Consider the following 57671-nt stretch of genomic DNA (forward strand, 5'->3'; position numbering starts at 1 on the left):
CACCACCAGGAACGGCTCTTATACCGAATCCCCGGAATACAACGGATTGAGCCACCTGTACGAGCACATGTTCTTTAAAGCCAATAAAGACTACCCCAGCCAGGAACAATATATGGCAAGGGTACGCGAGCTGGGTATCTCCTTCAACGGCACCACTTCCGACGAACGGGTAAACTATTTTTTCACCCTGCCCAAAACGAATCTCGACGCCGGCCTGTCCTTTATGAACTCGGCCATCCGTTACCCCTTGTTCCTGGCTGAAGAAATAAAGAAGGAAAACGTAGTGGTAGACGGTGAGTTCCAGCGCAACGAATCCAATCCTTTCTTCCCATTGATCGATGCCATGGCCCATTCGCTGTGGGGCGACCTCTATAGCCGTAAGAACACCATTGGCGATCATGCGATCATTAATTCGGCCACACCCGAAAAAATGAAAACGATCAAAGACAAGTATTACTGGCCCAACAATTCTATGTTGATCGTATCCGGCGATGTACAGCAGGAGGAAGTTATTGCCAAGGCAAAGGCTACCTTTTCCGATTGGAAGGCCTCGGGCTTTGATCCCTTCGAACGCTGGCCTATACCGGAATTCAAGCCGCTCGCCAAAAAAGACTATTTCATTACCGAATCGCCTATAGCGCCGGTTCCGATGATGATCTTCTCCTGGCACGGTCCCGATACCCGCACCGCCCGTTACGATACCCATGTAGCCGACGTTTTTTCCTATGTCCTGTCGCAAAATGCTTCTCAGTTCCAAAAGTCGCTGATCGATAATGGCCTGGCACTACAGGCCAATGTAGGCTACTCTACCCTCAAATATACCGGCCCTATTACCGTACAGGTAGTCCCTACGCCGGGGAAAGAAGCCGAATGCCTCGCCGAGGTGAAAAAGCAGATCGGCCTCTGGGATACCGACGGCTATATCACCGACGAGCAGCTGGAAACGGCCAAACGCAAACTGGAGATATCCACGCTGCAGGAACGGGATATCACCACCAACCTGTCGCATACCATTGCTTATTGGTGGTGCAGCGCCGACCTGGACTATATGTACAATTATGTGCCCACCCTCAAGAAGGTATCGAAAGACGATATTAAGGCCTATGTGCGCAAGTACATTAAAGACAAGAACTACAGCGCCGGCCTGCTGATCAATCCCAAAGACAAGGACCGGATACAGCCTGCTGGCTTCTGGAAATCTTAATCCTTTCAAAACAAAAAAATTTTAGCATGAAACGCAAAATAGGCATCGCGCTCATAGGTCTTACCTGCCTGGGCTATACAGGAAGGGCGCAAACCACCGAATTCGATATCAACGGACTTAAAGTAATCTTCAGGCACGCCGATAAATATACGGTGAGCGCCACCATGTTCTACAAAGGCGGCACAGCCAACTATACAGCCGACCAGCAGGGCATCGAAAGCCTCGCGCTTACAGCAGCCACATCCTGCGGTACCAAAGAAATGAACAAGGATGCTTTCCGCGACCTGGCCGATAAATATAATATAGAAGTGGGCGGCACTACCGGCTACGACTATGGCAGCATTAGCCTGTCCTGCGCCAAGCCTTATTTCAAGGAAGGCTGGCGCTTGTTCAGCCAGGCTATAATAAGCCCTGTGTTCGAGGAAAAAGAGCTTGCCATTACCCGCCAGCAGCTGATCTCCGGTATCCGGCAGGAAGAAGGCGATCCTGATACAAAAGTGGGCCATATGGCCAATGAAAATGTGTTTGCCGGCACCCGTTATGCCTACCGGCCCGCCGGTACTGCCGAAAGCCTGGCGGGACTTAACAAGGAAGCCGTTAGCAAATACTATTACAATACCTTACTCAACAAGAACCGCATGTTTCTGGTGATCGTAGGCGACTTAGACCCCAACACGCTGAAGCAGCAGTTGACGAACACCTTTAGCCAGCTGCCGGCTACGCCTGTACAACTACCGGCGCCAGAGGCCACCGTACTCAAAGGCAATAATCTCAAGGTGGAAAACCGCCCCCTGGCTACCAATTATATCATTGGCATATTGGGCGCTCCGCCCGCCAGCGATATTAAAGCTACCTATGCCAATGACCTGGCCTACCAGATACTGGCCGAAAAGCTTTTCGAAGAGATCAGGACCAAGCGGAACCTCTCCTATGCGCCAAGTGCCGCTGCCCGTAGCCGCTTTAAACCTTCGTCGATTGTCTATGTTACGACCACAAAACCACGCGAAGCCGTAGAGGTTATGGTGAATGAGGTGAACAAGCTACGGAACAACGGTTTTAATGAAGTTGACCTGCGCGATGCCAAAGCAGGATTTACCACGGAGTATTATATGGGCAACCAATCAACGGCAGCCATTGCAGCCATGGTGGGCGATGCGGAAATGAAAGGCAACTGGAAGAACGCAGAGACTATGCTGACCGATCTTGATGCCATACCGCTGGAAACCGTGCAGCGGGTATTCAACAGATACGCTACCGGTATACGCTGGAATTACCTGGGCGACGAAAAGCTGGCCGACAAGGAAATGTTCGACAAGGCAGTATCTGTCCCCTTACAAGCCAATCCCAATAGGCCGCAACCTGCACCAAAAATGGAGGTCTATAAGCTTGAAAAACAGTAACCCTCAAAATCGAAAGAACAATAAGAAAGGCGGCCGATGGCCGCCTTTCTTATTGCAGGAATATATAGTCAATTTTTTCCGGAGGTAAGACGCTATTGTCCTTCTTCCATATTCTGCTTGATACGGATATCGACATTGTCGCCTTCCTGTATCTTATTGGGCTCGTTGAATTCGTTGAAGGCTTCAGGCTGCTGGAGGTAGATCACCGCAGTAGTGGTATCGCTGATGGTACCGTCGAATACAGCGGAATACGTGAGATTGGAGCCACTCAGGATGGCTACAGCTTCGGGATAGGTCATGCCGTTCAGATCGGGAACATTGATCTGCTTGTTCCCAAGCCCGTCGCCGATCACCAGCGATATTTTACTTCCCTGCGGGATCTGTGTGCCCGGTGCGATCTCCTTACCGTTCAGCAGCTGGCTCAACACCGCGCCCTGGGCCATATCGGGTTTCATAATCGTGTCGCCCAGCAGCAGCTTATTGCTTTTCAGCAGCATTTCGGCGCTGCGATACGACATATTGACCAGATTGGGCATCGCAGTATTGCGCGGATTGACCCGGTTTATGATGAGAAAGATCGTTCGCCCTTGCTTCACGGTTGTGCCGCCCTCGGGTTGCTGTTCCAGCACGACCAAAGGCTTTTGATCGGGACTATAAGTGGAATCAAGATCTACCTCAAAACCGGCTGCTTCCAACGCTTTCAGCGCTTCATCACGATTCTTGCCTTTGAGCACGGGCACTGTCAACTCCTTTCCGTGCCCTGTAATCCATCCCAGCGAGGCAAAAAAGAGCCAGTAGATACCGATACAGATCAGCACAATGATAACAAGGGTTCCTACAAGGCTTTTATGAAACGGTTTCGACATGTTCGGTACTTATAATTTTCTCCGGCATACAGCCGGCATAGGGCGTTATCGTGTAAGCATCGTGAGGCTAGCCGGTGGCCCTCAGGCCAGCACCTCCTGCAGCAGGTTGCCGTAAAAGGTCATCAGGTTCAACCCTGCGGCCCGTACCTGCTGCGGTACGATGCTGTTCTCACTTTGTCCGGGCATTGTGTTGACCTCCAGGAAAAACAGATCGTTGGTTTTCTTGTGCAGGATAAAATCCATACGCACAATGCCTTTACAATTCAGGTGCTGGTAAATGCCTTCGGCCTTCCGGTTCAACTGCATCAGCACATCATGATCGATCACTGCCGGCGTGATCTCGTTGGTAACACCCGGCGTATATTTGGCTTCGTAATCAAAGAAATCATTTTTGCTGACGATCTCCGTGGGCGGCAAGGTATGGATCTTTCCTTTCAAGGCATACACGCCTATGGTCAGCTCACGGCCTTCGATAAACTCTTCGATCAGTACCTGGTTGTCTTCGGCAAAGGCTTTATCGATGGCCCCCATCAACTGTCCCGGGCTGACCACCTTGCTTACGCCCAGGCTGGACCCGCTCTCGTTGGGTTTCACAAATACCGGAAGCTTCAGACTTTCCATAATGGCACCCAGGGAGTAAGGCTGACTCTTGTACAGCACTACCGAATTGGCAATATGAACGATATGGTAATCCTTAAGCACTTTGTTGCAGAAGCTTTTGTTGAAGGTAAGCGCCGACACGATAGCATTGCAGGTCGTATAGGGCAGTCCGATCATGTCGAAATAGCCCTGGAGGCGGCCATCTTCTCCCGGTGAGCCATGTACCGCAATAAAGGCGGCATCAAAAGTCACCTTTCCTTCATCCAGCAATAGCGAAAAATCGTTCTTATCTACAACGATCTTGCCGCCGGTGGCCATTTCGTAGTACCATTCATTTCGATCGATAATGATCTTGTAAACTTCAAATTGTTCCGGATCCAGGTTTTGCTCTATCGTTTTTGCGGTGCCCAGGGAAATAACATATTCTCCGGAATAGCCGCCGGCAACGAGCGCAATTTTTTTCTTCATAATGAATGTAGTACAACTAAAAGAGTGCCAAAGGTAAATAATGCGTCAGGGATTATGAATTCCTTTTTACCGCAGGCATAAAAATTAACAAAAATGGCCTCTCACACCTCTGAGGGGCATAAATTGCCCCCTCAAGGGTAAAGAAAAGCCGGCTTTCGCTTAAGGCGTGGCCGGCTTTCCTTACGGAACTAATTTTACGATAAGTGATATTACCAGTCGAGGGTTTCGTTTTCTTTTTTCTTCTTCTCCTTCAGAATGCGTGCGCTGACCACGATACCGGCCTCGTATAACAATACCAGGGGAATCGCTACAAGGAAGATGCTGAACCAATCGGGAGGCGTGATCACGGCGGCCAGCACCATGATGACCACGATGGCGATACGGCGTTGGTCCCGCATGATCTTGGGCGTAAGGATGCCTATCCGGGAGAGGAAATAGACAATGATCGGCAGTTCAAATACAATACCCAGACCTAGGATGAGATCACTCATGGTATCGTAATAGTTGTCGATCGTGATAATATTCTCAAATTGCGGGCTCAGCTGGTAGCCGGCAAAAAAGTTGATGGTAAAGGGGGCGATAAGGAAATAAGCAAAGGCGACACCCAGAAAAAATAAAGTGGAGGACCAAAAAACGATACCCCGCGCATACTTAAGCTCTGATGCCTTCAGGGCTGGTTTTACAAATTTCCAGAATTCCCAGAAGACGTACGGGAAAGCCACAATAAAGCCCAGCATGAAGGAAATCGAAAAGCTCATCATAAACTGGCCCGACAGCTGGTTGTTCTGAAACCTCAGCTTGACATCAGAAAGACACAATGCATCGACATGGATCGCTTTTCCCAGGTCGCAAAGGAGCCTGTAGGAAATAAAATTGCTGCTGGTAGGGCCCATGATGATGTGCTCAAAGATCCATTCCACATTAAAGAAAACGACAACGGCGCCAATAATGATGGCCACCAGCGATCGTACCAGATGCCAGCGCAGCGCTTCAATGTGGTCGGTAAAACCCATCTCTCCTGTGGGGTTGCCACCGTTTCGCTTGGCGAGGAATTTATTGAGAATACTCAAAGGAATATGCCGTTTAACAATTGGAATAAAAGCCGGTTATGGCTCAGGCGCCCTGGATCTTCTCTACACGGCGTTCATGCCGTCCGCCTTCGAAGGGTGTCGCTAGGAAAAGCTCAGTCATTTTCTGTGCTACAGCATATTCCACGAAGCGTTCCGGCATACAGAGCACGTTGGCATTGTTGTGCTGGCGTGCCAGCATGGCCAGCTCTTCGTTCCAGCAAAGCGCCGCCCTGATGCCCTGGTGCTTGTTGGCGGTCATACATACCCCATTGCCGCTGCCACAGATAAGGATACCAGCCGCTGCCCTGCCCTCCTCCACCATAAGCGCCACCGGGTGCGCATAATCGGGATAGTCGGTGGAATCGGTAGAATAAGTGCCTTTATCTTCAACAGTCCAGCCGAGGCCGGTAAGCCAGGCTTTCAGCTGCTCTTTGTATTGAAACCCGGCATGGTCGCTGCCGATAGCCAGGGGAAGAGAAGTGTCAAATGTTGTTTGCATAGGGGCGCAAAGTTAAGTCAATAGGTCTATTGGTTGGTAAGTTATTGGTTAAAGCTACCGGTAAAATAATCACTCTTTGAAATCAACCGAATTTAAAAAACGCTTGCAAATCTCGTTCTGAGACCGGTTATTGTAATATACGGACAGAATACACATTTTGGTTTTGACCGGAATAAATATAGCGCTTAGCGAAATATCAAAATCATAAAATTTTATCTCGAATTCCAGAACTTCTCTATTTTTCAGAAGCCGTTTTTTGACGGGCTGAATGGTATAACGATCAGTTTCCGGGCTAGGGATAAAGGTATTTTGCTCCGATGTGTTTGAAAACAATTTTGTGTAGCTGGATTTATCTTTGAGTAAGTTGTTTACCATTTGGTCCACCTCTTCCTGCTTCTCTTTTTCAATTACGATAAGTGAATAGAATTCAATGTCACCCTTTTCTTTCCAGGGAAACATTGTCCAGTAACAGGAATAGGAATCAGAGGCTGCCGAATCAAAAATATGACCTGGAAAATCGAACGTAATAGGGATTTGCGGTAAATCTATTTTTCTCCAGCTATATTTATTTCTGGAAAAATGATACTTGACAATTTCCCCGTTTTTATAGTAAACAGAGTAGATATATTTTCCGTCAATGTCATTATAATATTTCCACTTACCATCCTCTTTTCCATCTTTTAACTGGCCCTTATAATCAATAACGCCATTTTCAAACCACTCAGTCGTTTTACCGATCTGTATATCGTTTTTCCAATTATTCTCTTTTCTCTTTTTCCCGCTCTCATAATAAGCATAAGAAACGCCTTCCTTTTTCCCATCCTTGGTCGTACCCTTAAGCTTTACTTGTCCATCAGGGTAATAAAATACAACATTTTCGATTTGAGGCGTTTGCTGTCCTTGGGACTGCAGCGTCATCATCATCAGCAGCCAAACGGACATACAGGCTTTCATTTTGACTGGTTTTAAGGAATGATAGAATGTCATTGTTGGCTTATCTGGTCTTTACGATCTCATAAAAATATTGCTCCAGCGATGCGGCCACTACGTCCCAATCAAACTGGCGCCGGATTACTTCACGGCCGGCTTCGCCCACCTCGCGGCGGTGTTCCGGCGACTGCAATAAGGCGATGCATGCTGCGGCAAATGCCTCCGTATCGGTGGCCAGCACCACACCCTCGCCCGAAGCGATGTTCAGACCGCTGAAACCGATATTGCGGCTCACCACAGGCACGCCCATTGCCATGGCTTCCAATACTTTGTTCTGGGTGCCGGCGCCAAAGCGCAGCGGTGCGACCACAATAGCCGCCCGGGCATAACAGGCTGCGAGGTCCTGCACAAATCCGGTTACGGTTACATCGTCCGAGGCCAGCGCCAACACTTTTTTTACCGGTCGCTGACCGGCGATCATAAACCTGATACCGGGTACCCGGGCTTTGATCAGTGGGAAGATCTCCTGCACAAAGTAAACAACCGCATCCACATTGGGCGCATAATCCATATTACCGGTAAACAGGATGGTTTTGTCGGGACCGTAGTCGTGCCCGCCGGCAGAGAAAGTGCCCAGATCGACCCCATTGGGCAGCAGCCGTATATTGTCTATACCCTGATCGTCCCGGAGGTAGCGAAGATCCTCGCCAGAGCATACCAGCGAGAGCTCATAGGCCTTCAGCACCTGTTCATAGGCCGATACCCTGCGCTGCTCTATCCGGTTAAATACTTTCAGCAACCCTTTTGCGCTGTCGATGCGCCGTTTCCAGTAAAGGGAATAGGCATCGGGCAGATCGAGGATGCGCGGTATGTCTTTATAGTCTGCCCAGTATTGCGCCATGCGCAGATGCTGTACATGCACGGCATCGTAGTGGTGCCGTTGCCGGAGCTCCGCTATTTTCGCTGTCATTGCCGGCGAATGGAAGTAACGCACCTGGAATGGTTCCTGCCGGAAAAAGGCAAGTAGGCTGTTGGCATAAGACTGGAAGCGGCTAAGAGGAACCAGGTGGATCTCCGTGAAGATCTGCTGCAATTCCGGCAGGTATTGCAAGTCCTTTTCATCCTGCAGAAAGGTGACCAGGTGTAGCTCATGCCTTGCCGCCAGCCTTTTGGCCAGGTGGTAGATCTTCAGCTTATCGCCCCGGTAAGGCGGGTATGGAAATCGATTGGCAGTAAACAGCAATTTCATGTTCGAACAGCAAATATCCTTTCTTTTTGCGAAAGGGAAAGTAAGGCTTTAAATGACTGTTATTAATCATTGCTTAAGAACCTTGCTGACTACATTTGTTCCATCCTAAACTGCATCCCATGAAACCACCTACCCTCCTGGGGCTCATCGACAGACGCATCCTGGTCAATTTCACAGTCGATCCTGGTATCGTAGCCGGGATGTTGCCTGGTCCTTTCCGGCCCAAAACATATAAAAACAAAGCCATCATCGGCATATGCCTCATACGGCTTAAGCATATCCGCCCCAAAGGATTTCCGGCTTTTACAGGTATTGCTTCCGAAAACGGGGCACATCGCATTGCTGTAGAATGGGATGAAGGTAATGTGGTCAGGGAAGGCGTATATATACCCCGCCGGGATACGGCTTCGCGGCTTAATGCCTGGCTGGGCGGGCGCCTGTTCCCCGGCAGGCATCATCTGGCGCAATTCAGGGTTGAAGAGGGCGGAGACCGTTACCAGGTAGCCTTTACCAGCGCCGACGGCGCCCACATGGCTATCGACGCACAGGAAACGACAAGCTTGTCCCCCTCCTCTGTTTTTGAAACACTGCCTTGCTGCTCTTCTTTTTTCGAACAAGGCGCCTGTGGCTACTCTCCCAATGGCACAACATTTGAGGGGATGAAGCTGACGATCCCTGCCTGGCAGGTACGGCCGCTTAGGGTCAGCTCGGTGTACGTAAGCCTGTTCGAGGATGAATCTCTTTTTCCAAAAGGTTCGGTCGTATTTGACAATGCACTGATCATGACCGGCATGGCATCCGAATGGCGCGCGCTCGAAGATAAATGAATTGTCTCCCGGTGAAGCAGCGTGAAAGATCACCTCATCAGTTGCAAATCAGGTTACGCCTTTCCCACTTAATGACTTCGATATCATCTTAAAAAGCGAGGCTGCTCCAAAGAACAGCCTCGCTTTTTAAGATGAGCACACACCCAACTACTATTTCCTGATCAACTTCAAGGTTTGTATTTGGTCAGGCGTGGCGATCCTGATCCAATAGGCGCCGCTGGCAAGGCCATCAAGCGCAATATCGGGCTTACTGGCTTTGAGATCGCCGGTTGCGGCCAGCTTGCCTTCCAGGGTATAAATGGAATAGCCTGCATCACCGGAAATCCCCGTTACACGTACTTTTTCTCCGGCAGGATTGGGATACAGCAGGAATGTATTGCCGGCACCGTTACGCTGTAACATGACGATCGTAGACAGGCTCGCGCTGCCATCGAGATCTACCATACTCAAGCGGTACAATACCCTGCCCTTAATGTTGCTGATATCGTCTTCCTGCTGGTAACGCGACGCCTCGCTTAGCTTCTGGCTGGCTACCTTGACAAAACCGGCGCCACCGGCGCTACGCTCCAGCTCGAAATGAGAAAACTTATCCGGGTTGCCGATCTCCCAGTGGAGCAGCGCCATATGTTCTCCGGCCAGCTTTCCGGTAAAGGAGATCAGCTTAATGGGGAAGGCACCCGCAGGTACTACCTGTATAGGCCCAAAGGCGTTATCGTCGCTGCTTTGGGCATTGCCGGCAATCAGCGGTTCCGGAAGCGCATTGCTCGTTTGTTGCAGCGGTACCGTACCGGCTACGGCACCCACGATATCGACCGTCATTGTAAAATGGGTTTGTGGCCCACCGAGTACCATAGCGGGGATACCTGCACCAGTAACATCCAGCTGCAAAAAGGTTCCTGTACCCGCAATGACGGTCCAGGTGGGCGTGAAAATAGCATCGCCCCCGTCGAAGTCAAGCGACGATTGGTTCACCGAAACATTTGGCGGGAAGGAGATATTAAAGCTTGCGCCACCCGCAGGTATGGGATCATCACCATCGTTGCCCACATCAAATGTGGTTGTTGTCGTCTGACCTACCTCGATCGGACTTTCAGCGGCTGTAATGCCATGTACCTGTGGATTGGCAAGCGGGTTTGGACCTTGTCCCACCGCAACCAGTGCGCCTGCTATTGCGGCAATAGTGAGTAACGTTTTTTTCATTTTTTTTATTTGTGAAACAAAACTAAAAAATTATGCTTATTAAATCATAAAAAATGATCTAAATTTTCAATTTATGTATGTTTTGTGCTTTATAACTGCGAAAAAGCAAATTGAAATACATATTAAATGAGCAAAAATCAATTAGCGGTAATGATCCGGCTATAGAAATTGTTAGCCGGTACAGAGTCGTAAGTACGGTTGGGATCGGCATAGATCTTGACCGTGATATTGCCTTGCGAACCGGTGAGCACTGTAGTTCGCGTTAACTTGAAGCTTATGGCCGTCTGTCCGCCGGCAGTAACAGCAAAGCTATTCGCCGATTGCAGGTTAATGCTTGTTGTCGAAACGGGAAAAGCATTCCACTGGCTGTTGCTCACGGTATATTGTCCGCCTGCCAGAAGCGCTACCTGCGTCGTACTGCCGGTGAAGCTGATCGAATAGCCCGATGGCACTACGATATTGATCCCAATAGGGCTTGCAGTGGCTACCTGCCGCAGCTCCGTCAACCGTACAATGAAATCCCTGGTGGCGCCTGCGCCTAACTGGTTTATCGGTAATATAACAACCGGGGTAAGATCGGGAGTAGCGCGAAAATCGATAAACGCAATGGCGGGCGCGCTGCTTAAGCCGGCGGCATCGGTTACGCTGTATACAACCGGCGTGGGATCGCCCGTAAAGCCACTTTGTGGTGTAAAGGTAAGTGCCCCTGTGCTGCTGTTCAACGACCAGATACCCTGACCCGGCACCGCGAAGCCCGTTATATCGCCCTGCGGATCGGTAGCAATACTGGTAGCATTGCCTGGCGCCACGAGGCTGATGCTATCGGGAGATAAGGTTCCGCCGTCGGGATCGGTATCATTGGCCAGCAAATTGGCAATAGTAGCCGCCATACCCTCTGTTTGATTGACGATCGTATCACTTACAGCTACCGGCGGCTGGTTGATCCCGAAGTTAATGCCTGCCACTGCAGTGCTGCCCACGGTTATCGGGCTACGGCCATCGGCAGGCGTAGTATTATCGGTTGCGCTTACATTTTGATAGCCTCCTGGTGGCGTCACACCGATGATGTAATTGCCCGGCACCTGGTTGGGGAAACTATAATTCCCATTAGCATCGGTAGCCGTTGTCGCCAGTACGGTAGTGCCGTCGATAGCAAACAGAGAGACGGTAACACCTGAGACGGGGGGGCCGTCAGGGCCTCCGGTCATACCATTATTGTCGTTATAAACCGTTCCGCCAACCGTTACCGGCGAATTGAAGTCGATAGTGATCGTCGCGGTATTGCTTACCGCCCCCGCTGCATCTTTTACTTTGTACCTGATGGGTGTGGGATCGCCTGTAAAGCCGGCTTGCGGGGTAAAGGTGACCGCACCGGTGCTACTGTTCAGCGACCAGGTGCCTTCGCCGGGCACCGTAAAGCCCGTCACATCGCCCTGGCCATCGGTGGTGACGCCGGTAGCGCCTGCCGGTGCGACAAAGCTGATATTGCCTGGTGATAATGGGCCTTCGAGATCTGTATCATTGATCAGCAGGTTAGCAATTGTAGCCGGGCTTCCCGGAACCTGGCCTGTCAGCATATCATTTACGGCAACGGGAACACTATTTATCGGCTCCAGCTTAAAGCCGTCCCAGCTGATATAGCCGGCAATGGTGCTTGTGTTCAATGCGCTTATATAAACCGGTCGCATATTGAATGTCGCGGTAGTAGCAGTCGCGGTCAGTACCTGGTCTACCGTTTGCCAGGTCCAGAACGGTGCGCCGCTATTGGTCGGATTTGCATAGCCTGTCATACCGGTTACGACGGCATTTGGACGGGCGTTTGCGTTGTAGTGGTCACTTCCTTGCCGCACACAAGGCGTCCGGGCCCAGTAATAGCGAAAGCGATATTGTTTGCCCACGATAAGCCCGCTTATGGTTTGTTGAAAACCTTCGTTAATTCCCCCGTCTTCGCAAACGGTGCTTTCAAAAGTGCCGCCGTCGGGAGAAGCAGTTGGAGAGACCGTTGCTGAACTCGTCCAGGGATAAACACCACCGGCATTGGGAATATGCGCGTCGGATGCGGCATTGTTGATATCCGGGGTGGAGGAATTGATCGACCAGCTGGTAGGCACCCGGCTAGTGCCTACAGGCCCGTTCATGCTGCCGTTTACAAAAAGATTTTGCCCAAAGGCATCAGATCCTTGGAAGATCAGCAGGCCTAATGCAAATCCTATAGACCGTACAATTTTCCATTTGATAAAAATGAACATATTATTTGCTTTTATTTATTTTAAAAATTCTGCCATCGCAATAATTCGGTTGTTAATATGCCCCCGCCTTGCCTGTTGATGATTCCCGCTGGAATAACCCAAATATGCCTTTCAAAAATGCACCGGTCTACACCAGCCGCGGATTGAAAGGGATGATCTTCCTGTTTAAACCTACTTATTGTCTTACAAATCTTATTCCTCGTTTTAGTGGCCCATAGACATCCTCTATGAATGCACTACATAGCGTTTAAAGTAAACAGAAAACGGATAACAATTTGTTTCATATTTTAAAACAACAAAACTTAATCTACTAATAGACAGCAATAAATACATTTAACAACAGCATATAAAAACAAAAAAAGCGACCATTCCTTGACAGGAATGGCCGCTTTCAGGGAGAACGGAAGGGCTGCTTGTCAACCACCGTTCACACCGGTATTTATGAAGAGAAAACTTATTTCAGGATCTCGTGTCCCAACTTATCTCTCTTGGTTTTCAGGTAAAATTCATTGTAGGTATTGGGCACTATTTCTATGGGAACCGTCTCCACGATCTCGATACCGTAGCCCAGCAGCCCTGCCCGCTTACGGGGATTATTGCTCATCAGGCGCAGCTTGGTAATACCCAGGTGGCGCAATATCTGTGCGCCTACGCCATAGTCCCGTTCGTCCATTTTGAAACCCAGCGCCAGGTTGGCCTCCACGGTATCCTTACCTTCTTCCTGCAGCTTATAGGCTTTCAGCTTATTGAACAATCCTATGCCTCTGCCTTCCTGGTTCATGTACAGCACGCAGCCCTTGCCTTCGCGTTCTACCATCTCCATAGCAGCTTGCAGTTGCTCGCCACAATCGCAGCGCAGCGAATGCAGAATATCGCCCGTAAAGCACGAGCTATGCACACGGGTAAGCACAGGCTCGTCCTCGGCCCAGCTTCCTTTGATCAGCGCTAAATGCTGCTCGCCGGTATTTTTTTGGCGGAAGGCAACCAGCTCAAACAAGCCGTGTTTTGTAGGCATCTGCACCCGCACTTCTTCCTCGATAAGGCTTTCTTTTTCCAGCCGGTACGTAATTAGGTCCTTAATGGTGATGATCTTGAGATCAAACTGCTTAGCGATCTCGACCAGCTCTGGCAGCCGGGCCATGGTGCCGTCGTCGTTCATGATCTCAACCAGCACGCCGGCAGGTTCCATACCGGCCAGGCGAGCCAGGTCGACCGTGGCTTCCGTGTGACCGATGCGGCGCAGCACGCCACCGGGTTTGGCCCGCAGCGGAAAGATGTGCCCGGGGCGTCCCAGGTCCTCGGGCTGCGTATTGGGATCAATAAGCGCTTGTACGGTCTTGGCCCGATCGTGGGCCGAAATACCCGTGGTACAGCCCTGCCCTATCAGGTCGACCGAAACGGTAAAGGGGGTTTGGTGCAGCACTGTGTTGTTCTCCACCATTAAATTGAGGTTGAGCGCGGCAGCCCGTTCTTCGGTAATGGGCGCGCAAATAAGCCCGCGGCCGTGCTTCGACATGAAATTGATGATCTCGGGGGTCACATTCCGGGCCGCGGTAACAAAGTCACCCTCGTTTTCCCGGTCTTCATCGTCAACAACGATCACGAGCTTCCCTTTTCTGATGTCTTCTAATGCTTCTTCAATTGTGTTCAGCATGAAATAAATTAAGATTTAATGAAACTTAATCGTGGATTTCAAACTTCCATTTTCGATTTCAAATATAGAAAACGCAAAGTTACGGCAGTATTTGTCATTCCCCTAATCTCTATGGGGCCGTATTATCAGCGCATTGTCATAAGTAATGGGACAGGATGAGAAGCGGGAAAATCCAATAGCCACTCAGTGACTCAGCTCGATATTGAAGTAGACTTTTGCGAGGAGAATAAAACCGAACACGAGGATGCAGATCGCCGATATGCGGTTGAGATACATGATGCGGCGCAAGGTGAGCTGCCTGCGTATCTTATCGGCCAGAAATACTTTAATAATGTCGAATCCCAGCACGATAGCCAGACACACACCGAAGAAAACAGCCCTGGGCGCCAGGGTAGCGCCGGCTACCGAGATCGCCGCACCCACCCACAACAGGATAACAGCAGGATTGAGCGCGTTCATCAAAAAACCCGTACCCCATATTTTGAAATAAGCACTGGCGCTGATATCCAAGGCTTTACCCTGCTTGGGCCGCTTGGGTTTATACTTACGCAAAAGGCTGGCCAACCCCATAACAATGAAGAGACCGGAACCGATATAGCCTACCGTCCGCTGATGGTCTTCAAGGAACTGCAGCCAATTGGTGGCTATATTGGCCAGCACCACGTAAATGATATCACTCACAGACACGCCCAGGATGAAAGCAATACCAGCTTTGTAGCTATGGTGCATGCTGTAACGGATAACGGCGAAGAGTGTAGGCCCCACCGAGATGGCCATGAACAGCCCCAGCAATACTCCTTTTACGACAGCTTCTGAAAAATTCATGCTTGTGTCCCTGGCAAAACTGCCATTTTTATCGCTCCGGACTTTCGTCCTTATTTAGTTTTTCTTCCTGGTAAGCTGTTTCTTCGCACAAACAGAGACGCTTTCGAAACGCCTGGACCAGCAGGTATACGACCACCGAGTAAGCAAAGGGCGCCAACATATAGCGCTCATCATGCCAGGTCCTTCGTACAAAATCAAAGGCGTCTGCTCCCTGGTCAAACACAAGCCATGCCAATTGCAGTATAATAAATACAGGAAAACGCCAAAATCGTTGACCATCCCTCAAGAAGACAAACAATACCAGCGAGTATACCAGGCAGGCGGCCCAATGAGGTATTAATATCAGCGCATTCCAGCCGCTTAGAACCGGCACTGAACTATTGCGTTCACCACGTGCCACACCAATATTCCAGCAGACAAGGACACTAAATACCAGCAACCATACCAAAAATAGCTTGACCACATCCTTTTTACGGTACCTTATCTGCCGGGCCATCTTTAGAATTCGCTGGTAAAGTGGAATTCGATATCCGGGTTATTCTGCCGCTCGGTATTCAGGAACCATTCACTCTGCGCCAGGTATACCAGGTGTCCATCTTTATCTTCCATGATATTGGCCTGCTTGAAACGGACAAAATCTTCAACTTTCTTTTTCTCACCGGTGATCCAGCAGGCTTTATAAAAGGCCATCGGTACAAAATTGACGGAAGCCCCATATTCCTGCAACAAGCGGTACTGGATCACTTCAAACTGCAGGTCGCCTACGCAACCGATGATCTTGCGGTTGCCGCCATGCTGCGTGAAGAGCTGCGCCACACCTTCGTCGGTCAGCTGCCGTAAGCCTTTTTCCAGCTGCTTGGTCTTCATCGGATCTTTATTGATCACCTCTTTGAATATCTCGGGCGAGAAGCTGGGCATACCGGTGAAGTAAAATTGCTCACCTTCGGTCAATGTATCCCCGATCTTGAAATTGCCGGTATCGAACAGGCCAACCACATCGCCGGGATAAGCATCGTCGATCACCTCCTTCTGCCGGGCCATAAAGCTATACGGCGCGCTGAACCGCACATCTTTGTCCAGCCGCACATGGCGATAGTTCTTATTGCGCTCAAACTTGCCACTGCAGACCCTTAAAAAGGCAATACGGTCGCGATGCCTGGGATCGAGATTGGCATGTATTTTAAATATGAAACCGCTGAAACGATCCTCTGTAGGCGCTATCACCCCTTTATCCGTTTTACGGGGTTCGGGTGTGGGTGCGATGCGGATAAAGGTATCCAGCATTTCTTTCACGCCAAAATTATTTACCGCAGAACCGAAAAATACCGGGGCTACTTTCCCTTTCAGGTAATCGTCGGTCTCCAGCTCGCCGTAGACCCCTTCCAGCAGCTCCACATCTTCACGCAACTGGGTCGCATCCCGCACACCTACCTTCTCGTCCAGCAATTGATCTGAAAGATTGGCGATAGGCACGCTGTTCTCATCGGTTCCTTTCTGCCCCGGTGTGAACAGGTTCAGGCTCTTATCGTACAGGTTGTATACGCCCTTAAATTCCTTACCCATATTGATGGGCCAGGTGAGCGGATGAAGGGATATGTTCAGCTCTTTCTCGATCTCGTCCAGCAGGTCAAAAGGAAATTTGCCGTCGCGGTCCATTTTGTTGACAAATACGATTACGGGCGTATCGCGCATACGGCATACTTCCATCAATCGCCGTGTCTGCTCCTCTACACCGTTCACACTGTCGATTACCAGGATAACGCTGTCTACGGCCGTGAGGGTGCGGTAGGTGTCTTCGGCGAAGTCTTTGTGGCCCGGCGTATCCAGCAGGTTGATCAGCATGTCCCTGTATTCAAAGGTCATTACAGAAGTAGCTACAGAGATACCACGTTGACGCTCGATCTCCATAAAGTCGGAGGTAGCGCCTTTTTTGATCTTATTGCTTTTTACGGCGCCCGCCGTCTGGATAGCGCCGCCGAAAAGCAGGAATTTTTCCGTCAGCGTAGTTTTACCCGCATCGGGGTGGGATATGATAGCAAAGGTCTTGCGACGCTCGATTTCGTTAAGGTATTTCATCGTGTTTTTTCCAAACAGATTGACACCCTGCTTTGTGTGGCAAGGTCTCAAAAAGGTGGCAAAGGTCGGAATCTTTTTACATTTTTACGCTGCCGTCACATTAAATGGCCTTTCGGAACCTTCCGAAGCCCTGCTGCACTTGTGGAAAAGAATTGTGTTACCGGTTGAGCACCCACTCCGCTTCTTTCAGGAAATCTGCTATTGGCACGGTCTTTTTAAAGGTTTCCAGGGTAAGCTCCTGTTCCTTATTGTTGCCGGCCTTCCTGAATTTCAGTCGTACATCGGTGCCATTGTACAGTCCGTTGTAGGTTTTCCGCACAATGTTGAAGCCTGTAAAGTCGCCTCTGTTATAGTGCGCAGTAATGATCCCGAACCGGTATACAACGATCTGCCGCTTTGAAGGATCAAAGTAAATGCGCTTGCTGAAGGTGGCCAGCAGCAGCAGGAGCGGAAAAATGAGGATTATGGAAAACCGGTGTTCTGTATCGGAGGGCATGGCCTGGGTAAACACCCTGAACCAGAAATAAAGCAGCGCCAGCAGCAGGATAATGAGCCCGGGTAAGTATTGCCTGCGGCTGTGTCCCGGCCGTAGCCGGTAACCATCTTTAAACGCTTCAAACCACTGCAGCATCCCTGCGTCCTGCAGCGCATAGTCAACTGCTGGCGTAGCCGGCTGCGCCTTTAGCATGGCCCGGATAGCGGGTAGCAATTCCTCGTCAAACACCGTCTTTCCCTTGTCCTGGCCATTGAAGTAGGGGGAAATACGATAGCCTTTACCGTAACGGTCACGCTTGCTCTTGAGACGGTAATACAATCCGACCGAGGTCATGAGCACAATCTCCCCTGCCTCATCGAACCGCATCAGGCTACGGCCGCGGCCTAAAGTACGCTGGGATATCGTCTGGTTGATGAGGTCGAAGGTAATGGTCCTGCGGCTCAGCAGCAGGAGGGGAATGCAGGCCAGGAGCAGCGGCAGCATCAGGATTCCCGGAGCAAGGTTTTTATAAGTGATCTGGCTAAGATCGGCCCGGAAGGCGAACAAAATAATGACGAGGGGCATTAGCAGCAGCAGCAGTACCATAAGCACAATGCCTACGGGCATCAGGAAGGCCAGCGGCTTGATACTGATCTTGTCCGGCCCCGTCTTAAAATAAGCAGCCATCAGGAAACAGCTTTTTTAGCGTTCGCCTTTCGCTTGATCCAACCTATCACGAACATTATAATAAAGAACGGGATCAGGAGGAGAAATGGCTGGTCTGTCAGGCGCCCCAGGAGGCTTATACGCGCTACGTCCCAATCGTGGATGTCGCGATCCAGCAGCGTTTCGCCATGCGCCTTCAGCCCGAAAAGCGTGACCTCCCGCTTATCGCCCATGAAAAAACGGTCGATCGCTTTAAAGAAACCGCCCTTCCTCGCCTCAGCCAGCTGAGCCTTCATTACTTTGACGGTTATCGTGTCGCCTTCTTTCAGTTGCCCGGCAATAGCATCGCGGTCATCGCCTCCCTGCCAGGGCAGGCGCAGGTTGATGGGCTCCTGCCGTACTTTGATAAACAAATAAGAGGCCAGGACCCTGTCCTGTTTTTTTTGCTGCATTTGCCACAGCTCAGTGATCACGAATTGCTGCGTGGTAAAATCGGCTTCTGTGCGGGTGGCCTGCTCCTTGCCTATGTCATCGGCTCCCTTCATGATCCAGAAGCAGAGCAAGGTGCCGATCACGAAAAAGGCGATGATCCCGTAGATGATTTTCTTTGTCATAGTACCGGTTGCGCTTTTGATCCAAAAGTATCGGTTAGCGGCAGCCCGCGGCGGTCATTTATTTATTCGCTTCCTTTTTCTCCAAAATTGCCGGGATACAATTATTATTTATGGCTTTCGGTTTATTTAATACAGGAATTTTCTCATTAATATTTACTTTGCAACCATTTTCTAAAAATTTTTCTCCTGGATGGAACGTTTCACGGGATTGATCGGCATAGCGCTGATCCTCGGTATTGCTTTTTTGTGCTCCAACAATAAAAGGAGGATCAATGTGCGGTTGGTGGTCAGCGGCCTTCTTTTACAGGTGGTGATTGCCCTGCTGATACTGAAGATCCAGAAAGTACAGCAATTCTTTGGTTTGCTGGGCAGGGGCATGCAAAAGATCGAGGGCTTTGCCAAGGAAGGCGCCGCCTTTGTTTATGGCGGCATCGTTACCCAAACGGGCTCCCATGGCAATGTCCCCTACCGTACGGTGATCGAGGGCGACAACCCTTTTGTATTCGGCTTCAGCGTTACGGCAGCGATCATATTGGTTTGCGTGCTGGTCGCTATTTTTTATCATATCGGGCTCATGCAACGTATTGTTTCGGTGATTGCAAAAGGCATGAACTTTGTGATGCGGGTAAGCGGCGCCGAAGCCCTCAGCAACGTTGCCAGCGCCTTTGTAGGACAAGTGGAAGCCCAGGTGATGATACGCCCATACCTCAAAGGCATGACCAAGAGTGAGCTGCTGGCATCCATGAGCGGCAGCCTCGCCTGTATCGCCGGCGGCATCCTGATCGTATACGCCAATATGGGCGCCCAGGCAGGTTTCAACCTGGCGCCTAAGCTCATCATGGCCAGCCTGATGGCCGCTCCCGGCGCGCTGGTCATCTCCAAGATCGTTTTTCCCGAAACGGAGGTATCCCAGACCATGGGCAAAGTGAAGCTGGAGGTCAAAAGCGAGTACACCAACCTGATCGATGCCATTTCGCATGCTGCAGCCGACGGCTTTAAGATCGCCATGAACGTGATCGCCATGTTGATCGGCTTCATCGCGCTCATCGCGCTTATCGATTGGTCGCTGCTAAAAATAGGCCACCTCTTCAACCCCGGTCTGAACCTTTCCCTTAACTGGATCTTCGGGAAGTTGTTCTATCCCTTTGCCTGGTCGATGGGCATTCCCAGGGAAGACGTGAACAATGCGGCAACATTGCTGGGTCAGAAGCTGACGGTGAACGAATTCCTGGCTTTTAAGAGCCTGACTTCCAAAGAAGTACCTATTGTAACGGAAAAGGGCCTGCTTATCGTGACGACAGCGATATGCGGTTTCGCCAATTTTAGCAGCGTGGGTATGCAAATAGGCGGCATTGGCGCACTGGCGCCCGAGCGCAGGGAAGACCTGGCCAGGCTTGGCCTTAAAGCCTTGCTTTGCGGTACCCTGGCCTCTTACCTCAGTGCCAGCATTGCGGGTATCCTCATGTAAAACAAAAAACGCCTGCAGACCGTTATATAAAAAACAAATGCCGATGAAAAGATTGCTTTTCCTGCTGCTCCTTTCACCGGTCCTGCAAGTTTATAGCCAGCAGGCAACACGCCTCTTTTACTTTACACGCCCGACCGATTCTTTTACCCTTGTCGGCGTAAAAAACAGCCGTGGCAAGATCATTATCCCGGCCCGTTACCGCGATTTTCCCGATCATGATACACATCAACCCATCAAAGATTCAATCATCTTCATGGCCGATGGGCGCCGCAGCACCGACGAAACGCCTGCTGCCAGCTACGGCGATGCCTTCGACCGTGAAGGCAAGCTGCTGTATCATCCGATGGTTTTTGACAATGGCCCCGATTACTTTGAAGAAGGGCTGACCCGATGTGTGGAAAAAGATAAAGTGGGATTTGCCGACCGCCGCGGTCTGGTGGTCATCCAGCCACAGTGGGACTGGGCCAGTCCGTTTAGCTATGGCTATGCCTGGGCCTGCAGGGATTGCTATCTCGATCGCAGCCGGGATCCGGAGCATCCCGATATCCTGTTCCGGCCAGGCTCCCGCCGGATCGTGATCAACAAGGAAGGCAAAGAAGTGCAGCCCATGGAAGCGCCGGCCTCGCCGCTGGACCTGAAGACCGACGAGGGCTACCTGCCTTACCCTTTCCGTTATACCGTTGCCGAGCAACAGTTGGTAGATAGCTTTGACCGTACAGAGGTGCTGCACAAGCTGGCTTTTATGAATTACAGCCCCAGGGTGACCGGGAAGGAAGCAAGACTCCGCTTCGAGCTGATCGAAAAGCCGCCTGCAAACCCCGGCTATGTGGTGCAGGCCTATCGCTATAAGGACGGCGTATACCGCGCAGCAGACGACATGCAGTTCTTTGTCGACGCCAGAGGGGCCTGGTTCTATAATCCTTTTTTTGATGCGCCCCGGCCTTTCGGCCAATGGCTGCAGCAGGAGTTGAAAGCCTCCGACGACTATTTCAGGACCTACCCCGATGCGCCTAACCGCTTTGACACCCAACTGTTCAGGAAAACCCGTTAACGTTACCCTGTAGAGACGTTGCATGCAACGTCTCTACAGGGTAACCCATGCAACGTCTCTACAGGTAACCCATGCAATGTCTCTAAAGGGCACAACCGACATTTCCCGTGCCGGATAGCCAATTTATCTTAATTTTGCGCTCCCTTAAAGGGATATTAGCGTGTTTTTTCATGGGACAAAAGAAACTGATCCGCTTCGAAGCGATCAAAGGATTTGAGAATGTGCTGGAATACCCCAAAGAGATGAAGGGTAAATGGCATACTTTTTTTAAGAACGATCATCCGATCACGCTGGAACTGGCCTGCGGCAAAGGCGAATATTCGGTAGGCCTCGGCCGCCTGTATCCGGAAAGAAATTTTATCGGCATCGATCTGAAAGGCAACCGCATCTGGCGCGGCGCCAAAACAGCGTTGGAGGAAGGTCTGGGCAATGTGGCTTTTGTGCGTTCCCATATCGACAAGCTGACCGACTATTTTATGCCGGGCGAGGTTGCCGAGATCTGGATCACCTTTCCCGATCCGCAGCTGCGTGGTTCACGCATGAAGAAAAGACTGACTTTCCCCCGTTTCCTGCGGCTATACCAGCAGGTACTGCAGCCCGGCGGTCCTATCAACCTTAAGACCGATAGCCCCGACCTGTACCAATTTACCAAAACAGTGATCGGGCTGTACGACCTGGAGATGTTGGCCGACGACGACAATATTTATGCCAATGGCGAAGTGAGCCCCGAGTTGGCTATCAAAACACATTACGAAGGCCTGGATATCGCCGGCAGCAACCGCGTGCATTATCTCCGGTTCCGGATAACGGGTGACCTTCCTCTTGAAACAGACCAGGAGCTGAAAGAAATGTTCCGGATGCAGGAAGATGAAGCCGATGATGATGAAACGGGGGATTAAATATCCCTATTCCGGAAAAATGAATAAAACCTGCACAACACTATGCAGGTTTTTTTGTTGCTTTTTACGACTTGAATCACTCGTAAAAAAAGTCCCGGATCTATGTTAATTTAGGGTAAAGAAACCGGCTGAAACCATTGATCATTAAGGTCTATACCCCTATGCGGGGTATTTTGCCGCTTCACCTTTTCTTAACTCAAAAATACTTTACATTTGCTTTTGACGTTAAACTAACAATCAATTATTTAATACAGATATGCTGCGATTCATGCGAAACAAGATCCTGATACCTGCCCTTATCGTGACTGCCCTGGCTGTGTTCTTTTCGTTCCGGTACCTTGGCGGTGATGGCGGCGGCACCAGCAACGATACAGAGCATAAGACGATCCTGAATACGGTAATGATGGTGCTATCGCAAGGACACTATGCACCCAGGCCCATCGACGATGCTTTTTCCCAATCGGTATACGACAAAACATTGGAAAGCCTGGATTATGAAAAGCGTTTTTTCCTGCAATCCGACGTAGACAACCTGGGCACGTACCGCAATAAGATTGACGACGAGATCAAGGATAATTCACTGGAATTCTTTGACAAGATCAACAACCTTTTCCTGCAAAGAGTAACTGTAGCTGAGGGCTATTATAAAGCGATCCTGAGCAAGCCCTTTACCTTCAGCAGCAACGAGGAGATAGAGCTGGACGGTAAAAAAATGGGCTTCGCCAAAAACGAAGAAGACCTGAAAGGCCGCTGGGAAAAGTATCTCAAGTACAGGGTACTGGCCAAATATATCGACCTCAAAAATGCAGAAGACAAAAAAGCAAAGGATTCGGCACGGTACAAAGTGCGTGACTTTGCTTCAATGGAAAAGGAAGCCCGCGAAACAATCGGAAAAGTACAGGATCGCTTTTTCAAGAGGCTGAAGAAGATGAACGATAATGATCGCTTCGCCATATTCATGAACAGTATTACCGGTTCGGAAGATCCGCATACAGACTTCCTGCCTCCTGAAGATAAAAAGCGCTTTGATGAAATGATGTCGGGCAGCTTTATCGGCATTGGCGCTTCCCTGCAACAACAGGAGGATGGTAAAATCAAAGTGGCATCCATCATTACCGGCAGTCCGGCCTGGAAACAGGGACATCTGAAATCTGAAGATGTGATCGAAAAAGTAGCGCAGGGCGAGCAAACACCGGTAGATGTGGAAGGTATGGAAACCGACGAAGTAGTAAAGCTTATCCGTGGTCCCAAGGATACCGAAGTACGACTGAGCGTAAAGCATAACGATGGCACCAAAGAAGTGGTTCCTATTATAAGGGGCACCGTTGATTACGAAGATGCCTTTGCCAAATCGGCTGTTATCGAGAACCAGGGCAAGAAGATCGGCTATATCTATCTTCCCGAATTCTACGCTGATTTCAGCGGCAATGGCAGTGGCCACTACAGCGGTAAGGATGTTGCTGCAGAAGTAACCAAGCTGAAGGCAGAAAACGTGGACGGTATTGTGCTCGATCTCCGCAACAATGGCGGCGGTTCGCTTACCGATGTAGTTGACATGGCAGGTATCTTTGTGGGTAAAGGCCCTGTGGTACAGGTACGCGCCAGCGGCAATCAAAGCGTAACCCTGAAAAGCCAGAATCCCACACCGTTGTACACCGGCCCGCTGGCCATTATGGTGAACAACGGCAGCGCATCTGCTTCCGAGATCATGGCTGCTGCTATGCAGGATTATGGCAGGGCTGTGGTGATCGGTACCAATACTTTTGGCAAAGGCACCGTGCAAAAATTGGTGGCGCTGGATCAGTTTGTGAACTCTTCGATGAGGGACCAGATCATTTCCGCTTTCAACCGTGCCAAAGGCGGCGATGCGACCTACGACGGCATCGGTTCATTGAAACTGACCATCCAGAAATTTTATCGTGTCAATGGCGGTTCCACTCAATTGAAGGGTGTTACGCCCGATATCATTTTGCCCGATGCTTACGAGCAGCTGGACAATATAGGCGAGCGTAGGGATAAAGCAGCGCTGCCCTGGGATAAGATCAATCCTTCCAATTATAAGATATGGGACTACCCGCCGGCGCTGGCAGGCCTGCGCGCCAACAGCAAGAAGAGGGTAGAAGGTAATGAGACCTTCAAGATCATCAAGCAAACGGGCGATCGCCTGAAACAGCAACAGGACAACAATATCATGCCACTGAACGAGACCAAGTTCATTGCCCGGCAAAAAGAAGCGGAAGCATTGAGCAAAAAGCTGGAAGAGCTGGATAAGATCGCCAGCCCCATCACGGTGCAAAACCTGAAAGCAGATATGGGCCGCATCAATATCGACTCCAGCTCCCGCACCAAGAACAACGAATGGTTAAAAGCGCTGAAAAAAGACGTTTATATCGCCGAGACGACCAATGTGCTTAACGACTGGATCACCAGCACCGCCAAAGTAGTGAAGCTGAGCCCGGCGCATGCCGACTAGTAAGTAAAAAATTAAAAGTGAAAAGTAAAAAATAGAAAGTATAAAGGACTGCCCTATGGTGGTCCTTTTTTGTTGCTGCGATAGGAGCCACGTATCTGGCTTCTCTTTCTTTTGTATCATTGCACATGATTTTCCGGCTATCCGATGAAGACCTCTGGTTTCCCGATCCCGCCCTGGCCGAAGAGGACGGGTTGCTGGCGGTTGGCGGTGACCTGAGCGGGGCACGCCTGCGACTGGCCTATGCGCAGGGTATATTTCCCTGGTTCAGCAAAGGTGATCCGGTATTGTGGTACGCTCCTCACGAACGCTGTGTGCTGTTTCCCGGTAGTATCCATATGAGTAAGAGCATGCAGCAGGTATTGCGGCAAGGTCGCTTCCATATTACCCGGGATACTGCTTTCGGGCAGGTTATCCGCAGTTGTGCGACGATACTACGCAAGGGTCTGGAGGGCACCTGGATCACCGGGGCCATGCAACAGGCTTACCTCAACCTTCACCTTGAAGGTATAGCGCACAGCGTGGAAGTATGGAACGGCCCGGAGCTCGTGGGTGGGCTGTATGGTGTTGCCGTAAATAAGGTCTTTTGTGGGGAAAGCATGTTCAGCAGGACCAGCAACGCCTCTAAGGCAGCATTGATATGGCTTTGTCGCCATGGCGGGTATCAATTAATCGACTGCCAGCTGCCCAATCCCCATCTTATGAGCCTGGGTGCAGAGATGATCCCGCGGGAAAAATATTTATCGATATTGCAGGGCTGACAGAACAAAAGAAGATAAATCGTGTTTTGTTACCTTTTGGAACGGAAGCTACCGGAAAGCGTTCATTGGGCCGGGATTAAAAATAAAATAGCCAATCGCTCACTTTCCAGATTTCGCATACTATATTTGAACCGCCGAAAATAAATAATATTTGCCCCCTTATAGTCATCATACCGAAGCAGAGTTGGTCGCATTGCTGAAGAGCAAAGACCAGCAAGCGTTTAGTTATCTTTACGATAACTATGGCGCAGCGTTGTATGGTGTGGCCATGAAAATGCTGAACAAGGAAGAGGCAGCGAAGGATTTGCTCCAGGAGGTCTTCATCAAAATATGGCGTAATATTGCCAGCTACGATCCCTCACGCGGAAGGCTCTACACCTGGATGCTGAATATTGCGCGCAACGCCGCCATCGATGTGCTGCGTTCGTCCGGATTTAATCAGGACAAAAAAATCTCTGGGATTGAACAAAACGTATATAACGATAATAGTGCTCTGTCCACTTCGCAGAAGACAGATCACGTTGGCTTGAAACAGATCGTGGAAGGACTAAAAGAGGAATATAGGCTGATCATTGATCTGGCGTACTTTAAAGGATTCACCCAGGAAGAAATCGCCAGGGAGCTGAATATACCTGTGGGTACGGTAAAAACCAGGTCAAGAAATGCCCTGTTACAGCTAAAAAGTATAATGAAATAAGCGTGGATATCCAGCAATACATATCATCCGGGGTCATTGAGGCATATGTGCTAGGCATTGCCGCTGACGAAGATGTGCGGGAACTGGAACAGCTTTCCCATCAATATCCCGAGATCGCTGCCGCCGTCGAAGAGTACCGGCGGTCGCTGGAGGCTTATGCCGATGCCCTGGCTATAACGCCGCCGGCAGGACTGAAGGACCAGATATGGTCGGCCATCCAAGCCGATGAGCAGCAGTTGCCTGTGGTACATCCGTCGCAGGAGCACACCGGCAGCACCTTTGATTTTGCTACCAATGAAGGCAAAGGAGGCCGCAGGGTACGCTTGTACCGTTCGCTGGCAGCAGCTGTAGCGTTGCTCCTGGGCAGCATCACACTCAATATTGTGCTGTGGAACCAGTCGCAGCAGACCGGCAAAAAAATGTCGGAGATGAAGCAGGAACAGCAAAGAATGCTGGCCGACAACCAGGATTTCCGCAGCAGGCTGGAACAATCGGCCCACCAGCTGGATCTCTTGCTGGATCCTTTCGTAAAATCCATTGTATTGGCCGGTGTGGGTGCTCATACCAATAATAATGCTATGTTGCTTTGGGACGGCCGCAGCAAGGATGTCTACCTCTCGCTTAAAAATATGCCGCTACCCCCCGCGGGCAAGCAATACCAGCTTTGGGCCATTGTCAATGGTAAACCGGTAAGCGCCGGTGTTTATACAATGGATGGCAAGCAAGCTATGCAGAAAATGAAAACGATACCCCAGGCAGAGATGTTTGCGATCACACTGGAGCAGGAGGGTGGCAGCGAAACACCCACACTCGACGAAATGTATGTAGCCGGCAAAGTACAGGGATAACCGATCGCCGGCATCTGAACCTGAGCGCTGTTCCTTACCGGAACGGCGCTTTCTTTTTGCATATGCCTCTTTAGGAAAACATTTAAAAAACCGCCCGGTACCTGCTATCGTATATGCTGACAAACAGCTTTGAAAAAACATTTATGAAAACAACAGCAGTAAAACAGCTCGCCATCGCAGCTATGGCCTTGCTCACCCTCGGTATCCAGCCTGCCTTTGCGCAAAAAGAAAAGACGGTAACCGTCGGCGGCGCACCCATGTATCCTTCAAAGAACATTGTGGAGAATGCGGTAAATTCAAAAGATCACACCACGCTTGTGGCTGCGGTAAAGGCAGCCGGACTGGTAGAAACCTTATCGGGAACAGGTCCGTTTACGGTATTTGCGCCCACCAATGAAGCATTCGATAAACTACCGCCAGGCACTGTAGCCGACCTGGTGAAGCCTGAAAACAAGGAAAAGCTTACCACCATACTCACCTACCATGTAGTACCCGGAAAAATGGATGCAAAGGAGCTTATGATGAAGATCAAAGCGGGAAAAGGTAAAGCTATGCTTACAACAGTACAAGGTGGTACACTCACGCTGATGCAGCAGGGAAAGGACCTGTGGGTTATGGATGCGCAAGGGAATAAAGCGAAAGTAACGATCAAAGACGTGTATCAGAGCAACGGCGTGATCCATGTGATCAATGCTGTACTGATGCCTTAAGGAACGGACGAATGTGTGTGTGTGCGATTGCTTGGTCTAACGGGAGCCGGTTGGTTCCCGTTCTTTGTTTCAACAAAAAAGCTACACCAAACAGCGTAGCTTTTTTATTGAAATAAGTATAGTAGGGCCTTACTGATTCAGGATATCTCTTGAGATTACCAGTTTCTGGATCTCGGAAGTGCCTTCGCCGATGGTGCACAGCTTGGAATCACGGTAGTATTTTTCCACAGGGAAATCTTTGGTATAGCCGTAGCCGCCGAAGATTTGCACCGCATCGGTAGATATCTCTACGGATATTTCCGAAGCGTAATATTTGGCCATCGCCGACTCCTTGGTCATTTTCACACCACGGTTCTTCATATCGGCAGCCTGGTAGATCAGCAATTCGGCGCCTTCGATCTTGGTGGCCATATCGGCAAGCTTGAAGGCGATTGCCTGGAAGCTGGCAATAGGCTGATCAAACTGATGACGCTCTTTAGCATACTTTAGGGAAGCCTCATAGGCGCCTTTAGCGATACCCAGGGACAACGCGGCAATAGAGATACGGCCGCCGTCCAGCACTTTCATGGCTTGCTTAAAGCCATCGCCTATTTTGCCCATGCGCTGCGCGTCGGAGATACGGCAATTGTCGAATACCAGCTCTGTGGTTTCTGAGGCACGCATACCCAGCTTATTTTCTTTTTTACCCGCACTGAAGCCGGGTGTACCCCGCTCAACGATAAAGGCGGTCACATTGTTCTTGGTTCGCGGCTCGCCGGTACGGGCCAGTACCACGGCTACATTACCGGTCTTACCATGTGTGATCCAGTTCTTGGTACCATTCAATATCCAATCGTCGCCATCGCGGATAGCGGTGCAACGCATATTGCCGGCATCGCTGCCGGTATTGGCTTCGGTAAGGCCCCAGGCGCCAATCCATTCACCACTGGCCAGCTTCGGAAGGTATTTTTTCTTTTGCTCCTCGTTGCCGAAATATAAGATGTGACCGGTGCAGAGAGAGTTGTGCGCCGCTACAGATAGCCCGATAGAGCCGCATACCTTGGCGATTTCGCTTACCACAGTGACATATTCAAAATAGCTTAGCCCCGAACCGCCGTATTCGGCAGGCACCAGCACGCCCATCAGGCCCAGCTCGCCCATTTTATGAAACAGCTCCACGGGGAAGGTTTGGCTTTCATCCCACTCCATCATGCTCGGGCGGATATGTTTATTGGCAAAATCACGGATCATCTCCGTAATCTGCATCTGGGTCTCTGTGAGATTAAAATCCATAGTAGTCGTTATTAAATATTTACTGTATCAGCGGACCGCCAAATAAGGCGCAATTTTACGATATTTTTCTTCATTTATCAAGGGAACCTGCCGCAATTGTTCGATTTCGGCAAAGCTCCCGAGATCGCTACGCAGCTTTATGATACCCGAGGCCAGCTTTTTCCCTATATAAGGATGGCGGGCCAGCTCTTCCTCAGTAGCCAGGTTAACGTTGATCTTTTTCACCAGGCCGGGATCAACAGTCAGCTGATCCTTAAGTTGCTGGTAAGTGCTGTCGGGAAATCCATATACTTCCTTTAGCTGCACTACCTGGATAAAACCGCCCAGGGACTCCCTGAAACTTAGTATCCGCCGGGAATATCCCGGTCCTATACCGCGCAATGCGATCAGGGCTCCGGCATCTGCCGTATTCAGCTCCAGTGGCCCGGAAGGGACCTCAGCGGGTTCCGTCTTCCACTCCGGACGATCCTGTACGCCACCGGCAACTTCACGCTCTCCCGCGATACGTACGTAGGGAGCTATCCGTTCATAATCTTCCGGCCGCAAGGTGTACAGCTTCTGCAGGTCGTCCTTCTTCCGGAAACGACCGCCTTTGCTGCGGTATTTGATCAGCGTACGCGCCGTGCGTAACGGCAGTCCCAAGCCTGTGAGCACCTCTTCACTTGCCGTATTGGGGTCAAAGAACTGCATGTTGACGCTCCGCTGCCCATCATCTGTGTCATCGTACCGGGTATAAGATCCAGTTGGCTTGTCCGCCCTTTGCTCCTCAATGATATGTTCCTTACGGAACTGCGTCCAGGCCTGCTGCAGCGCTTTTTCCCGGGCATCCTGTCGTGGTGGCTGCAGTGCCGGTAGCAAGCGCCACACCAGGGTCGCCGCCAGCAATAAGCCTAATAAGATCAATGCGCCCGCCCTCGAACGGCGGGATAACCGGAAATCGTTTGTTGTTTGCGCCATAGGAATAAAATTTCCGGCGCAATCTTAGTGGTGTTGGCACTCAAATATACATATTAAATGCACCTTGAAATCTTTTTTTGTATAAAAAGAAGAGCCGCCCCGGCAAAATACGGGGCAGCTCTTCGGCAAAGGCAATCAAGATGGTTACTACCGGACAACGCTAAGCTTAGCACGCTGCAGCACCTGTACTGCATCACGCAATATCACCTGGTACAAGCCGGGCGCATAGTGTTCCAGCCCCAGTTGCCAGCTACCCTGCCGTTTCAGCAAAAGCTTGCTGTCTACGCTGCGTCCTGCCGCATCGTAGATCTCCAGGTAATGCGGCTTCCCATTATCCTCAAAGCGATAATCGATATGGGCATTATCCCTGGCAGGGTTAGGCGCCAGCGTTAGCATAGCGGCATCCTGCGCGTGGAGCTCGTTAAGACTCGTAGGGCGGCCATCGCAGCCAATGAGGCTCAGATCCATATCATCGCTCATTGCCGAGCAATAGCCATTATTCAACTCAAGGTTGTAGGTTCCTGCCGACGTAAAGGTGACTGCGGTGGGCACCACACCAGGACCCGTCATATAAATGCCCGGGAAGTTCTTGTAATAGGTCCAGCGGGAGAAACGGACAATAGGGCCGGTCACCGAATAGGTACCTGTATTGCACAGGTTATAACAGCCCGAGGGAAATATCCACAGGTATACGTGCGGATCTTTGGGCGTTGCGATCGCGGTGCGGCTCTGGCAGCCGAAGGGATCGGTATAGGTTACCTGGAAAGGCCCGCCTGTCGGTACGATCACAGGATTGCCGCTGGCCCCATTGCTCCAGTTATAAGCACCCGGCAGGGATGGACTGGCCGTAAGCCGCACCTCGTAAGGATTGCAGCCTACTACGTTGAATGACAGACCGGGATTGGCAGGATTACCATGAACCGTTACGGTAAAGGGCGCACTGGTCTTCACACAAGCGCCACCACCCGGCTTGGGTATCGTCACTTCCACAGTATAGGTATACGAGCCCGGGCTGGCCTGGTTGCGGGTAAGCGAAGCCGCAGTACCTACCGTAGTAGCGCCTTCAAACCAGCGGTAGGTTGCCTGCGCACCGGCATAGCCGCTCAGCGTATAATCCGTATTGATACAGGCATCTTTGTCGCCGAAGATGTCTACCGGCGGCATCTGGATAATGTTCACCGTATCGGCCTTGGCATTATCGGTACAGCCATATTGATCGCTTACATACACCCAGTAATAGCCCGAATTGAATACTGTGGTCGGGCTGCTGGTCGTAACGGCGATCGTATCTTTTTGTTTCAGCCAGTTGTAGCGGTTGCCCTGGAATTTACCGGCATTAGGCGTATAGCTGAGCGTAACCGGTGTGCCTTCGCAGGGATTTTTAGGATTGGACACAGTAGCGCCTTCCAGGCGGTCGGCGATCACCTGAACACTTTTCGTTATGGAGGAAGAGCAGCCTGCGGCATCCTGTACGGTAAGCATAACCGGGTAGGTACTGCCCGATACCGGCATGGTATCGTAAACCCGTACGGCGTTATAGCCGGCAAGATCGGCATTGTCGCCGAAATTCCAGAAGCCGCTTGTCGCAACCGCATTGGTGCTGGTATTGGTAAATACCACCGCAGCATCACGGATACAGGTAATGGGTCTTGCAAAGGTGAAATTGGCTACAGGCAGCGCCGGGACTGTTATCGTATTGGTGATGGTGCAGCTATCGGTGCTGCGAACCACCCTTATGCCCATGGTATAGCTACCCGGGGCGAGACTCATGGTATAGCTGCCACTGGCGGAAAGGCTGCTCCAATGGTCGCCGGGAAGATTGGGATCGTAATAACGAAGGCCCAGCAATGCCGCACCGGTGCTGGTCCCTGTCCACGACACCGTGGTACCCCGTTTACCACCGGTAAGCGTACAATTAAAGGATACACTGAAGCTGGGGTCACAGATCGAAGAGCCCCCGCCCGAGGGTGGCGGTATAAATTGGCAGCTATCGGCCACTTGCACAGTATCGCTCTTTGCCTTGCAGCCATTAGCGGCCACCGCTTCAATAAAATAGAATCCCTCACTGGCTGGGTTAAGGATGCGGCTCGTCGCCATCGGCGCTGCTGAAGGAAGCACCGGGTTAGTTGAACCGCCGGCTGTATAATAATAGAGATCGTAAGTGGTAGCCGGCGGATTGCCCCAGGCGCTGCCCGTATTGGTTAGCATCAGGGTATCCTTTGTTTGTCCCGGCGCCAGGCAGGACAAGTTATCTGACAAGTCGATGATCGGCGCGCTCTTCACCCAGACTTGCTTCTTTGCTGAAAATCCGTCGGGACAGCCGGATGGATTGGGCACAAAAATCGCAACCTCCATCGCTTTGTCCGGCCCACGGAAGGGCTTGAAGATGTGATTGACAGAAGTGGCGCTCGTCGTTGTGGGGAAAGGATCGTCGGAAAAGCTATAGACGATGGTTCCGGCAGGAGCACCGGTCACATTTACCGTTACCGGCTGGTTGACACATTGCGTATCGGGCAGCACGGTTAAAACAGGTGTGGTAGGAAAGGCCGGTGAAACCTGCACATTAAGCGTGTCGATATAGAAGATGAAGCATTTCCTGATCTTACAGATCACCTTTGCTGCACCGTTGGTATCGTTCCACTGGATCGTAGCATTGGGTGTATTTTGCCCGCCGCTCACGCTGCCTTTTACAGCGGGATATACACTCCACTCATAGCTTTCTGCACCAGGATAGCTATTGTTATAGGCCATGGACTGGTTGCGGCAGGGAGTAGTGTTTCCCGTAATCACAGGATTGACCACCGGCGGATACACCGTCTTCGTGCTCACATTGGAGCGACAATAGGGAAATTCCTTCATCTCCCGGTAGACCATTATGGTGAAAGGACCCGAGGAAGCAGGATTAAGCGTAACATAGCTTTTATCACCGGCAGCACTGTTCACCGTACCGGTATTGGTACCGCTCATGCTCCAGGCAAACAGCGTGCCGTATAGGGCATTGCCTGCGGCATACTCTACGGGAACGCCCTTACAAATGGTATCGGGGCCGGTGATCTGGTTCACGTTGGGCGGTGGGGGAAAAGCCCTGATGAATAAGGGATCGGGCGGGCAGAAACCGGTTCCTGCAGCGTTGAGCACGTAGATGCCAGGCGTTGTAAAGCTGCGCACAATACTGTTGCCTGTACCGGTGCCTACTGTAGCACCGTTGAGCGTCAGGGTCCAGGTGCCGCTGTGACCATTAGCCAGAGTATAAGTGTAATTGGTATTGAGACATATTTTGTCCTGGCCGTTGATCTTTTCCTGCGGCTGTATATTGATCACCAGCGAAGCAGTGCCCAGGCAGTTGAGCAGTGTATTCTGGTAATTGCAACGCAACGTTACCGTACCCGCAGTACCATTCGTCTTCAGGATGATCTCGTTGGGCTGATCACTGGGAACAAGCGTCCCCAGGCCACTTGGTGTCATACTCCAGTTGAAACGGGTAGAAGGCCATTGCGGCAGGCGGTAAAGGTATTCTCCGTTAGGGCATATTGTCACTTCGCCTTCGATTGTGCCCGTGCTCATAATAATGGGTACCTTTACTACCGTCGTATTAGGACACATGCCGGCACAGGAAGGTGTGTATTTCAGGTAGCCGAACCCTGAAGGGGAACCGCTCCACTTTACCGAAGTCGTTCCGGGAGCCGGGCTTATAAGCGAGCCGTTGGATACCGACCAGGAAGAGGCGCTGCAAGGCGTGTTCACGCTATAGTTGCTGATCGCACCCTGGCATACCACACCGGGGCAGGTAATGACCGCGCCGGCCTTAGGCTGTACCTGGACCCGCATGGTATAGCTGGTGCTGCAGCCGCAGGCATTGGTCACGGTAAGGGTTACGGTATAGCTCCCGGTTCGGAACAAATGGGTAACGGGCATGGTAAGGCTACCCTGCGCATTGCTGTACTGGCCATCACCGAAGTCCCAGCGCCAGGCTACAATAGGTGAAGACGAAGGGCTAAAAGATTTATCCAGAAAGATCACCTCGGCGCTGTCGCAGACAACAAGGCTGGTCCTGGTGGTATCGGGCAAGGCAACGAAGCGTGCCTTAGGACTTTCAATAATTTCAATACACATAGTACGGCTGCCTTTGCAACCGCTGGTGGTGGTCTCCGTTACGGTAATACTACCCTGCCCTGGTCCGTTCCAATGGATGGTAACAGGATTGGCATTGGCAGACCCAACAATAGAACCGCCATTGACGCTCCAGCTATAAGTACTGCCGGTATTGCCGGTAGCCCTGTAGACCACATTGTTGTCGGAACAGGCCTTAACACATCCGGAGTCTTCAAAAGGCGGCATCGGCTGCTGCTCATTAGGCGGCACCAGTGATTGGCAGGCGACCCGGAAATCGGTGGTGATCAGGGGCTGAGGTAAAGGCAATATGGTAACGTTAAGCGTACCCCTTTGCAAGGTATCGCCATTACTGTTCACGCCATAGACCAGTACCTGCCCGGAGCCGTCAAGCCCCCAGAGGAAAGTAGCATTGCCGGCTGTTGCCGATACCAGGCTGCCATTGGTATTGCCGCTGCGCCAGATATAGATAAAACCAGGGGCCGGCGCAATGGTATAGATCTGCGAAATGCCTTTACATACGGTCGCCGGGCCGGTAATAGGGATGGTCGTTTGCCCGCGGGCAATACTGCCTGTCACCAGCAGAAACAGCAGACAACAGAAACGTTGTAGAAAATTGAGGTGCATAAGCGAATGGTTTTTAAAATAAAACAGTAAGAAAAGCGAAGTGCTGTCCTAAAGTAATATGCCGACCAGAAGAAGGCAAGGACAAATGAGTAAGTGTTGGCGACTTTGCAGTAAGTGTAGGAAAAGGAAAACAGAGCGCTAAAGAACAGCCTGGCTAATACGCAAGTATCGCGGTGGCTTAAAAATGGGGAAGGGTACGGGCCATAAGCAAAGGGCAGGCCCAGACTAACCAATACGGATTCAATTGGTGTATTGGGATCAAAAGGTTGCAGGCTCGCAGTAACAGGCGAGGCTTTGGGAAGCCTTCCATTGTCCAATTAACACACTCGCCGATATTCAACTGAAGCCCTTTGGAAGCTTACAGATCTACTCATAAGGAAGACACTGTCACATAAAGCAAAACGTCTTCCATACACGCAAAGCGAATATGGAAGACGTTTTGTTCAATGTACAGAACAACTGAATGTCCTGTAGGTATATATCGTCTGACTATCTTAATGTTGCACGATCAGCTTTTTCGTAATCTTGCCCTGAGTAGCCGATACGTTGACCAGATATACGCCGCTGGCAAGATGTGCTGTACTAAAAGAAAGGATATGCACACCGGCGTTCCGTACAGCGTTGTCCAGCTCTGCGACTACCTGACCACTAATACTGGTAAGCGTTATGTGTACAGCGGTTTTTCCAGCCAGGGTGAGCTTCATATGAGCTTGTCCGGAAGCAGGGTTGGGGAACAGTTCCAGGTTGCCAAAGGCATCGGGCATTGTTATGGGCTTGAGGCCTGTAGGATCTACCGTCAGGAATTCCGCCATAATATGAGTCAGGTAAGTGTTATCCAGCTGGCCATGTCCGGCAATCTGACCGGCATATGTGCCTCCAGCGTTATCTTCCGCACCAACCCAAACATCCATGGGTGTATGGTTGCCCGGCGTACCGCCCGCTTTTGCACCATTGCCATTCGTAATCGGATTGGAAGCATAAGATACCACAATACGTCGACCAGCTGTATCCACGCGGGGCCATAATTCAGGACGTCCCTGAAAGGTGTAAGTAGTATAATTGGGGTACCATCCGTTCGGGCTGGTGGTACCGAAGTCGATATCTCCACGCTGTGTTCCTGCCGGATTAGCCACTGTTGTAGTGGTAGCGGCGCCACTTGAGGATGCACCGTTGCCGTTTTGACGTGGACCCATAGCATAAGTACGGATCATAGTGCCGTTATTCTGAGCATCATTCTGATCGTGTAATCCTACGATAGCCGTACCGCCACATTCATGATCGGAGCTGGAGAAAATAAGGGTTTTGGAGTTCGTTTCTCCCAGCAGCTTGCGGCCCTGTGCAACAGAGTAATCAAAAGCGAGCACTTCCTTGATCAGGTAATCGGAACCATAGATCGAGTCATGACGCGGTGTGGTGGGGGTTGCACCATAAATCACCTCGCCACCGCCTTTATAGGAGCGTTTGTCGGCATCAACCACATACAGGTTGTTGGGACTGCTGGGTACTACAGTAATACCGCCGCTATTGGCATGTTCCAGATGATCGATCCTTCCACCTTCAACCAGCAGGAAGAATCCTTTGCTGCCCCCTTTTGCTTTCAGTATTTTAATTGCCATTTCGGTCATTTCCGGCAATGATGGTTCCCAGGGAGCATCCATTTGACGATCTTGTTCGTAATTGACATGCGAAGCATTAAAGAGGCCGATTACTTTTTTATTGTTCGTGGGTGTGAATTGAGTTGTGTCGAGGTTCAGCAATGCATCCCGGCTGTTCACGTAAACATAGCCGCGTTGCTGCGCCAATGCGACCAGGTTTACACTGTCTGCCCTTTTACCAGTTTGTCTGACTACAATACCGGCAGCGTCCAGCACGGGATTACCGGCCGCATCCTTAATGGTATCATTGAAAGATTTAGGCAGAAAATGCCGGGCTCCACCACCCAGGATGACATCGATTTCCACACTATCTTTAGGTGCGGGCAGTTGCCAGTCGCGGGAAGGATTATAAGGCTTGATCAACGATGCAGGATCATTGAAGATCGCCTCGTATTGTGTCTGCGACGAAGAGATATACTGGGCAGCGATATAATCTTCCAAGTCACGGAACCAGATATGTGAGCCAAAAGTAGCAGGTGTAGCATGCGTCACACGGGTAGTGGTTACCAGGCCAACAGCATAACCTTGCTTTTTGGCCTTCTCCAGAATGCTTTCTACAGACTCTCCGGTACCAACATTAAAAGAAATAGCTTCATTGTCAAGCTTACCGGGCTTTCCACAAGCATAAGCCGAAGCGCCGGGGCCAGAGTCGGTAATCCAGGAGTTCAAACTATGGGTTGTGAGTGTTCCATTATACTGTAACTTGTCCAGAGCCAGGATGTGAAAATTGGCATCGTCTGTAAAACGTTTGCCTGGAGTGCCTTGTCCAAGCGACATACGTGCCGCGGTCTTTGCAGAAATACCGAACCCATCACCGATATACATGATCAGGTTGCGGGGCTGTTGATTTTGTGCCAGGGCCAGTGAGCTCAGGGCTGCCAGAGCTGTAGTGGATAAAAGTTTTTTCATTAGAGCGTATTTTTTTTGAATAAGTGCTGGCGTATGGCCGTTTTAAATGTCCCGCCTGAATGGCAGAAACCGTATCCAATGCCATACATTTGGAAGCCGGATAACGCCGGCAAAGGTCAAAGCGTGGCATTAACGCAGCATTACCGGTTTATTACGCTTGGGTTATGTGAGCGAAAGTGTTCCATTATCTTAAAATTAAATCTGCATCAAGAGTGAGCTTCTTGTATGGTTCATGCTCTTTTACTTCGTTTTTTTGCATCCCCGTTATCAGTGCCGCAATCTGGCTCGTTAACAATTTGGCTACAAAAAAATGACTGCAATGAAATTCATGATAACACTGCTCGTCTGCATTACCCTGCAGGCCTCTGCCCAGGCAGGCGAAAAAGTATTTCCCTTGTTGAAAGGTAAGCCGGTGAAGCTGTTATCGACGGATAATGAGGTTTTGTTCGTCCAGGAAAATAGTATATCTGTGCTGGAAGGGGCCACATTACATACGCTCATCAGCGATGCCGGCCCCATCAATGACGTAGTAGTAAAGGGCAATGAACTATGGATCGCCACACAGGAAGGATTAAAAGTAGTGGATAGAAATAGCCGGCAGATAAAACGAACCGAGTTTGCCCACAAGCGGATCAGTGCTCTGGATAAAGATGTATATGATCGCATCTGGGTGGCTACTGCCTTGGAGGGGGTGTACATGCAATCGGGCGATAGCTTCACGCTAAAACTGAATACGAATGGTGCCAACACTTTGATTTGTACTGGAGACAGTGCCATTTGGGTTGGCACCTCCGTAGGCCTATATCGCCTGGCAGCCGGAAATTTCGCAGTTACCCGGTATGCGGAAGAGGGCTACAGTGGCTATGAGCTGCCCGACAATATCGTAGAGCGGCTGTATCAAGATGAACAATCAAATATATGGGTGCTGATGCCCGAGAACATCTCCTTCAAAAGCAGCACGCATTACAATGGAGAGATCCCCTCCTATACCTATGTAGGAGACAAATACAATGACATCTATACTATTGTAGCGTTAGCACAGAGTTCATATTTTTTCGTAACGGGGAAAGGACTTTTTTTCCTGCCTTCCAATGCCCTCAAAGAAGACCACCATCAGGAGTCCCAGACGGAAGAAATACATAGTACGACAAGCACACAGGCTTATGCCTTAACAAGCGGGCAGTTATATACACCTGCAGCACTGAAGGACGAACCGGTATTATTTGCAGGTAAAGCAAACGAAAATATCTATTTCCTTACGGCCAAAGGAGGATGGAAGGTGCCGGAAAAAAAATTGCTGAAGGGCATACTAAAAAAATAGAGGGTGTCCGCGTAAAGATGACTGTGCCGGTCAGCATTGAAAAGGCGCTATCCTCTTAAGGCAGGCCTGTACTACAGAGCAGCTGAGTTGTAGCTACGATCAAGTCAGGGAGCAATAAGTAAATGCAGCCTTTGGTTCTGCAAGTGTGGGCGATACTGAGGCCTGCCCAGCACATGGAATAACCGGAAATAAGAATACAGAATCCGGTCTCAGCGAACTATTTGTTTTTGGGCGGCTTTGTCAATTGGCGGTACAACTGATAGAGGCTGACGAATAGCGCCACCACCGGCAGTATCACAAGGAAAGCCGGGGAACTGTGCAGCTTTTCATCGAGCTTCAAACCACCCCATACACCCAGCCCAAGCAGCACCATCATTTGCGTGCCAACGGCAGCATATTTCATCGCGTTGCCATATTTGTTCTCTTCGGGTGTCGTCTCTTTCATGTTGAAATAAATATAAGGCGATTATCCGTTCTTTCAAAATTTTCTACCTTTAGGGGCAAATATAAAACCATGTCCGTAATACGCCCCTTTAACATAAAGAACTGGATCGACGAACACCGCCATTTGCTGAAACCCCCTGTAGGCAACCAACAGGTCTACAAAGATGTTCAGGACTTCATCGTGATGGTAGTCGGCGGCCCCAATAGCCGTAAGGACTTCCACTATAATGAGACTGAAGAGCTCTTTTACCAACTGGAAGGCGACATCGTCGTACGCATTATTGAAGACGGTAAGATCGTGCCTGTCGAGATCAAGGCAGGCGATATGTTCCTGTTGCCGGCAAAAGTACCCCACTCTCCCCAGCGCGGTCCCAATACTGTAGGCCTGGTGATCGAGAAAGTACGCCCCGGCGATATGAAGGACTCTTTTGCCTGGTATTGTGAAAACTGCTCCAATAAGCTATACGAGGAATTCCTGCCGGTAAACGATATCGTGAACCAATTGCCGCCCGTAATGAATGCCTTTTATGCCGACCTGGATAAACGCACCTGTAAAAAATGCGGTACTGTTATGGAGCCACCCGTACCCGTGAAATAATATAAGCACACGACATAAAACAGCCCGCTCAACGGGCTGTTTTTTTGTAGAAGCTGATCTCAAGCAGCGTAATCAAAAAATAAAGCATGGCAAGGGAAATGGCAGAGCACCGCAGCATGACCATTGCCCGGATCAGTATACGGTTGCCCATGCAGGCGCCCAAAAAGCTGAGCGCCATGACCAGCATCAACAAGCGTAATGCCAGCCCGCCTTTCACGATATTGGGCTCCTTCCATAACGCCAGCAACCAGAACAAGGCACTCAACAGCAAATAGACTGCCATTAGTACAACACTTGCTCTGATGGCCTCGGGCGCTGCAAGCAAGGCGCCACAAAAGAAAAGTAAGCACAGAAACTGGAAACAGGCATCCACTCTTTTGAATTCCCCGATCAAACGGTAACGGCTTTTCATGATCACGGATTTAGTATGTTCCTTTATAGATGTATTACCGGAGCCGAAGGTTGTAAACCCGCTCCTGCAAACAATATATCCGGCAGTGTTATTTCCCGGTTATGGATGCTCTTCGCGCTGCATCCTCTTCCCGGTTACCAAGCCTGCGATAAAAAGAGACTTCAGCCACAGTAATAAAGAAGTAAGAGAAACCCAGTACCGGTCCTACGATGATCATAGCGTAAGCGGCAATCAAAATGGCAACACTATAGGTGCTTACGATGAGCGCCAGCAATAGGGGTACCAGAATAAACAGGACACGAATAAACCGCCCGCCCCGTGTTTTGGCCGGCTCTGTAATCAATACAAACAGCCAGAATACAGCACTGAATACCTGGAAGCCGGCCATGATCAACACGGCATTGCGATGCATGGCAAACTCGGATGACAAGAAAAAGCAGCCGATCATGAACAGGAAGCAAAGCGCCTGGATAACAGCGTCTCCGTTCTTTAGCCCTGCGATAAAGCGATATTTACGATTCATAACGATGGGACATTTATTTTGCGGGACCATTTCCATGCCTGGTACGGCCCCGCTGCTGCAACCATTTGCTATAAAAGTCAATTGTCGCAAGCGTAAATAAGAAATAGTAGCCGATGAGGCCCACGCTCAGCAACACCGCAGCATAGAAAATAACAGGGATCAGGAGGTAAGGTGCGGGATGGTCCAGGATAAGCGCCAGCAGTACCATGCCCGATAGCACCAGGTACAATATCCGTGTCGAACAACCACCCGGTAGCTGCACCGGTTCCCGCCACAGGCCCAGCAGCCAGGCAAGAGCGCTGAACATCTCATATATAACCAACAGCGTTAAAGCAATACCAGCGTCGCCATAGCCGCCAATACAATACCAGCAATAGAGGAATAAGCATGCCTGTATGCCGGCGTCGACCAGCATGGATAACGCGATGATACGATACTTAACCTTGAGCTTTGGTTTCATACGACAGGCTTTTGGTCCAAACGATATTTTTCTGCGCTATACCAGGGACGGCTTTATCGATACGACGGATCATGGCTTGCTTCCCTCATACTCTGATATCCGGTGATCATGGTTAGGGCTTTATAAGAGATAATAAGGCTTGCGTGCTTTACTGTAGTAACGGATCTCCAGGATGGTAATCATGAAATAGGTAGTTCCCAGCACCGGTCCTATCACCAGCATGCAGCAGCTCATAAGCAACAGGGCATCTGTGCCTGCCAATACCATCAATGCCAGGAAAGGAGCCAGGATGAGAAAAGCGCCCCGGATCCAGGCCCCGCTTACGTAGGCCGGAGCACTGTTTCGGAAATAAAGCGTCCATAGCAGCGCACTACCTGTTTGCACAGCGCCTATAATATAAAGGGCAAAGGGCCCCAGACTACTGCTTTTGCAAAGCCACAGCACTACCGGGAAGGTTAATACCTGCAAGGACAGGTCTATCTTTTTACCCAAAACTAGATTTCTGAAAGTATTTTTCATATATACCTATTTATACCGTAATAATTATATTTTCAGAAAAATTTGAAATTTTAGATCAAAATAAAAACCGGTTACCCGGTTAAACGCTTTCTGCTATTTAAATAGCTTGAGCAAGGTGCCGGTAAACCAGTTCTCATCGGCCTTGATGAGTCCGGCCAGTGCGTTATCGGCCTGCCTGGCAAATTTCTGGATCTGGCTCACCGTATCGATGAAAGCCTTTGTTTCCGCATCTTTCTTGTTGCCTTCTACTTCGCGTATTTGCTCCATAGTAGTCAGAATGGGATCCAGCTCACGTTTTTTACGTTCTTTCATAATACGCATGGCTACCTTCCAGATGTCCTTTTCCGCCGTAAAATATTCCTTGCGATCGCCCGGCTTCAGCACCTTCTCTACGATACCCCAGTTGATTAGCTCCCTGATGTTCATATTGGCATTGCCACGACTGATCTGCAGCTCCTCCATGATCTCATCGGCATTCATGGCTTCCGGCGCGATCAGCAGCAAGGCATGTATTTGCGCCATCGTACGATTAATGCCCCAGGAAGATCCGAATACACCCCAGCTCTGGATAAATTGTTGTTTTGCCTCTGCAAGATTCATAACCCAAAGTTACATGATGTTTTTGTATTTTCAAAATTTTCTGAAAGAAATTTATCGATATTGAGTGGTGAGTATTGAGTATTGAGTATTGAGTATTGAGTATTGAGTATTGGGTATTGAGTATTGAGTATTGGGTATTGTAATTTGGAACTTGGAACTTTGAATTTGGAGTTTAAGAATATAGCAATTGCCAATTATTCCATTGGAACTTGGAATTTCGATATTGCCTGAGTTGTTAACCGCAAAGGGCGCAAAGTGATACGCAAAGGACGCAAAGGACTGCCAACGCCCATCTATTCAGTGCTCGCCAGCTCTTCGTTCAGACCGCTGCGCGTTCCGACCGTAGTTTTGCCAAGCTTTTCGTTCAGACCGCTTCGTGTTCCGACTATAGTTTTGCCAACTGCCAACTGCCAACTGCCAATTTTACCCTACAGCTCTGACCAGCTCTTCGTTCAGATCGCTGCGCGTTCCGACCGTAGTTTTGCCAAGCCTTTCGTTCAGACCGCTTCGTGTTCCGACCATAGTTTTGCCAACTGCCATTTGCCAATGCTACCTTTCGTTCAGACCGCTTTACGTTCCGGCCGCAAGTCCCGATACAAACTGCCGGATCAGCTCGCTTAAGCCGCTTACCTTCTTCAGGCTCACCTGGTCGGCCTTATCCCATATATCGTGATAGTAGCCCTTTCCACCGTTGGTATAAAAGAAAAATGCCGGCACGCCCTTCTCGCTGAAAGGGTAATGATCGCTATTATGCGCCGTGCCCCTGGCTTTGATCTCCGGCAGGTATTTTCCCTCCGCATTCAATTGGGTCAGCAGGTCAAATGCCGTTTTATGCTCGGTACCATTCACCACAGTAATACCATTAGTGGCATCGCCCATGATATCCATATTCAGGAGGAAACGGATCTGCGACAATGGAAATGCAGGATGCTCTACGTAATAGGAAGCGCCCAGCAGGCCGGCCTCTTCTCCGCTAAAAGCCATGAAGGCTATAGAATAAGGCTGCGGATGTGCTGCGTAGTAGCGGGCCTGCGTCAATAGCATCGCCACACCGCTGGCATTGTCGCTGGCGCCGGGAAACATTACCCTGCTACCCATTTTTCCCAAGTGGTCGTAGTGTGCCGTAAGCACGATAAAACTGTCGGGCTGCGCCGTACCGGGCACGTAACCCATAATGTTGATTGCGGCAAACTTATCTACCTGCTTGCTTTGAACGATGGCCGATACCTTCCTGTTCTTTTGGAAAATCAGGCTGCTGTCATACAGCTCAATCACGGTTGCAGCAATAGCCTGCCTTGCCACCGACCAGGTAGGCTTGCCGCTCTGTGGCAGCAGGAATACGCCCGCGGGCAGGTGGGCCAGCAATTCGGCGCGATCGTTCCATCCCATCAGCTTTCCTACAGTATCCATATGCCTGAGCAGATAGGCGTTTTTCGTCTTGCCAAGCGTTTTATACCATTTCTGCCAGGCTTTCTCTTTTGCACCGGGCTTCTCTGTCTTGCCTTGCAGCTTGCGGGCAAAATCGTAGCCATCGACGGTTACCAGCTTCAGCTCTTCTACATAGCAGCTACCGCTGGTAGGGTATACCAGGTATTCTTCCCCACCCTTCAGAGTACGATCGCTTATCTTGACGTCTACAATGCCCGGGAAGGTATTGACGCTGTAACTATAGGGCTGGCTGTAGCTGGTTCCGAAAAAACGAAGACCGGTTTCGCCAAACTGGGCGGTAAGGTACTGGGCTGTCTTGTACATACCCCGGTTTACATAGCCCCTTCCGGCAAGTCCCCTCGCGCATAGCGCATTGATATAACCCCGCAGCAGCAGGGAATCCTGGCCGGGTTGGTAAGCGCTGGATACTACGCCCGGCATTTCGGTAGTGTCGTCGGTCAATGCCGTGGTATCCTGCGCATGGGTGTACAGGGAAAGGCTGCTTAATAAGAGAAGAAAAAGAATACGCATGGTTCTGCTGGTTTAATCTGTGCTTTCAAGCATGAAGAAAGCTTCTACCGGCTTACCAAACAAACGGGCCAGCTTTAGCGCCAGCACAGTGGAAGGCACGTATTTGCCCGCTTCGATAGCATGGATCGTCTGGCGTGATACGCCGATCTTGTCGGCCAGCTCGCCCTGTGTGAGGTCCAGGATAGCGCGCTCGACTTTCAGGCTATTCTTCATGTGCTGCAAATTTAGGGACCAGATACCATCTGCTGTAAAAAATAAGTATAAATGTGACCAGGAAGATAAAAGGCAGCAGAAAAAGCGCCTGCAAAAAGTGAAAGCCCTGAGTCAGCAGCACAATTGCGGCCAGGAATAAGTAATTGCTGTAATGGCTCAGCTGCAGCGATTGCAGCCGGATCAACGTGGAACGTTCATCCTCGTAGCGCACACGGGCAAATGCGATAAAAAGCAGGCTGACGAGCAAGCCGAGTATTGCCACTTCGTTGGTAAGATTATAATCGCTCAGTATGTCAGCATGACTCAATTCTTTAACGGAAGGCTCGGCCGTACCCGCCGGCAATTCCTTTTGATCGAGGTAAAGCCTCCAGGGGGCATCATGTTCCGGCAGATCCAGAAAGCGGAATTCGAAGCCCCTGGTCCAGGCTACGAAGAGGATCATGCTGGGCACCAGCAGTACAAGACCGGCCATCCGGAACGGAGCGGGTAAAAGCAGTTTGTTTTTCATAGGTTGTAAAGTTTTTTCAAAAGTAAAACAAACATTTCAAAAAGTAAAGTAAACTTTACAAAAAGTAAAAAATAAAAAGACAGCAGATGGAAAATCTCTTTGCTGTCTTCCGAAAACCTACCTATAAAACCTTTTCTATTTTTTCAGTCATCTGCTTTACCAACTCCTTTTGTACAGGGTTCAGCTCATTGCTTTCGGTTACCTGGTCGGTAGCATACATCAGCAGGCACATAGCTATGAAATCCTGGTCGTCTTTGCCGGCGAAGCTCGTACGCAGCTCGGTGATACGCTCATCAGCAATCTTGGCGGCAAGGCGTACCGCTGCTTCATCCTGGCTTTTGATCCGTATCCGGTAGCCACGGCCGGCGATCCACAAGGTGACCGGTATATATTCTTCCATTTGTTTTTCTTTAAGCGCAGATCAAAAGTAACGAATAAGAAAAAGTTTTCCTTACCCCTGTAAAAAAGTATTTTTGCAGCCTCCCCGGCCAGATTAAGCCGGTGGCAATACAATCACATGGGATTTTTTGATAAGCTTTTCAAACGGAACAAAGAACAGCAGGAACAGAAGGTAGCGCTCGATGAAGGCCTTCAAAAAACCAAGCAGAGTTTTTTTTCCAAGATCACCAAAGCCATAGCCGGCAAGAACTCGGTAGACGAAGAGGTGCTGGACAGCGTGGAAGAGGCACTGATTACGGCCGATGTGGGCCTGGATACTACGGTGGCGATCATCAACCGTATCGAGGAAAGGGTAGCCAAGGACAAATATCTTGGCACTGCTGAGCTGAACCGGATACTGCAGGAAGAAATAGCCGGCATCCTGACCAATGCCCCTACCAACGAATTTGAGACCTTCGAAATACCCGCCGGGAAAAAGCCCTACATTATTCTGGTGGTAGGTGTGAATGGCGTGGGCAAAACAACGACTATAGGCAAGCTGGCTTACAACTTTAAAAAGAACGGCAAAAGCGTATTGCTGGGTGCAGCCGATACCTTCCGTGCCGCAGCAGTAGACCAGCTGACCATATGGAGCGAACGTGTGGACGTGCCTATTGTGAAGAAAGAGATGGGCAGCGATCCCAGCTCGGTGGCTTACGATACGGTGGTGAGCGGTATCGCGCGCGACGTAGATGTGGTCATTATCGATACGGCCGGGCGCCTGCACAATAAGGCCCACCTGATGGACGAGCTGTCAAAGATCAAGCGTGTGGTGAGTAAGAACATTCCCGACGCACCACATGAGGTGCTGCTGGTGCTGGACGGCAGTACCGGGCAAAATGCGCTGGAGCAGGCCAGGCACTTTACCGCAGCCACTGAGGTAACCTCCCTTGCGATTACCAAGCTGGATGGTACCGCCAAAGGCGGTGTGGTACTGGCCATCGCCAACCAGTTCAAGATCCCCGTTAAGTACATAGGCGTAGGTGAAAGGATGCAGGACCTGCAGATCTTCAACAAATATGAATTTGTCGACAGCCTCTTCTCGTTGGAAGAGAAGGACTGATCTTTTTCCGGTTTCTATACCGGTATATAAAAAGCGGCATAGCTGAACATGACGATCAACTATGCCGCTTTTGTTTTGAAGGCTTCGGCCGGTCAGGCCTTTACCTAAAGACGCTATGCGTCCCGGCCGGTTTTAGCAGATATCGGGTGCACAGGAAGCCAGAGAACAGCAAGTCGTTTGCTTGTGTCCGCCGCCTGGCAGTGTGGTGCAGCAGGTGGTTTGGGCAGTTAGCCCTCCTGTTACCGCTTCCTGGTTGCTGAGCCGGGTAATTCTTATTTTCTGCAAAGACAGCCTGATGCTTCGGTTTTTCTTTTTCATATACTGTAGATTGAGGTTAAGGAATAAGGATCGCCGTCATGTCATTTAGATGCCGGAGCGACAGATCAACCGATACAAGGGATGAGGACCGAACAAGGTTCTACCCATGTATGACAACATTGCGTTTGCTGATGGGCAATGGTTTTCCGGCAAGCCGCCGGGTTATTTATACTGGGACATCCGTTGCTGCAACCTTCAGGCTCTGTTGGCGGAATACAGGCGACACAGGAAGGCGTAGCTGAATTCCCGCCTTTCATATGATCGGCATAAGTTGCCGTTAGCTGTGTGATGTTTTTTTTCTTTAAGGATAGTTTTGCCGTCAGGTTTTTCTTTTTCATATTGCTGGTGTTTTTGAAAACAAAATTTACTGCTTAAAGACATCCTTCCAAAGGATGCCTTTTGAAGGTGAGCCTGCTTATCCGATACAATAGGTATTGGGATAGCAGGAACCAGGTGCCCAGGTAGGGCAAAGACAGGTTTTATACTCATAGGTCGGACGAATGCATACATCGCCGGTCAAACAGGATACTACCAATGAGCCTCCTCCCGCCCATATATTAGCCTGGCTATCGGAACTCAGTTGCGCCAGCTTTTCTTTATTCAAGACCAGCTTTTTCTTCAGGTCCAAAGATTTCATTTTCATAAAAAACGTGTTTGGTGTTTGATAAAATGTAACAAGAAATGGATTTATCAGGCAGTAACCCCGCAGTTCACAAACCAGGTTGGCGGTTCAGTGATGCATTGCCCGCAATGTGATGTCTTATCGGCAATAATGGTAGGGCAGCCATTACTGCATCCTTCCGGCTCTGTCGGCGGAATACAGGCAATACAGGAAGGCGCTGCAGAGTTCCCGCCTTTTATCCCGCCGGCGTCAGCTACCGTTAAGGACGTGATCATCTTTTTCTTTAAAAATAGTTTTGTGGTCAGGTTTTTCCTTTTCATATATTATTGATTTTATCATGCAATCTACAAATTATCTCCGCTCCAAAACCAAGGGTAAACCATGATTTTTGACAGATTAAACCCTGCAGCCTTTGCAAAACGGTTGCTGATATCAGTATCTTTAATGCTCACCAACCAAACTGAGATAAGATGAAAAAGAAAAACCTGAACTTGTCAAGGCTCATGCTGAAAAAGGCGACCATTACCCGCCTGCACCCCGAAGGAATGGAAAACGTACAAGGAGGATCAGCCACCTGCGCGCCGGTCTCCACAGATGCCGTATCATTATGCGGCACGGGTTGTCCGTCCATCGACAACAATTGTCCTAATACGATTGCCAACAAGAAATCCCAATGTTGTGCCAACTGGTCGGCAGCACATGCTGCTGTCTCTGTTTGTAATCCCTGTATCCCTGAGCACACCCAGCCCCTGCTCTGCGCCTGATCCGGACGATGATACTGGTGCAAACTGATGATGCAACAAGCATCCGGCCGGCTTCGGCAGCTTATTAATTTCATTAACTGACTATCCCGACATAGGAAACATTAGCCAAATTCCTCTTGATAATGGTTGCTGAGCCCGTCGAAGCACCATTTTATAGCTGTCCTTTCGACATGCTCAAGGACCGGAGATTATTTTGTTTCCTATGTCGGGATGGTCATTTTTTATTATTCCAAAAAAAGTCGATCACAAAAAAATCCCCCGGTTCTGTCCGGGGGATTCTTTGGTATGAAATCGTTTAGCTTATTCGCCTTTGATCCTGAAGTTGTCTAACTCCCAGCTCTTAGCGGCGCTGGTAGTAGAAGTATATTTGAAGGCAACGTATACTGTCTTGTTCTTGTAAGACAACAGGTCGATATTGCCAGAGTTGGTAAAGGTAAAGCTACCGCTCTGGTCGTATACTGCCGTCAGGGGTACCCAGGTAGCCGAACCGGGAGCGCCGCTACCGGAGTAATCGGTGGAGATATAAAGCTCCAGGGGATTACCGGCATACTTGGCTGCCGATTCAAAGGTCATGGTAATGGTATTGTAGTTGCCGGTCAGGTTGATCCCTTTGGAGATCAGCCAGTCTTCGTTGGCAAAATTGCTACCGGAGAAGCCCGACATTGCCGCGCAGGGCTTGGGGTTGCCGTATTGAGCGATAGCCCATTTCTGATCGCCGGTCACGCTTACAACGTTCCAGTTGTTCAGGCTTTCGAAGCCGTCGTTGATGATATAGGCAGAAGGTTCGCTGCCATCGCAACGTTTGCCGGAGAATTGTACGTCGCTGGTATCGCGTATATACAGCTGAGGTATGTCGCGGTAGCGGGTATAGATCGCCAGCAGAGTACCCTTTCCGGAAGGCAGCAGGAAGGGCTGGAACTTGGCATAACCGCTGTTCCGCATCACCATGCTTTTGCCGTCGCAATCCTCAATCTTACGCTCGGTAACAGAAGCTAGGGTGGCCAGCTGGGCGTAGGGAAGACCGACCTGCGAAGTGATGAACTCTACATTTTTGATCGCCACCAGCTTATTGAGGTATTGCTTGGCTGCGTTGGGGCTCGCCAGATCCGTCAGCGTCAGCGTATCGGGAACGATAGTGTTGGGATAGTTGGCTTTCACCAGGTAATCGCTGGACAGCACCGTGGGAATGCCGGTAAGGTTGCCGGTAGCATCGGGCGCATAACCCAGCTGGGGATTGTTGTTGTAAGCGCCTACAAACAGGCCTTTACACTTCACATAGATCTTACGGCCTACAGGATAGTCGTTGTACAGGCTGTATTGATCTACCAGTATCTCGATACCACCGGTAGCATCCTGGATCACGATCTTTTTGTAGTAGTTGCCGCTTTTGTCGTCCATAACGACAATACCGGCGATCACCACATCGGTATCGATAAGGCCCGGCGTCATGGCTTGCAGCTGTGCTATGGTATGGGTAACCGGCAGCTGCGGATCGTAACCGCTATTGTCCGGTGGTGCGTCAAAATCCTTTTTAACGCAGGAACTTACACTGAATAAAGCGCCAATAGTTAAAATACCCAGTGCCGCAGTAAGAATTCTCTTCATATTTTTTGATTAAAACAGGCTGCAAAATAACAACAAAAAAATCACCACATGTAACGGGTGATAATAAGTTTAGGTTACCAAATCCCCAACATGTGTTACCAAATCTTTAAATAACAGCGATTAGGTTTAATTATAAGCCTTTGTTAAAACACTAAATTACAACTTATTTAACAAGTTGAATTTCTACTGTTTACAACTTTACATTTATTCTATTGACCTTGCTTTCTCAAAATGGAGGATACCTGAGAAGCCACTTGACAAAAGAAATCCCCGGTGTTCTTAACCGGGGATTCATTCAGTTTTATCAGCTATTTTATCAGGCGTTATATCCCAGCTTTACTTTCAGGTTGGCATCCAGCATATCGAGGAATTCTTCGGTATAGAGATAGTGCTCACCATGGTTCACTTTGTTACCATGGATACATACCGCCAGGTCCTTGGTCATATTGCCGCTGGCCACAGTCTCGATACACACGGCCTCCAGGGCATGGGCAAAGTCGATGAGCGGCTGGTTATTGTCCAGCTTGCCACGGAACTCGAGGCCGCGTGTCCAGGCAAAGATCGAAGCGATAGGATTGGTAGAGGTGGGATTACCTTTCTGATGCTCGCGGTAGTGGCGGGTTACGGTACCGTGTGCCGCTTCTGCTTCCATGGTCTTGCCATCGGGTGTTACCAGGGTAGAAGTCATTAGTCCCAATGAACCAAAGCCCTGGGCTACGGTATCGCTCTGCACATCGCCGTCGTAGTTTTTACAGGCCCAGACGAAATTACCATGCCATTTCAACGCCGAAGCCACCATGTCGTCGATCAGGCGATGCTCATAAGTAATGCCTGCAGCTTCAAATTTCGCTTTGAACTCATTTTCATATATCTCTTCAAAGATATCCTTGAAGCGGCCATCATATTTTTTCAGGATGGTGTTCTTGGTAGAGAGGTACAACGGCCATTGCTTGATCAGCGCCTGGTTGAAGCAGGCACGGGCAAATCCGGCGATGCTCTCATCGGTATTGTACATAGTAAGAGCCACGCCGTCGCCTTTGAAGTTGAACACTTCAAACTCCTGCACGGTTCCGTCTTCTCCTTCAAATTTAACAGTCAGCTTGCCTTTACCTTTGGTGAGGAAATCGGTAGCGCGGTATTGGTCGCCGAAAGCGTGACGGCCGATGCATATAGGCGCCGTCCAGTTGGGTACCAGGCGGGGAATATTATCGATCACAATAGGCTCGCGGAATACCGTGCCATCCAGGATATTGCGGATGGTACCGTTGGGCGACTTCCACATCTGCTTCAGGTTAAATTCTTTTACACGCGCCTCATCGGGGGTAATGGTGGCGCATTTGATGCCCACGCCGTATTGCTTGATGGCATTGGCGGCATCTACAGTTACCTGATCGTCGGTAGCATCGCGGTGCTCTACGCCAAGGTCGAAGTATTTGATATCTACATCCAGGTAGGGCAGGATCAGCTTGTCTTTGATGAATTTCCAGATGATGCGCGTCATTTCGTCGCCATCCAATTCTACAACAGGATTCGCTACTTTGATTTTTTCAGCCATTGTGCTAAACAGGTATTAAATTGTTTGTTGAAAAAAAGAATCGGGCAAAAGTAACAAAAAGGAATCTTTTAAATAAAATGTCTGTGATAAATTGACATTGGCGCCCGATGCGGGAAAGATGGCGGCTGCCGGAAGCGGTTCCGGACGGGGCTTTCTCAAATGATGAGGTTCCGCCGCGATTTCAGGGATGCGATCTCCAGCTCGCTGGTCCAGGCAACCCCGTTCACCTTAACCAGGTCGAAAGAAAAATCCTGTTCCGGCTCTATGTAGGAGGCAAATTGTATCAGCAGCAGATAATCGGCATGCTTCAGCTCCGGGACCAGCTTTTTTACAGAGCAGCGGTTGGCATACAGGTAAAAGGCCGCATCAAAATAAGGCAGGGCGTGCCGGTATACCGGGAAATGGTATTTGCGCTTGACCTCTTCCTCTGGCAATTCATCGAACAGGGTACCGCTGCCGCTCGATACCCTTCCTTCGTGGATACAAATATCCATTTCGGGTTCCCTGACGAATTTAAGACCAAATAGCTCGTTGATCCACCAGCAAAGGCTGTGCCCCTTCAGCGCAGAACCGACTGCGATCAGGCGGCTGTCTGAAAAGAAGTCTTCTTCAACAAATGCGGTGTTCAGTAAAAATTTTGCCATGCCGGTATTCCTTTTGCAAAGGTTGGAATAATTTACGTCCCGGCAAAGCCTTGCGACGACTTGCACAGCGCCGATGCAAATACCAGCCGGCGACCACCCGAGTCATTCTTTTTCTGTAACTTCCCGCCCGAAAACAAATCTATAGCCACATGTCTCCCATCTACATTGTTCTTATCGTCGTGGTGGCCTTACTGTTCGTGTGCTTCGTCACCGTACAGCAAGGTACCGTCGCTGTGATCACCATCTTCGGCAAATTCCAGCGCATCCTGCGACCCGGCCTTAATTTCAGAATTCCCTTTATCGAACGGATATTCCGCCGTATTTCTATCCAGAACCGCTCCATTGAGCTCAAGTTCCAGGCCATTACGCAGGACCAGGCCAATGTTAACTTCTCGGCTATGCTGCTCTATGCTGTGTTCAACCAGGAAGCGGAAACGATCAAGAACGTGGCGTTCAAGTTCATGGATGAGCGTAGCCTGATGCAAGCCCTGGTACGCTCCGTAGAAGGATCGGTACGCGCCTTCGTAGCCACCAAGAAGCAGGCAGAGATCCTCAGCCTTCGCGGCGAGATCATCCTGCATGTCAAGGACCAGTTGGATAAAGTGCTGGAAGAATGGGGCTATCACCTGATCGATTTGCAGATCAACGATATTACCTTCGATGAGGTGATCATGCGCTCCATGGCACAGGTCGTTTCATCCAATAACCTGAAGGCCGCGGCCGAAAATGAGGGCCAGGCATTGTTGATCACTAAGACCAAGGCAGCAGAAGCCGACGGTAATGCAATCAAGATCCAGGCAGAGGCAGAAAGACAAGCAGCGCAGCTGCGTGGACAGGGCGTGGCGTTATTCCGCGAAGAAGTGGCACACGGTATGGCCCGTGCCGCTAAAGAAATGGAGCAGGCCAACCTCGATGCCTCCTTCATTCTGTTCTCTATGTGGACCGATGCCATCAAGCATTTTGCCGAGAACGGCAAAGGCAATACCATCTTCCTCGATGGCAGCAACGACGGTATGCAGCGCACCATGAAAGAGCTGATGTCCATCGCGCAGACCTCCAAGATCGTAACCCCGCAGCAAGGCAGATAATCAAAAAAAGCGTTCTTTTACGTTATAGACAGTCCCGGCGGTACTTCCTTCCGGGACTATTTTTTTCCCTCACCTCCCATGAAAAAAATCATTTCCGGCTGCTGCCTGGTCCTGGCCGGCCTATCGGCACAAGCGCAGAGCGATGCACAGATCGAAAGCCTGATGACGCGCGGGGCGCCCGATTGCTTCGATATCTCCTATAACAGCAGCTACCTGATACCTCAGCTTTATCGCGCCGGCAAGCGAGATACCCTTGAGGCCCTGGTGCAATATGCCATCCGTGAATGCGGCGACCGGATGCTCTTTCATTTTCAACTGCTGGACGCCATCGGTACCGGGCGCTTTACCAGTCAGGCCTTTGTGAGCGAGCAGACATTCCAGCATCTTGAAAACTATAAATGGCACCTGAGAAAGGCAACTGTGCCCGACGATACCTCCAACAGGTCGCCATACGTGGCTTACCACAAAACAGACAGAAGACGCGCCACCGACAGCTTTTATCTTTTCCTACAGCAAATGGCCAGCTCGCTGAAAGAAAAAGCGGGATTAAGCAGCACAGAGAAGTTCCTGGCCGATTACTACGCTGCTCCATCAGACACTTTGCTGACCCGGGCGGGCGATAGCGTGATGAACGGCACGGCACTTTACGAGGGCTACAAGGCCATGCGCCGGATGCGCGATATAGCAGAACGGAGGGGTACTACCTTCAGCATCGCTTCGGGCATATGGATCCCCAACGGCAAGCTGAATGTGCTGGGTCCCCACCCTTACATCAATGCGCACATCGGCATGCGGTCGCCCGAGCTGCAGCTGGGCCTCACAGCCGGCATCCGTTTTATGAGTACGCCCGGAACTTATAAAGTAATCAAGGACGACTCCCTGTACACCACCCGGAGCTTTATCGCTTACTACCTGGGCCTGGACTTTAATTATGCTTTGTACGGCCACAAACGGCATAGCCTGGAGCTGGTGGGCGGTATGGGGCTTGATGGTATGAACCCGCGCCTGGCGGATAAAGGGTCGGGAACCGATCAAAGCAAGGCTGTATACCAGGACCTGCATAGCTTCAACATCAATGCAGGTCCTGGGTATAAATTCTGGACACGGTCCTGGTACCTGGGCGTCGAGCTCAAATACCATGCGCTCTTTTACAATAACCGCGGCGGCACCGATCTTTCGGGCCATGCCATAACCCTTGGGCTGGTGCTCGGCGGTGTGCTTACACCTTATTGCAGAACGGGAGAGCCTTACTGGTACTAACCCTTTGGACACAGCGCCGGGTACCGGTCATCAATTTTTTCTGGTGTTACCATCCGGACCGCTTATTTTTACCAATAAAATCCAACGATAAAACAATGACGGAAACGACCCAAAATATATACCCGCATGTACCCTACGGAAAGACCGTACACGGGCAGGAAGAAATCGACGCGGTAGTACAAGTGCTGCAGACCTCCACGCAAATGGGCAAGCATGTAAGAGCCCTGGAAGCGGCGGTAGCCGGCTTGTATGCCAAAAAATACGGCATCGGCGTCAACTCGGGCTCCTCGGCCCTATACCTGGCTGCCGACCTGCTCGATTACGAAGCCGGCGCCGAGATCATTACGCCGGCGCTTACCTTTTCCACTACCGTAGCACCCCAGGTGAAACGCAACTGGATCCCGGCTTTTGTGGACGTGGAAGAAGGTACTTACAATATTGATGTGAATAAGGTGGAAGCGATGATCACGCCTAAGACCAAAGCGATGATCATCCCTAACCTGATCGGCAACCTGCCCGACTGGAAGGTGCTGCGAGCGCTGGCCGACAAGCACGGCCTCTTCCTGCTGGAAGACTCGGCCGATACACTGGGCGCCGAGATAGACGGCGCCTCCTCTGGCCGCTTTACCGATATGAGCACCACGAGCTTTTATGGTTCTCACATTGTGAATTGCGCTGGTAACGGCGGCATGCTGTGTGTCAACAGCGAGGCCTTTTACGACCGCGGGCGACTGCTGCGCAGTTGGGGGCGCAGCTCCTCTCTTTTTGTTGAGTCGGAAAAGATAGAGAATCGCTTCAACGTCAATGTGGACGGTATTCCCTATGATGCCAAATTTGTATTTGAAGAACCGGGCCACAACATAGAGCCTTCCGAATTGGGCGCGGCTTTCGGCATGGTACAGATCGGAAAGCTGGCTGATAATATCGATAAACGGACGGCCAACTATACCCAGCTGCGTGCCTTCTTCGAACAATACGAAGAGCATTTTATCCTGCCGCAACAGCTGCCCGGCTCCCGTACCGGCTGGCTGGCTTTTGCCGTTACGGTAAGGGAGAACGCACCTTTTATCCGCCGCGATCTGCAGATCTTCCTGGAACAGCGGAATATACAGACCCGTACGGTTTTCACCGGTAATATCCTGCGGCAGCCGGGCTTTAAGAACGTAGCCCACAAAGCCGCTACAGCAGGCTATCCCGAAGCCGACAAGGTAATGCGCGGCGGCATGCTGATCGCCTGCCACCACGGCCTTGACCAGGTCCAGATCGACCATATGAAAGAGAGCATTAATGCTTTTATGAGCGGACTATAATCATATTTTTCGAACTGCTTAAAGCCATCCCCTATAGGATGGCTTTCTTTTCGTGCAGACATTTGAATATTCCCCTATTTAATACCTAATTTTGCAGTCTACTTATATGTGATATGCCTGCCGATTCACCGAAGCGTTTTAATATCTGGACACCCCTTACCTTCTCTGTAATCCTCATCCTGGGCATACTGATTGGTTTTCAGCTGAATAAATACTTAAGTAACAAAAGACCTATCTCCAATGCTATCGAACGTAACGACCGGCTGGAAGAGATTATCGATATTGTGAATGCCAAATATGTAGATTCAGTTAATGCCGATTCCCTGTACGAAGACGCGGTGACCGGAATTTTGAAACACCTGGACCCGCACACCGTCTATATTCCCGCCCGCGATATGGCATCGGTAACGGAAGATCTTGAAGGTAATTTTAAAGGCATCGGCGTCGAATTCTATATTCTTAAAGATACCCTGATGATCACCTCTGTGCTCAAGAACGGTCCTTCGGCCGATGCGGGTATCCAAACGGGCGATAAGATACTTAAGGTCAACGATAGCTCGGTGATCGGCATTACCAGCGAAAGCATCATCAGCAAGCTGCGCGGCCTCGAAGGCAGCGCTGTAAAGCTGAGCCTGCTGCGGCCATCGGAGAATCGTGTGCTGGAAACACAGGTCAAAAGAGGCGTGATTCCCATCTTTAGTGTTGATGCCAGCTATATGATCGATATGGTAACCGGCTATATCCGCATCAACCGCTTCAGCGCCACCACCTACCGGGAATTTATGAAAGCGCTGAATGCCCTGCTGGGACAGGGTATGAAGCAGCTGGTACTCGACTTGCGACAAAACCCGGGCGGCTACCTGGATGCCGCTACGGCGATCGCCGACGAGCTGATAGGCGACAATAAGCTGCTGGTGTATACGCAGGGCCGCGCTTCGGATAAAGAAAAATATATGGCCGGCCAAAAGGGCAAGTTTGAAAAGGGCCGCCTTGCTGTGCTGGTCGACGAGGGCTCCGCATCAGCGAGCGAGATCCTCGCCGGCGCCGTTCAGGATTGGGACCGCGGTGTGGTGATCGGCCGGCGTACTTATGGTAAAGGGCTGGTGCAGGAACAGTTTGAGCTGGGCGATGGCTCTGCCCTGCGGCTGACGGTTGCCCGGTACTATACGCCCTCCGGACGCAGCATACAACGTCCTTACAACAAAGGCAGGGAGCTGTACGAAGAAGATTTCGAGAACCGCTTCCGCGATGGTTCGCTTACGGGTATGGATACGCTCGGCCCGGCCGATACCATCCGTTACTTTACAGAAGAAAAGCACCGTATCGTTTATGGCGGCGGCGGCATCAAGCCGGATATTGTCACGCCTTACGAGACCAGTGCTTACGCCTCCGAGCTCTATGAGCTCCTGTCGTCCTCAACGCTGAGTAATACCGTATATGAATACTACTCGCTGCACAGCAAGGAAATGAGCGTATACACCTCGTTCCGTCAATTCGATGCCTCCTTTACCATAACACCGCAAATGATGGTAACCCTGAAAAGTAGCCTCAGCAAAGATTACGCAGTACAGGTGTCGAAGGTATGGAGCGATGCCAAATCGCTTGGCTTTATCCAGCAGCGGGTAAGGGCCATCCTGGCCAGGATGCTGTTCCGCAGCAATGGCTATTACCAGCAGGTCAACAAGACGGATAATGTAGTGCTAAGAGCCCTGGGTATTCTCCGCGGGAAGGAATACGCCGCCATCGTGGGCGGGTAGCTGGTCCAGCCAGCTTACTTTATGATCCTGTACCGCAGCGCAGAAATGCTGCGTGCCATTGGACAGCATCCAGTAAGGGCATTGAAGGCTGCTGTGATACCGGAGCAGCTGCGCCAGCGTACGTTCGTCGACAGCTACCGCCGGCTCCTTGCACTCGATCAGCATCCAGGGCCGGTGATCATAATCGTAAACGACAATATCGTAACGCTTTTTCAATTGGTTGACCCTTATCTCTTTTTCAACGGAAATGAGTCCCCTAGGATAAGCCATTACCTCGCAAAAATATACCAGTAAGTGCTGGCGCACCCACTCTTCGGGGGTCAGCAATACATATTTTTTCCGGATAGGATCAAAAATGTAGCGTTTCCCGTCCTGCTGCCGGAG

The 57671-nt window shown here is 50.3% G+C and carries 55 protein-coding genes (2 of these 55 only partly in view); 19 read left to right on the plus strand and 36 right to left on the minus strand.

The genetic code is table 11. The features are described from left to right. Together DZK30_RS17285 and DZK30_RS17290 are read left to right on the plus strand one after the other, a co-directional pair. Positions 1-1204, plus strand: the 3' portion of a protein-coding gene (locus DZK30_RS17285; protein WP_118975422.1) for a M16 family metallopeptidase. It extends 158 nt beyond the left edge of the window; only the last 1204 of its 1362 coding nucleotides appear in the window; its start codon lies off the left edge, out of view; its stop codon occupies positions 1202-1204. 26 nt (positions 1205-1230) lie between these two features. Continuing rightward, positions 1231-2604, plus strand: coding sequence for a M16 family metallopeptidase (locus DZK30_RS17290; protein ID WP_118975423.1), 1374 nt, complete (start codon positions 1231-1233; stop codon positions 2602-2604). 92 nt (positions 2605-2696) lie between these two features. Here DZK30_RS17290 and DZK30_RS17295 read toward each other — a convergent pair whose 3' ends face one another. From DZK30_RS17295 to DZK30_RS17320, 6 genes are all read right to left on the minus strand, one after another. Next, positions 2697-3470, minus strand: a complete 774-nt coding sequence (locus tag DZK30_RS17295) for a PASTA domain-containing protein (protein ID WP_118975424.1) — start codon at positions 3468-3470, stop codon at positions 2697-2699. A gap of 81 nt (positions 3471-3551) precedes the next feature. Beyond that, complete coding sequence (locus tag DZK30_RS17300; protein WP_118975425.1) at positions 3552-4538, minus strand: D-alanine--D-alanine ligase; 987 nt, start codon at positions 4536-4538, stop codon at positions 3552-3554. 209 nt (positions 4539-4747) lie between these two features. Continuing rightward, positions 4748-5608, minus strand: coding sequence for a twin-arginine translocase subunit TatC (gene tatC, locus DZK30_RS17305; RefSeq protein ID WP_240432945.1), 861 nt, complete (start codon positions 5606-5608; stop codon positions 4748-4750). Between the two features lie 43 nt (positions 5609-5651). Continuing rightward, positions 5652-6107, minus strand: a complete 456-nt coding sequence (gene rpiB, locus DZK30_RS17310; RefSeq protein ID WP_118975426.1) for a ribose 5-phosphate isomerase B — start codon at positions 6105-6107, stop codon at positions 5652-5654. Between the two features lie 69 nt (positions 6108-6176). Next, the gene (locus tag DZK30_RS17315; RefSeq protein ID WP_162903183.1) at positions 6177-7061 is read right to left on the minus strand and encodes a toxin-antitoxin system YwqK family antitoxin; all 885 of its coding nucleotides are present in this window, start codon (positions 7059-7061) and stop codon (positions 6177-6179) included. Between the two features lie 40 nt (positions 7062-7101). After that, positions 7102-8286 carry a glycosyltransferase gene (locus DZK30_RS17320; protein WP_118975428.1) on the minus strand — a complete coding sequence of 395 codons (1185 nt, stop codon included), beginning with the start codon at positions 8284-8286 and terminating at the stop codon, positions 7102-7104. A gap of 119 nt (positions 8287-8405) precedes the next feature. On the opposite strand from DZK30_RS17320, the gene DZK30_RS17325 reads away from it, so the two are divergent. Beyond that, positions 8406-9113 carry a DUF2071 domain-containing protein gene (locus tag DZK30_RS17325; RefSeq protein ID WP_118975429.1) on the plus strand — a complete coding sequence of 236 codons (708 nt, stop codon included), beginning with the start codon at positions 8406-8408 and terminating at the stop codon, positions 9111-9113. A gap of 150 nt (positions 9114-9263) precedes the next feature. On the opposite strand, the gene DZK30_RS17330 is transcribed toward DZK30_RS17325, so the two are convergent. The 8 genes from DZK30_RS17330 to DZK30_RS17365 all read right to left on the minus strand — a co-directional run bounded on the left by DZK30_RS17330 (position 9264) and on the right by DZK30_RS17365 (position 18872). Beyond that, positions 9264-10313, minus strand: coding sequence for a T9SS type A sorting domain-containing protein (locus DZK30_RS17330; protein WP_118975430.1), 1050 nt, complete (start codon positions 10311-10313; stop codon positions 9264-9266). Positions 10314-10450: 137 nt separating this feature from the next. After that, a complete protein-coding gene (locus DZK30_RS17335; protein ID WP_118975431.1) occupies positions 10451-12562 on the minus strand; it encodes an Ig-like domain-containing protein in 2112 nt (703 codons plus the stop codon). 454 nt (positions 12563-13016) lie between these two features. Continuing rightward, a complete protein-coding gene (locus DZK30_RS17340; protein ID WP_118975432.1) occupies positions 13017-14216 on the minus strand; it encodes a bifunctional 3,4-dihydroxy-2-butanone-4-phosphate synthase/GTP cyclohydrolase II in 1200 nt (399 codons plus the stop codon). A gap of 183 nt (positions 14217-14399) precedes the next feature. Then, positions 14400-15041, minus strand: a complete 642-nt coding sequence (locus tag DZK30_RS17345) for a LysE family translocator (protein WP_118975433.1) — start codon at positions 15039-15041, stop codon at positions 14400-14402. A gap of 28 nt (positions 15042-15069) precedes the next feature. Next, positions 15070-15537, minus strand: coding sequence for a hypothetical protein (locus tag DZK30_RS17350; protein WP_118975434.1), 468 nt, complete (start codon positions 15535-15537; stop codon positions 15070-15072). 2 nt (positions 15538-15539) lie between these two features. Then, positions 15540-17117, minus strand: a complete 1578-nt coding sequence (locus DZK30_RS17355; protein WP_118975629.1) for a peptide chain release factor 3 — start codon at positions 17115-17117, stop codon at positions 15540-15542. A gap of 157 nt (positions 17118-17274) precedes the next feature. Further along, on the minus strand, positions 17275-18279 hold the full coding sequence (locus DZK30_RS17360; RefSeq protein WP_118975435.1) for a hypothetical protein: 1005 nt from the start codon (positions 18277-18279) through the stop codon (positions 17275-17277). Further along, on the minus strand, positions 18279-18872 hold the full coding sequence (locus DZK30_RS17365; protein ID WP_118975436.1) for a hypothetical protein: 594 nt from the start codon (positions 18870-18872) through the stop codon (positions 18279-18281). The genes DZK30_RS17360 and DZK30_RS17365 overlap by 1 nt, the downstream gene beginning before the upstream one ends. A gap of 190 nt (positions 18873-19062) precedes the next feature. Between DZK30_RS17365 and DZK30_RS17370 the strand changes: the two genes are divergently transcribed. The 8 genes from DZK30_RS17370 to DZK30_RS17405 all read left to right on the plus strand — a co-directional run bounded on the left by DZK30_RS17370 (position 19063) and on the right by DZK30_RS17405 (position 27776). Then, positions 19063-20340 carry a NupC/NupG family nucleoside CNT transporter gene (locus DZK30_RS17370; RefSeq protein ID WP_118975437.1) on the plus strand — a complete coding sequence of 426 codons (1278 nt, stop codon included), beginning with the start codon at positions 19063-19065 and terminating at the stop codon, positions 20338-20340. Between the two features lie 43 nt (positions 20341-20383). Continuing rightward, positions 20384-21391 (plus strand): WG repeat-containing protein, encoded by a 1008-nt coding sequence (locus DZK30_RS17375; RefSeq protein ID WP_162903185.1) that lies wholly within the window; start codon positions 20384-20386, stop codon positions 21389-21391. A 170-nt stretch (positions 21392-21561) separates the two neighbouring features. Continuing rightward, positions 21562-22290, plus strand: coding sequence for a tRNA (guanosine(46)-N7)-methyltransferase TrmB (trmB, locus tag DZK30_RS17380; RefSeq protein WP_118975439.1), 729 nt, complete (start codon positions 21562-21564; stop codon positions 22288-22290). Positions 22291-22558: 268 nt separating this feature from the next. After that, entirely contained in the window at positions 22559-24763 is a 2205-nt protein-coding gene (locus DZK30_RS17385) for a carboxy terminal-processing peptidase (protein WP_162903186.1), read from the plus strand. Between the two features lie 125 nt (positions 24764-24888). After that, positions 24889-25521, plus strand: a complete 633-nt coding sequence (gene aat / locus DZK30_RS17390; RefSeq protein ID WP_118975441.1) for a leucyl/phenylalanyl-tRNA--protein transferase — start codon at positions 24889-24891, stop codon at positions 25519-25521. Between the two features lie 151 nt (positions 25522-25672). Next, positions 25673-26218: a sigma-70 family RNA polymerase sigma factor gene (locus DZK30_RS17395; protein WP_118975442.1), complete on the plus strand. Its 546-nt coding sequence runs from the start codon at positions 25673-25675 to the stop codon at positions 26216-26218. A gap of 2 nt (positions 26219-26220) precedes the next feature. Further along, positions 26221-27066 carry an anti-sigma factor gene (locus DZK30_RS17400; RefSeq protein ID WP_162903187.1) on the plus strand — a complete coding sequence of 282 codons (846 nt, stop codon included), beginning with the start codon at positions 26221-26223 and terminating at the stop codon, positions 27064-27066. 143 nt (positions 27067-27209) lie between these two features. Further along, positions 27210-27776 (plus strand): fasciclin domain-containing protein, encoded by a 567-nt coding sequence (locus tag DZK30_RS17405; RefSeq protein ID WP_118975630.1) that lies wholly within the window; start codon positions 27210-27212, stop codon positions 27774-27776. A 129-nt stretch (positions 27777-27905) separates the two neighbouring features. On the opposite strand, the gene DZK30_RS17410 is transcribed toward DZK30_RS17405, so the two are convergent. The 4 genes from DZK30_RS17410 to DZK30_RS17425 all read right to left on the minus strand — a co-directional run bounded on the left by DZK30_RS17410 (position 27906) and on the right by DZK30_RS17425 (position 37306). Beyond that, positions 27906-29048: an acyl-CoA dehydrogenase gene (locus tag DZK30_RS17410; RefSeq protein ID WP_118975444.1), complete on the minus strand. Its 1143-nt coding sequence runs from the start codon at positions 29046-29048 to the stop codon at positions 27906-27908. A 27-nt stretch (positions 29049-29075) separates the two neighbouring features. Next, a complete protein-coding gene (locus DZK30_RS17415; protein ID WP_118975445.1) occupies positions 29076-30005 on the minus strand; it encodes a ComEA family DNA-binding protein in 930 nt (309 codons plus the stop codon). A gap of 147 nt (positions 30006-30152) precedes the next feature. Beyond that, on the minus strand, positions 30153-34742 hold the full coding sequence (locus DZK30_RS17420) for a PKD domain-containing protein (RefSeq protein WP_118975446.1): 4590 nt from the start codon (positions 34740-34742) through the stop codon (positions 30153-30155). A gap of 494 nt (positions 34743-35236) precedes the next feature. Then, positions 35237-37306 carry an alkaline phosphatase gene (locus DZK30_RS17425; RefSeq protein ID WP_118975447.1) on the minus strand — a complete coding sequence of 690 codons (2070 nt, stop codon included), beginning with the start codon at positions 37304-37306 and terminating at the stop codon, positions 35237-35239. 319 nt (positions 37307-37625) lie between these two features. Between DZK30_RS17425 and DZK30_RS17430 the strand changes: the two genes are divergently transcribed. Next, on the plus strand, positions 37626-38627 hold the full coding sequence (locus DZK30_RS17430; RefSeq protein ID WP_118975448.1) for a hypothetical protein: 1002 nt from the start codon (positions 37626-37628) through the stop codon (positions 38625-38627). A gap of 217 nt (positions 38628-38844) precedes the next feature. Here DZK30_RS17430 and DZK30_RS17435 read toward each other — a convergent pair whose 3' ends face one another. Next, entirely contained in the window at positions 38845-39072 is a 228-nt protein-coding gene (locus DZK30_RS17435; protein WP_118975449.1) for an AtpZ/AtpI family protein, read from the minus strand. Between the two features lie 69 nt (positions 39073-39141). Between DZK30_RS17435 and DZK30_RS17440 the strand changes: the two genes are divergently transcribed. Continuing rightward, the gene (locus DZK30_RS17440; protein WP_118975450.1) at positions 39142-39669 is read left to right on the plus strand and encodes a 3-hydroxyanthranilate 3,4-dioxygenase; all 528 of its coding nucleotides are present in this window, start codon (positions 39142-39144) and stop codon (positions 39667-39669) included. Between the two features lie 28 nt (positions 39670-39697). On the opposite strand, the gene DZK30_RS25920 is transcribed toward DZK30_RS17440, so the two are convergent. The 9 genes from DZK30_RS25920 to DZK30_RS17480 all read right to left on the minus strand — a co-directional run bounded on the left by DZK30_RS25920 (position 39698) and on the right by DZK30_RS17480 (position 45263). Next, positions 39698-40081, minus strand: a complete 384-nt coding sequence (locus DZK30_RS25920) for a hypothetical protein (RefSeq protein ID WP_162903188.1) — start codon at positions 40079-40081, stop codon at positions 39698-39700. Positions 40082-40169: 88 nt separating this feature from the next. Then, a complete protein-coding gene (locus DZK30_RS17445; RefSeq protein WP_162903189.1) occupies positions 40170-40604 on the minus strand; it encodes a hypothetical protein in 435 nt (144 codons plus the stop codon). A 13-nt stretch (positions 40605-40617) separates the two neighbouring features. Continuing rightward, positions 40618-41064, minus strand: a complete 447-nt coding sequence (locus tag DZK30_RS17450; protein WP_118975452.1) for a hypothetical protein — start codon at positions 41062-41064, stop codon at positions 40618-40620. A gap of 120 nt (positions 41065-41184) precedes the next feature. Beyond that, on the minus strand, positions 41185-41583 hold the full coding sequence (locus tag DZK30_RS17455; protein WP_118975453.1) for a hypothetical protein: 399 nt from the start codon (positions 41581-41583) through the stop codon (positions 41185-41187). Positions 41584-41676: 93 nt separating this feature from the next. Next, positions 41677-42183, minus strand: a complete 507-nt coding sequence (locus DZK30_RS17460) for a GbsR/MarR family transcriptional regulator (protein WP_118975454.1) — start codon at positions 42181-42183, stop codon at positions 41677-41679. Positions 42184-42753: 570 nt separating this feature from the next. Next, the gene (locus DZK30_RS17465) at positions 42754-44142 is read right to left on the minus strand and encodes a M28 family metallopeptidase (protein ID WP_118975455.1); all 1389 of its coding nucleotides are present in this window, start codon (positions 44140-44142) and stop codon (positions 42754-42756) included. A 12-nt stretch (positions 44143-44154) separates the two neighbouring features. Continuing rightward, positions 44155-44355, minus strand: a complete 201-nt coding sequence (locus DZK30_RS17470; protein ID WP_118975456.1) for a helix-turn-helix transcriptional regulator — start codon at positions 44353-44355, stop codon at positions 44155-44157. Then, positions 44345-44863 (minus strand): hypothetical protein, encoded by a 519-nt coding sequence (locus DZK30_RS17475; RefSeq protein ID WP_118975457.1) that lies wholly within the window; start codon positions 44861-44863, stop codon positions 44345-44347. Before DZK30_RS17475 ends, DZK30_RS17470 begins: the two co-directional genes overlap by 11 nt. A 121-nt stretch (positions 44864-44984) precedes the next feature. Beyond that, on the minus strand, positions 44985-45263 hold the full coding sequence (locus tag DZK30_RS17480; protein WP_118975458.1) for a cell division protein ZapA: 279 nt from the start codon (positions 45261-45263) through the stop codon (positions 44985-44987). Positions 45264-45380: 117 nt separating this feature from the next. Here DZK30_RS17480 and ftsY point away from each other — a divergent pair, with 117 nt between their 5' ends. Continuing rightward, complete coding sequence (gene ftsY, locus DZK30_RS17485; RefSeq protein WP_118975459.1) at positions 45381-46364, plus strand: signal recognition particle-docking protein FtsY; 984 nt, start codon at positions 45381-45383, stop codon at positions 46362-46364. Positions 46365-46496: 132 nt separating this feature from the next. On the opposite strand, the gene DZK30_RS25925 is transcribed toward ftsY, so the two are convergent. The 4 genes from DZK30_RS25925 to DZK30_RS25930 form a co-directional block, all read right to left on the minus strand. Next, entirely contained in the window at positions 46497-46682 is a 186-nt protein-coding gene (locus DZK30_RS25925) for a hypothetical protein (protein ID WP_162903190.1), read from the minus strand. 65 nt (positions 46683-46747) lie between these two features. Next, complete coding sequence (locus tag DZK30_RS17490) at positions 46748-47020, minus strand: class I lanthipeptide (RefSeq protein ID WP_118975460.1); 273 nt, start codon at positions 47018-47020, stop codon at positions 46748-46750. 77 nt (positions 47021-47097) lie between these two features. Further along, the gene (locus DZK30_RS17495) at positions 47098-47325 is read right to left on the minus strand and encodes a class I lanthipeptide (protein ID WP_118975461.1); all 228 of its coding nucleotides are present in this window, start codon (positions 47323-47325) and stop codon (positions 47098-47100) included. A gap of 47 nt (positions 47326-47372) precedes the next feature. Next, positions 47373-47624 carry a class I lanthipeptide gene (locus DZK30_RS25930; RefSeq protein WP_162903191.1) on the minus strand — a complete coding sequence of 84 codons (252 nt, stop codon included), beginning with the start codon at positions 47622-47624 and terminating at the stop codon, positions 47373-47375. 150 nt (positions 47625-47774) lie between these two features. On the opposite strand from DZK30_RS25930, the gene DZK30_RS25935 reads away from it, so the two are divergent. After that, positions 47775-48068 (plus strand): class I lanthipeptide, encoded by a 294-nt coding sequence (locus tag DZK30_RS25935; protein ID WP_162903192.1) that lies wholly within the window; start codon positions 47775-47777, stop codon positions 48066-48068. Positions 48069-48368: 300 nt separating this feature from the next. On the opposite strand, the gene DZK30_RS17510 is transcribed toward DZK30_RS25935, so the two are convergent. From DZK30_RS17510 to DZK30_RS17520, 3 genes are all read right to left on the minus strand, one after another. Then, positions 48369-49673 (minus strand): DUF5689 domain-containing protein, encoded by a 1305-nt coding sequence (locus DZK30_RS17510; protein WP_118975464.1) that lies wholly within the window; start codon positions 49671-49673, stop codon positions 48369-48371. A gap of 316 nt (positions 49674-49989) precedes the next feature. Next, positions 49990-51228: an NADP-dependent isocitrate dehydrogenase gene (locus tag DZK30_RS17515; protein WP_118975465.1), complete on the minus strand. Its 1239-nt coding sequence runs from the start codon at positions 51226-51228 to the stop codon at positions 49990-49992. A 155-nt stretch (positions 51229-51383) separates the two neighbouring features. Further along, positions 51384-51872, minus strand: a complete 489-nt coding sequence (locus DZK30_RS17520) for an IPExxxVDY family protein (protein ID WP_118975466.1) — start codon at positions 51870-51872, stop codon at positions 51384-51386. A 149-nt stretch (positions 51873-52021) separates the two neighbouring features. Between DZK30_RS17520 and DZK30_RS17525 the strand changes: the two genes are divergently transcribed. From DZK30_RS17525 to DZK30_RS17540, 4 genes are all read left to right on the plus strand, one after another. Then, a complete protein-coding gene (locus DZK30_RS17525; protein WP_118975467.1) occupies positions 52022-52960 on the plus strand; it encodes an SPFH domain-containing protein in 939 nt (312 codons plus the stop codon). Positions 52961-53038: 78 nt separating this feature from the next. Then, a complete protein-coding gene (locus DZK30_RS17530; RefSeq protein ID WP_118975468.1) occupies positions 53039-54220 on the plus strand; it encodes a hypothetical protein in 1182 nt (393 codons plus the stop codon). A 95-nt stretch (positions 54221-54315) separates the two neighbouring features. Then, on the plus strand, positions 54316-55530 hold the full coding sequence (locus DZK30_RS17535) for a DegT/DnrJ/EryC1/StrS family aminotransferase (protein ID WP_118975469.1): 1215 nt from the start codon (positions 54316-54318) through the stop codon (positions 55528-55530). A gap of 113 nt (positions 55531-55643) precedes the next feature. Next, on the plus strand, positions 55644-57287 hold the full coding sequence (locus DZK30_RS17540; protein WP_118975470.1) for a S41 family peptidase: 1644 nt from the start codon (positions 55644-55646) through the stop codon (positions 57285-57287). Here the strand turns inward: DZK30_RS17540 and DZK30_RS17545 are convergent. Beyond that, positions 57231-57671 carry the 3' portion of a type I restriction enzyme HsdR N-terminal domain-containing protein gene (locus tag DZK30_RS17545; protein WP_118975471.1) on the minus strand. 36 nt of this gene lie beyond the right edge of the window, so only the last 441 of its 477 coding nucleotides appear in the window; its start codon lies off the right edge, out of view; the stop codon is at positions 57231-57233. The genes DZK30_RS17540 and DZK30_RS17545 overlap by 57 nt on opposite strands.

Origin of the sequence: Taibaiella koreensis, assembly GCF_003545715.1 — a bacterium.
GTDB classification, from domain to species: domain Bacteria; phylum Bacteroidota; class Bacteroidia; order Chitinophagales; family Chitinophagaceae; genus Taibaiella; species Taibaiella koreensis.

What these genes read in the sequence shown, in the direction of transcription:
- DZK30_RS17290 (WP_118975423.1), top strand. Translation starts at nt 1,231, where the DNA reads ATGAAACGCAAAATAGGCATCGCGCTCATAGGTCTTACCTGCCTGGGC.
- DZK30_RS17295 (WP_118975424.1), bottom strand. Translation starts at nt 3,470, where the DNA reads ATGTCGAAACCGTTTCATAAAAGCCTTGTAGGAACCCTTGTTATCATT.
- DZK30_RS17300 (WP_118975425.1), bottom strand. Translation starts at nt 4,538, where the DNA reads ATGAAGAAAAAAATTGCGCTCGTTGCCGGCGGCTATTCCGGAGAATAT.
- rpiB (WP_118975426.1), bottom strand. Translation starts at nt 6,107, where the DNA reads ATGCAAACAACATTTGACACTTCTCTTCCCCTGGCTATCGGCAGCGAC.
- DZK30_RS17315 (WP_162903183.1), bottom strand. Translation starts at nt 7,061, where the DNA reads ATGAAAGCCTGTATGTCCGTTTGGCTGCTGATGATGATGACGCTGCAG.
- DZK30_RS17320 (WP_118975428.1), bottom strand. Translation starts at nt 8,286, where the DNA reads ATGAAATTGCTGTTTACTGCCAATCGATTTCCATACCCGCCTTACCGG.
- DZK30_RS17325 (WP_118975429.1), top strand. Translation starts at nt 8,406, where the DNA reads ATGAAACCACCTACCCTCCTGGGGCTCATCGACAGACGCATCCTGGTC.
- DZK30_RS17330 (WP_118975430.1), bottom strand. Translation starts at nt 10,313, where the DNA reads ATGAAAAAAACGTTACTCACTATTGCCGCAATAGCAGGCGCACTGGTT.
- DZK30_RS17335 (WP_118975431.1), bottom strand. Translation starts at nt 12,562, where the DNA reads ATGTTCATTTTTATCAAATGGAAAATTGTACGGTCTATAGGATTTGCA.
- DZK30_RS17340 (WP_118975432.1), bottom strand. Translation starts at nt 14,216, where the DNA reads ATGCTGAACACAATTGAAGAAGCATTAGAAGACATCAGAAAAGGGAAG.
- DZK30_RS17345 (WP_118975433.1), bottom strand. Translation starts at nt 15,041, where the DNA reads ATGAATTTTTCAGAAGCTGTCGTAAAAGGAGTATTGCTGGGGCTGTTC.
- DZK30_RS17350 (WP_118975434.1), bottom strand. Translation starts at nt 15,537, where the DNA reads ATGGCCCGGCAGATAAGGTACCGTAAAAAGGATGTGGTCAAGCTATTT.
- DZK30_RS17355 (WP_118975629.1), bottom strand. Translation starts at nt 17,117, where the DNA reads ATGAAATACCTTAACGAAATCGAGCGTCGCAAGACCTTTGCTATCATA.
- DZK30_RS17360 (WP_118975435.1), bottom strand. Translation starts at nt 18,279, where the DNA reads ATGGCTGCTTATTTTAAGACGGGGCCGGACAAGATCAGTATCAAGCCG.
- DZK30_RS17365 (WP_118975436.1), bottom strand. Translation starts at nt 18,872, where the DNA reads ATGACAAAGAAAATCATCTACGGGATCATCGCCTTTTTCGTGATCGGC.
- DZK30_RS17370 (WP_118975437.1), top strand. Translation starts at nt 19,063, where the DNA reads ATGGAACGTTTCACGGGATTGATCGGCATAGCGCTGATCCTCGGTATT.
- DZK30_RS17375 (WP_162903185.1), top strand. Translation starts at nt 20,384, where the DNA reads ATGAAAAGATTGCTTTTCCTGCTGCTCCTTTCACCGGTCCTGCAAGTT.
- trmB (WP_118975439.1), top strand. Translation starts at nt 21,562, where the DNA reads ATGGGACAAAAGAAACTGATCCGCTTCGAAGCGATCAAAGGATTTGAG.
- DZK30_RS17385 (WP_162903186.1), top strand. Translation starts at nt 22,559, where the DNA reads ATGCGAAACAAGATCCTGATACCTGCCCTTATCGTGACTGCCCTGGCT.
- aat (WP_118975441.1), top strand. Translation starts at nt 24,889, where the DNA reads ATGATTTTCCGGCTATCCGATGAAGACCTCTGGTTTCCCGATCCCGCC.
- DZK30_RS17405 (WP_118975630.1), top strand. Translation starts at nt 27,210, where the DNA reads ATGAAAACAACAGCAGTAAAACAGCTCGCCATCGCAGCTATGGCCTTG.
- DZK30_RS17410 (WP_118975444.1), bottom strand. Translation starts at nt 29,048, where the DNA reads ATGGATTTTAATCTCACAGAGACCCAGATGCAGATTACGGAGATGATC.
- DZK30_RS17415 (WP_118975445.1), bottom strand. Translation starts at nt 30,005, where the DNA reads ATGGCGCAAACAACAAACGATTTCCGGTTATCCCGCCGTTCGAGGGCG.
- DZK30_RS17420 (WP_118975446.1), bottom strand. Translation starts at nt 34,742, where the DNA reads ATGCACCTCAATTTTCTACAACGTTTCTGTTGTCTGCTGTTTCTGCTG.
- DZK30_RS17425 (WP_118975447.1), bottom strand. Translation starts at nt 37,306, where the DNA reads ATGAAAAAACTTTTATCCACTACAGCTCTGGCAGCCCTGAGCTCACTG.
- DZK30_RS17430 (WP_118975448.1), top strand. Translation starts at nt 37,626, where the DNA reads ATGAAATTCATGATAACACTGCTCGTCTGCATTACCCTGCAGGCCTCT.
- DZK30_RS17435 (WP_118975449.1), bottom strand. Translation starts at nt 39,072, where the DNA reads ATGAAAGAGACGACACCCGAAGAGAACAAATATGGCAACGCGATGAAA.
- DZK30_RS17440 (WP_118975450.1), top strand. Translation starts at nt 39,142, where the DNA reads ATGTCCGTAATACGCCCCTTTAACATAAAGAACTGGATCGACGAACAC.
- DZK30_RS25920 (WP_162903188.1), bottom strand. Translation starts at nt 40,081, where the DNA reads ATGAAAAGCCGTTACCGTTTGATCGGGGAATTCAAAAGAGTGGATGCC.
- DZK30_RS17445 (WP_162903189.1), bottom strand. Translation starts at nt 40,604, where the DNA reads ATGAATCGTAAATATCGCTTTATCGCAGGGCTAAAGAACGGAGACGCT.
- DZK30_RS17450 (WP_118975452.1), bottom strand. Translation starts at nt 41,064, where the DNA reads ATGAAACCAAAGCTCAAGGTTAAGTATCGTATCATCGCGTTATCCATG.
- DZK30_RS17455 (WP_118975453.1), bottom strand. Translation starts at nt 41,583, where the DNA reads ATGAAAAATACTTTCAGAAATCTAGTTTTGGGTAAAAAGATAGACCTG.
- DZK30_RS17460 (WP_118975454.1), bottom strand. Translation starts at nt 42,183, where the DNA reads ATGAATCTTGCAGAGGCAAAACAACAATTTATCCAGAGCTGGGGTGTA.
- DZK30_RS17465 (WP_118975455.1), bottom strand. Translation starts at nt 44,142, where the DNA reads ATGCGTATTCTTTTTCTTCTCTTATTAAGCAGCCTTTCCCTGTACACC.
- DZK30_RS17470 (WP_118975456.1), bottom strand. Translation starts at nt 44,355, where the DNA reads ATGAAGAATAGCCTGAAAGTCGAGCGCGCTATCCTGGACCTCACACAG.
- DZK30_RS17475 (WP_118975457.1), bottom strand. Translation starts at nt 44,863, where the DNA reads ATGAAAAACAAACTGCTTTTACCCGCTCCGTTCCGGATGGCCGGTCTT.
- DZK30_RS17480 (WP_118975458.1), bottom strand. Translation starts at nt 45,263, where the DNA reads ATGGAAGAATATATACCGGTCACCTTGTGGATCGCCGGCCGTGGCTAC.
- ftsY (WP_118975459.1), top strand. Translation starts at nt 45,381, where the DNA reads ATGGGATTTTTTGATAAGCTTTTCAAACGGAACAAAGAACAGCAGGAA.
- DZK30_RS25925 (WP_162903190.1), bottom strand. Translation starts at nt 46,682, where the DNA reads ATGAAAAAGAAAAACCGAAGCATCAGGCTGTCTTTGCAGAAAATAAGA.
- DZK30_RS17490 (WP_118975460.1), bottom strand. Translation starts at nt 47,020, where the DNA reads ATGAAAAAGAAAAACCTGACGGCAAAACTATCCTTAAAGAAAAAAAAC.
- DZK30_RS17495 (WP_118975461.1), bottom strand. Translation starts at nt 47,325, where the DNA reads ATGAAAATGAAATCTTTGGACCTGAAGAAAAAGCTGGTCTTGAATAAA.
- DZK30_RS25930 (WP_162903191.1), bottom strand. Translation starts at nt 47,624, where the DNA reads ATGAAAAGGAAAAACCTGACCACAAAACTATTTTTAAAGAAAAAGATG.
- DZK30_RS25935 (WP_162903192.1), top strand. Translation starts at nt 47,775, where the DNA reads ATGAAAAAGAAAAACCTGAACTTGTCAAGGCTCATGCTGAAAAAGGCG.
- DZK30_RS17510 (WP_118975464.1), bottom strand. Translation starts at nt 49,673, where the DNA reads ATGAAGAGAATTCTTACTGCGGCACTGGGTATTTTAACTATTGGCGCT.
- DZK30_RS17515 (WP_118975465.1), bottom strand. Translation starts at nt 51,228, where the DNA reads ATGGCTGAAAAAATCAAAGTAGCGAATCCTGTTGTAGAATTGGATGGC.
- DZK30_RS17520 (WP_118975466.1), bottom strand. Translation starts at nt 51,872, where the DNA reads ATGGCAAAATTTTTACTGAACACCGCATTTGTTGAAGAAGACTTCTTT.
- DZK30_RS17525 (WP_118975467.1), top strand. Translation starts at nt 52,022, where the DNA reads ATGTCTCCCATCTACATTGTTCTTATCGTCGTGGTGGCCTTACTGTTC.
- DZK30_RS17530 (WP_118975468.1), top strand. Translation starts at nt 53,039, where the DNA reads ATGAAAAAAATCATTTCCGGCTGCTGCCTGGTCCTGGCCGGCCTATCG.
- DZK30_RS17535 (WP_118975469.1), top strand. Translation starts at nt 54,316, where the DNA reads ATGACGGAAACGACCCAAAATATATACCCGCATGTACCCTACGGAAAG.
- DZK30_RS17540 (WP_118975470.1), top strand. Translation starts at nt 55,644, where the DNA reads ATGCCTGCCGATTCACCGAAGCGTTTTAATATCTGGACACCCCTTACC.